This window comes from Serratia sp. AS12, assembly GCF_000214195.1.
In the GTDB taxonomy this organism is placed as follows: Bacteria; Pseudomonadota; Gammaproteobacteria; order Enterobacterales; family Enterobacteriaceae; genus Serratia; species Serratia plymuthica.
This window is the reverse complement of record NC_015566.1, coordinates 1-57,671: the sequence shown is the minus strand read 5'-3', so window position 1 is coordinate 57,671 and position 57,671 is coordinate 1. Positions and strand designations below refer to the sequence as shown.

Sequence of the window (57,671 nt, the reverse complement as noted above, 5' to 3'; positions counted from 1 at the left end):
ACCAAAGCCTGTATCGTGTTAGCTGCGGCAGTACGGTTAACCGGGGCAAGAAAATCAAACAAACGCGCCAAATCCGATAGCGCCTTACTCGTCCATTTTAATTCCATCAGCGTGGTACCGGTAAAGGCTTATCGCTGCTCAGGCTTACGGCCCAGGTTTCTACCGATTCATGGTCGATGATATTTTGCTGTTCGACATCGGCGAGGGCCTCCAATGTTAAACGGCGACGTTCTTCTTCTTGATCGAGCCATGCGGCAAGGGCCTGCTTAATGATCCATCCGCGCGAACGTTCCAGTTTAGCGGCCATCTCATCAACTTTGTCCGCTAAGGGTAACGGCACATGTGCGGTGATGACTTTAGTATTCATCGTAGTGACCTCCGAGTGCAATCAATATAAATCAGAATGATTAAACTTGATTATAGCGCGATAGGAGAACGAAAAATACACAATCAGCCATCGAACAATCCGCCGTCGCGCAGCAGGTGTTGATTGCCCTTGCGGCGGGTAAATCCGCTGCGATCGAAAAATTCCAGCACCTGGATCGCCAGCTTGCGGCCGACGCCGAGCCTGTCGCGGAAATCCGCGGCGTTGGCGCTGCCCTGCGTCGCATCCAACTCGCGGATCAGCGCGGCGAACTGTTCGATACGCTGGCTGAGATAGTAACGGTCCACCACCACTGCCGCGATATGACCGAGCTGCGCCGCTTTACGCAGCGTCGCCCGCACGGGCGCCTCTTCCTCGCCCAATTCTGCGGCCAAATCGCGCACCCACCAGGCTTCGTCACCGAACAGCGGCTCAATACGGCTCCACAGAATCTGTTCTTCAGCGCTGAACGCCAGGCCATGCTCCGGCAAGTGCAGCCAGCCGCGCGTATTGCGCACGCTGCCGGCGGCCAGCAACCGATCGATCATCATAAACACCAGCGCTTCAGGCAACGAAGGCAACGCCATGCGCCGCAGGCGCGCTCGTCCCAACCCAAGCTGATCGGCATGCTGGTGGTGATACTCGACCAAGACTTGCAGCAAGCGCTGTTGGCCCTGCTGTGCATTCTCCTGCGCCAGCGCCCACTCGCCGGCAATCAGCCATTCATGGTCCGCCAACAGCTCTGACAGCCCACCGTCGGTCAGTTGCCGCGCCCACGCGAACATCGCCAGATCCAGCGGCCCGTTGGGCAGACGTAGCGCCAGTGCCTGGCGATCGTCGCCGGCCTGCGCCAATGCCGCCAACCAGGCAAGGTAATCCGGCTGGCGTTTACCGCGTTTCGGCGTCGTCAAACTCAGCACCCGTGCGCCGCCCAGGGTCTGGCGGGCGCCGATATCGCGCAGCACCAGCCGATCGTTGTCCGCCAGCCACAGCGGGCGATCGAGGATCAATTCCGCCAGGTGTTCATTCAATAACGAAATCCGGCCGGTGATATGGCTGGCGGCGTGGTGCAGATGCAGCGGTTGCCAATGCTTTATCGGCTGGTCGGTATCCAGCGCCACCAGAATGCGTTCTGCCGCCTGCAACGGCTTTTTCGCCAACAACCAGTCACCGCGAGCCACCTGCTCTTTGCTGACGTCACCGCTGATGTTCAGTGCGATGCGCTGCCCGGCCTGCGCCTGCTCAACCTGTTGATTCTGCGCATGCAGGCCGCGTACCCGCACCGGAACGTCCGCACCGGTCAGCCACAGCGTATCCCCTACCGCCACCTGCCCACCCAGCGCGGTGCCTGTTACCACCAGACCCGCCCCTTTCACGCTGAAGGCGCGGTCTACCGCCAACCGGAAACGGCGCGTCAGCACATGCTCATCAGGCCGTAACGCCAGCAGATGCGCGCGCAGGGCGTCAATCCCCCGATCCCGCACCGCCGCGGTGACAAACAGCGGCGCATCGGGCCAACCCTGCCGCGCCAGTTCATCGCTGACCTGCCGCCGCACCTCGTCAACCCGTGCTTCGTCCACCCGATCGGCCTTGGTCAATGCCACCGTCAGCGCCGGGCGCCCGCTCAGTCGCAGGATCGCCAGATGTTCACGGGTTTGCGCCATCACGCCGTCATCGCAGGCTACCACCAGCAGCGCATGATCGATGCCGCCGATGCCCGCCAGCATATTGGCGAGGAATTTTTCATGGCCGGGCACGTCGATAAAACCCAGCACCCGGCCGTCGGGCTGCGGCCAGTAGGCATAGCCCAGATCGATGGTCATGCCGCGGCGCTTTTCTTCCGGCAGGCGATCGGCGTTGATCCCGGAGATCGCCTGCAACAGGGTGGTTTTGCCATGATCGACATGGCCGGCGGTAGCGATAATCATGCGTTTAACGCCTCGATCAGCGCCTGTTCCTGCTCAAGGCAGCGCAAATCCAACCACAGCCGGCCGTCGTTAATCCGGCCGATCACCGGCTGAGGAAGGCGGCGCCAGCGTTCTGCCAGCGCTTCCAGCGTCGCCCCACGGCCGTCGAGCGGCGTAAAGGTCAATGCGTAGCTGGGCAACCTGTCCACCGGCAACGAGCCGCTGCCAATCTGCGACCAGCACGGTTCGGCGCGCAGCTGGAAGCGTTCGCCAAACTGCGGTTCCAGCGCGTGCAGCAAGCGTTCGGCGGTGGCCTGCATCGCCTGCTGCGGGCGGGTCAGCAGCCGCAGCGTCGGCAGTTGCTCCGCCAACAATTCAGGCTGTTGATAGAGGCGCAGCGTGGCTTCCAGCGCCGCCAGCGTCAGTTTGCCGACACGCAGCGCACGTTTAAGCGGATGCTGCTGCAACCGGGCGATCAGCGCCTTTTTGCCGACGATAATCCCGGCCTGCGGACCACCCAGCAGCTTGTCGCCGGAGAAAGTCACCAGATCCACCCCGGCGGCCAGCAGGCGCTGCGGCATCGGCTCGGCCGGCAGGCCGTATTGCGCCATATCAATCAGCGAACCGCTGCCCAGATCGGTGACGGTCGGCACGCCATATTCAGCGCCAAGCTGCGCCAGTTCGGCTTCATCCACCGCAGCGGTAAAGCCCTGGATGCTGTAGTTGCTGGTGTGCACCTTCATCAGCAGCCCGGTCTGTTCGTTGATGGCGTTGCGGTAATCTTTCAGGTGGGTACGATTGGTGGTGCCGACCTCAACCAGCCGGCAGCCCGCCTGGCGCATCACGTCGGGGATGCGGAACGCGCCGCCGATTTCCACCAGCTCACCGCGCGACACCACCACTTCCTTGCCGGGCGCTATCGCCGCCAGCATCAGCAACACGGCCGCCGCATTGTTATTCACGATGCAGGCATCTTCCGCGCCGGTCAGCCGGCACAGTAAATCCGCCACGGCGCGATCGCGATGCCCGCGCCCGGCGCCGTCCAGATCGTATTCCAGCGTCACCGCCGCTCCCATCGACTGCCTCACCGCCTCGATAGCCGGTTGCGCCAGCAGGGCGCGGCCAAGGTTGGTGTGCAGTACGGTGCCGCTCAAATTGAAGACCGGTGTCAGCGCCGAACGCTGCCGTTGCGTCAAACCGGCGCTGAGCGCCTGCGACCAGTCGCTGCACCAATCGGGCAGCCGCTGCTGCTGCTTGATCGTCTCACGCGCCTGCAACTGCAATTCGCGCAGCAGATCGCTAATCAGCGTCTGGCCGTATTGGGCCACCAGCGGTTCGATAGCGGGATCGTGCAGCAGGCGGTCGATGGCGGGTAACTGGCTGTAAAGAAGGTGGGATTCAGTGCTCATGGTCGCTCGGTTTTTTTGTGTGATGATGTCGGCATAAAGCAAAACCCCCGCCAAAGCGGGGTGAGGGAATTCAGGGGGGTGAAGTGCGGGCAAAACTTTCGCGGGCAAACAGCCGCTCGGCCAGTTTGATCAACGCAGGCCGTTCGACGCACCAGTTGGGCATGATGCGGCGGAAATTGAGGTAGCCCAGCGCACAGCCGGTAGCGATGTCCGCCAACGTCAGCTCGGCGGCATTCAGCAGCGTCTTTTCCTGCGCCAGTTTCTCCAGCGCGTCCAGCCCGTGCGTCAGCTTGTCGCGCTGGCGCAGTATCCAGTTTTCGTCCTGCTTTTCCGATGCGCGTTTGCTCTCGCGAAACAGCGTGGCGGCGGCTTCGGTTACGCCGTCGGCCAGCGCTTCCACCTGGCGAATACACAGCGCAACCGCGCGATCGGCGGGCAAAAATGCCGGGGCGGCGGGAAGCAGTTCGAGGTATTCGGCAATGACGCGCGAGTCGTAATACGCCACGCCGTCGTCGGCCACCAGCACCGGCACCTTGGCGAGCGGATTCAGCTCCACCACCCGGCTGCCCGGCTCATACGGCGGATCGTTAACGAATTCGAACGCGATCCCCTTTTCCAGCAACATCACGGAAATCTTGCGTACAAAAGGGCTGGTATAACTGCCAATCAGCTTCATCCGTCTTCCCCCCGAGCTGTGGAATCACAGCGTTGTTATTTCACCACCAGCGTGTCGATAATCCGCTGAACCAGCGCCTGGTGCGCCTCCGGCGTTTTGGCCGGTGACAGCATTTGCAACGTCACCACCCTTTTATTCAATACCGTCAGCACAAAGGTGGAGAGTACCTTTTGCCCATTGACGCTTTGCTCGGTATCCAGCCGATGAAACTTCTGCTTGCCGACGCTGAAGTTCTCTTCTTTGGTGGTCTTGATATTCTGATAGCGGTCGGCCAGCTCAGTGATGATGCTTTGCGTCAGATCTTTCAGCATTTTATCGCTGGTGTTGAGCTTCATGTCGTCAGGCGGGACCACTTCAGAGGAGACGGTACTCTGGCGTGTCTTGCCGTCGAGGAAACGCTGAATGGTGGATTTGCTGTCGTTGATAATGCCGCTGTTCTGGGTCTGATCGCTAAACCCCGCCGGCAGTAAAAAGGTCACGTTACCCCTTTGCAGCGATACCTTCAGCCCCACAGGCTCGCTTTCCACCGGTGGAGGGGGTGGCGCAATGGGCTGCGTCACGATTGGCTTGGGGTCCGGCTTAGGTACTGCCGGTTTGGTGTCTTCCTTGTTGTCACAGGCCGACAGCCCGATCGCCAGAACGGCGACCGCCGTGAGTTTCGCAATGGTCTTCAACATCGTCCGTCCCTTTTCTTTCGCGTTGCGCGTCATTGCGTAAACGTAGCAACTCGCCCCTGTGAATGCCAGATGCGCAGTCTGAAATTCATCATCTGACCACTCGGAAGGGGCAAATACCGGCGTTTTGCGATTTACTCCCCCGGGAACAGGAACGGGTTGATGCTGCTGCGGGCAAAACCTTCATCTTCCAGCTTGGCGTCGAGCACCAGTGAGGCCAGATCGTCGGCCACCGCCTCGATATGCGGATCTTTTTCCTGATACAAAATCTTCAGGTAAGTACCGCAGTCGCCGCAGCTTTCCGCTTTCACCGCCGCCAGCTCGCTGTCCAGCGACCAGTAATTCAGATCGCGGGTTTGCTCGCAGTTGCTGCATTTTATCCGCACCACGTGCCACTCGCTTTCGCACAGGTTGCAGTGCAAATAGCGCAGGCCGCTGACGGTGCCGATATGCACCACGCTGGAGACCGGAATGCTGCCGCACACCGGGCAGAACTGACGGTGCTCACCATATTCCGCGCGCGCCTTGCCGGGGATCTGGCTTGCCATTTGCGCCCAGTAAAGCGACAGCGCGGCCCAGATGAACGGCGCTTTCTCGCTGCCGATGTTGCCGAACTCGCGGTTGAGCAAGGCGTCGGCCATCAGCTCCAGCTCATGCGCTGACGCCTTTTCCAGGTTATCCAGCACCGCCAGAATGTGTTCCGGCGCCTGTGGACGCAGCTCGGCGATCAACGAGCCCAGCAGCCGGTGCCAATGCTCGCTGCGCGGATAGACGCTCAAATCCAGCGGCGGCTTGCCGCTGGCCGCGCCCTTCAGCAGCGCTTCGGTCAGATCCAGCTGCAGCGGGTTGTCGTGCAGTGCATGGTGCTGCGCTTCGGCCAGTTGCGCGGCGAAGTTCAGGTAGTCGCCCAGCGGGTTGTCCGTCGCCAGCTTGCGCAGGCGTTCGGCGCGGCGGCTGTAGAGGCTTTTCAAATTGGCGAAAAGTAACGGCGGAATTGTCTCCGCCGTTGTGGACTTCTCGCGCTGTGCCCCTAACTGCTCTTTAGGAACGATGCGGATGCTCATCAGGGTTTGTCTTCCTGTTGTTTCTCGCGGACCTCTCGGTACCAGCGCGGATGATGTTTTTTAGCCCAGGCCGCAGGCACCCAGCCTTCGACCATCGCGGTGATAGTGCCTTTTACCCACAACGCGGCGTAAATGTGCACCATTATCACGATGATCAGGCCGACCGCCGCCAGCGAATGCACCAGCAGCGCGATGCGGATCAGCGGTATCGGGAACGACGGCGCAAAGTACGGCCGCCAGATCACCACACCGCTGGCCAGCAGCAGCACCAGGCTGATGATAGCTGCCCAGAATACGCACTTCTGACCGAAATTATAACGCCCGGTGTCGCCCACTTCCTCGTTCATGGCAATTTTGTGGATGTTTTTGGCCCAGACGATGTCTTCCCGGTTGATCAGATTATGCTTCCAGTAGCGCAGGAACATCAGCAGGAAGGCCGCAAACATAATCACCCCGACAAAGGGATGCAGGATGCGCGCCAGTTGCGGCGTACCGAAAATGTTCATCAGCCAGTTGAAGGAGGGGAAAAAGAACCCCAGCCCGCTGATGGCGGCGAACACAAAGCAGAACGCCACAATCCAGTGGTTAATCCGCTCCGGCGCGCTGTAGCGCTGAATCCGCTTTTCCTTCTTCATTTGCGCGTCTCCTCATCGTGCAGCTCGTCGTTGTCTTCCTCTTCGACGCGATTAGGACCGACGCCGACATAGTGGAACACGCTCGCTGCAAAGGTGGCGGCAAAGCCGATGGCCGCCAGGGGTTTCCACACGCCTTTCCAGAACGTGATCGCCGGGCTGATGGTCGGGTTATTCGGCAAACCGTGATACAGCTGCGGTTTGTCGGCGTGGTGCAGCACGTACATCACGTGGGTGCCGCCCACGCCCGCCGGATCGTACAGACCGGCGTTCTGATAACCCCGGGTGTTCAGCTCGCCGACGCGCTCGGCGGCAATCTGCTTCATCGCGTCCTTGGTGCCGAAGTGAATCGCGCCGGTCGGGCAGGTCTTCACGCAGGCCGGTTCCTGGCCGACATCAACGCGGTCGACGCACAGGGTGCATTTGTATACCCGGTTGTCGTCCTTGTTCATGCGTGGCACGTCGAACGGGCAGCCGGCGATGCAGTAGCCGCAGCCGATGCAGTGCTCGGACTGGAAGTCGACGATGCCGTTGGCGTACTGAATGATTGCGCCTTCCGACGGGCAAGCCTTCAGGCAACCCGGATCGGCGCAGTGCATGCAGCCGTCCTTGCGGATCAACCATTCCAGCTTGCCGTTTTCCTCCACTTCGGAGAAGCGCATGACCGTCCACGACTTGGCCGTCAGATCGGCGGGGTTATCGTACACCCCGACGTTACTGCCGATTTCATCGCGGATGTCGTTCCATTCGGAACAGGCCACCTGACAGGCCTTGCAGCCGATACAGGTGGTGACATCGATAAGTTTGGCCACTTCTTCCTGGTGGTCACGGGCGCGCGGGGCCGGCGTGAAACCATTGGTGGCGGATTTACGAATGATGTCCTGAGATTGCATTGCCATAATTCGTCTCCGTTACACCTTTTCCACGTTAACCAGGAACGCCTTGAACTCCGGCGTTTGCGTGTTGGCATCGCCGACAAACGGCGTCAGCGTGTTGGCGATAAAGCCTTTCTTCGCCACCCCTTCGTAACCCCAGTGGATCGGGATGCCGATGGTGTCGACGTCTTGGCCGTTCACCTGCAAAGTACGGATACGCTTGGTCACCACCGCCTTGGCCTTGATATAGCCGCGGTTGGAGCTGACTTTCACCGTATCGCCGTGCTTGATGCCTTTTTTCTCCGCCAGCTTCTCGCCGATCTCCACAAACTGCTCCGGCTGCGCGATGGCATTGAGCTGCGCGTGCTTGGTCCAGTAGTGGAAGTGCTCGGTCAGACGATAGGTGGTGCCGACATACGGGAACTTGTCGGAGGTGCCCATCGCCGCCAGATCGTCCTTGAACACGCGCGCCGCCGGGTTGGAGACCACGTTCGGGTGCAGCGGGTTGGTGCCGAGCGGCGTTTCGAACGGCTCGTAGTGTTCCGGGAACGGCCCTTCCGCCATTTTGTCGGTGGCGAACAGGCGGCCCATGCCTTCCGGCTGCATGATAAACGGCCCGACGTCGCTGCCCGGCGCGGCAGCGCTGTAGTCCGGGATATCCACCCCGCCCCACTTGGCGCCGTCCCACTCCAGCAACTGACGTTTCGGATCCCAGGGTTTCCCCTGCGGGTCGGCCGAAGCGCGGTTATACAGAATGCGGCGGTTGAGCGGCCAGGCCCAGGCCCAACCCAGCGTGTTGCCGAGGCCGGACGGATCGGCGTTATCGCGCCGCGCCATCTGGTTGCCGGCCGGCGTCCAGCTGCCGGCGAAGATCCAACAGCCGCTGGCGGTGGTACCGTCGTCGCGCAGGTGAGCGAAGGTGCTGAGCTGTTCGCCCTTCTTCGCCAGCACTTTGCCGTCGGCGTCCAGAATGTCCGCCAGCGCCTTACCATTGCTTTCCATCGCCACTTCTTCCGAAGCGGGGTTTTCCGGCGTCAGGTAATCCCAGGTCATGTTCAGCACCTGTTCAGGCACCGCGCCGCCTTCACGCGCGTACATCTCGCGCAGGCGGATGAAAATGCCCGCCAGGATTTCCCCGTCGTTCATCGCCTCACCCGGGGCGTCCGCGCCTTTCCAGTGCCACTGCAGCCAGCGGCCGGAGTTAACGATCGATCCGTTTTCTTCGGCAAAGCAGGTGGACGGCAGGCGGAACACCTCGGTCTGAATCTTCGACGGATCGACGTCGTTGAACTCGCCGTGGTTCTGCCAGAAGTTGGACGTCTCGGTGTTGAGCGGATCTATCGTCACCAGGAACTTCAGCTTCGACAGCGAGGCCACGACCTTGTTTTTGTTCGGGAACGACGCGACCGGGTTAAAGCCCTGGCACAAATAGCCGTTGACCTTCCCTTGCGACATCATCTCGAAGTACTGCAGTACGTCGTAGCCTTTGTCCCACTTCGGCAACCAGTCAAAGCCCCAGCCGTTGTCTTTCTGCGCCTTGTCGCCATAGAAGCTCTTCATCATGCTGACGAAGAATTTCGGGTAGTTGCTCCAGTAGTTCACCTGGCCCGGCAGCAGCGCCTTCGGCGTGTTGGCCTTCAGGTAGGTGTCGATATCCGTCTGTTTCTCCGACGGCAGCGTCATATAGCCCGGCAGGCTCTGCGACAGCAGGCCCAGATCGGTCAGGCCCTGGATATTGGAGTGGCCGCGCAGCGCGTTGACGCCGCCGCCCGCCATGCCCATGTTGCCGAGCAACAGCTGGATCATCGCCATGGTGCGGATGTTCTGCGCGCCGACCGAGTGCTGAGTCCAGCCCAGGGCGTACAGGAATGATGCAGTTTTATCCGCCACGCAGGTTTCGGCGATGTATTCGCAGACTTTGATGAAATCCTCGGTCGGCGTGCCGCAGATATTGTTCACCACCTCCGGCGTATAGCGGCTGACGTGCTGTTTCAGCAGGTTCCACACGCAACGCGGATCCTGCAGCGTCAGATCACGCTTGGCGAAGCCGTTTTCATCGAGCTGATAATTCCAGGTGGTTTTGTCGTATTTGCGGTTTTCGGCGTCGTAGCCGCTGAACAGGCCGTCTTCGAAGGTAAAGTCTTCCCGCACCAGCAGGCTGGCGTTGGTGTAGGCGTGTACGTATTCGCGGTTAATCTTGTCGTGGGTGATCAGGTACAGCAGCACGCCCGACAGGAAGGCGATGTCGGTCCCGGAACGGATCGGCGTGTAGAAATCCGCCACCGATGCGGTACGGGTAAAGCGCGGATCGATGACGATCAGCTTGGCTTTATTGTGAATTTTGGCTTCCATCGCCCAGCGGAACCCCACCGGATGCGCTTCCGCCGCATTACCGCCCATGACGATAATCAGATTCGCGTTCTTGATATCAACCCAGTGGTTGGTCATCGCACCGCGACCAAATGTTGGAGCAAGACTTGCTACCGTTGGTCCGTGTCAGACACGCGCCTGGTTGTCTACGGCAAGCATGCCGAGAGCGCGACTAAATTTTTGGGTTAAATACCCGGTTTCGTTACTGGAGGCGGAGGCACACAGCATGCCGGTGCTCAGCCAGCGGTTGACGGTGACGCCCTGTTCGTTGGTTTTCACGAAGTTGGCGTCACGGTCTTCCTTCATCAGTTTGGCGATGCGGGTAAAGGCATCGTCCCAGGTAATGCGCTGCCATTTATCTGAACCTGGCGCACGATACTCCGGGAACTGGAGGCGGCTTGCACTGTGGATGAAGTCGACCAGCCCCGCGCCTTTCGGGCAAAGCGCGCCGCGGTTTACCGGGTGATCCGGGTCCCCTTCAATGTGGAATATGCTTTCTTTGGCGTTTTTGGCGCCATCACCAAGGCTGTACATCAACAGCCCACAGCCGACGGAACAATACGTACAGGTATTACGGGTTTCACGGGCGCGCAGCAGTTTGTACTGCCGGGTTTCCGCTAACGCCACTTCCGGGGCAAAGCCCAGTGCGGCGACCGTCGTTCCTGCCATACCGCCAGCGCAGATCTTAAAGAACTGCCTTCTGCTGACCTGCATGGGGATCTCCTTTCACTCTCGATTGTCACATTGTTTCAAATGGCGCTTTCCCCCTTGAAGCGGGAAGCGCTAAAATCGATCTTGTTTTTACGCGGCAATATTACCACAGCGTATATAGGGTTGTTACAAACAGGTGCCAGTTAAGTGAACACTATAAACCCAGAGCAGCACATAAATGAGACCCCGCTCACAGGGGTGACCCAGGCCCAGGTTTATCAGCGCGGGCAGCTAGCCACCGCACAGCCGGACTGGCTGGCGGAAGAAGTGCCGGTCGCCCTGGTCTATAACGGCATCTCTCACGTGGTGATGATGTGCACGCCAAAAGATCTGGAGGCATTCGCCCTCGGCTTTTCGCTGTCCGAAGGCATTATCGAGTCACCGCGCGATATCTACAGTATAGAGATTAACCAAACCTGTAACGGGCTGGAGGTGCAAATTGAGCTCTCCAGCCGCCGCTTTGCCGGGTTGAAGGAGCGCCGCCGCGCCATGGCGGGCCGCACCGGCTGCGGCGTGTGTGGCATCGAACAGTTGGCGGACATCTTCCGTCCGCTGCCTGTGCTGCCGTTCACCCAACGCTTTTCTCTCGCCAACCTCGACCACGCGCTGAGGCAGCTCAAGCAGGTGCAGAACGTCGGGCAGCTCACCGGCTGCACCCACGCCGCCAGCTGGATTTCGCCGCAGGGTGACCTGCTGGGCGGCTGTGAAGACGTCGGCCGCCACGTAGCGCTCGACAAGCTGCTCGGCGTGCGCGCGAAGCAAGATTGGCAACAGGGCGCGATCCTGGTCTCCAGCCGCGCCAGCTATGAAATGGTGCAAAAATCCGCGATGTGCGGCGTAGAGATCCTGTTCGTGGTTTCTGCGGCCACCTCGTTGGCCGTAGAAATCGCCGAGCGCAGCAACCTGACGCTGGTCGGTTTCAGCAAACCCGGCCGCGCGACGGTGTTTACTCACCCGCAGCGCATTGTGGATTGATTTAATCCCTTACACTAAGTAGGGCATTGATAATCATTTTCAAGATCATTTAATTAACTATAATGATCCGACTGCTTACGCGGTGCTAGCACCTTGCGCCGCCCATACCCCACTGGAGATGATGATTATGAGTTATTCACTGCCATCCCTGCCGTACGCCTACGACGCACTGGAACCGCATTTCGACAAGCAGACGATGGAAATCCATCACACCAAACACCACCAGACTTACGTCAACAACGCGAACACCGTGCTGGAAGCGTACCCTGAGCTGGCTTCGCTGAGCGTTGAAGAGCTGATCCAGGATCTGGATAAAGTGCCAGCCGACAAGCGCACTTTCATGCGTAACAACGCCGGCGGCCACGCTAACCACAGCCTGTTCTGGAAAGGCCTGAAAATCGGCACCACGCTGGGTGGCGATTTGAAAGCCGCTATCGAACGCGATTTCGGCAGCGTCGAGAAATTCCAGGAAGAGTTCGAGAAAGCCGCAGCAACCCGCTTCGGTTCAGGTTGGGCCTGGCTGGTGCTGAAAGGCGACAAACTGGCCGTGGTATCTACCGCTAACCAGGACAGCCCGCTGATGGGCGAAGCCGTTGCCGGCGCTTCAGGTTTCCCAATCGTGGGCCTGGACGTGTGGGAACACGCTTACTACCTGAAATATCAGAACAAACGCCCAGACTACATCAAAGCGTTCTGGAACGTGGTTAACTGGGACGAAGCGGCAGCACGCTTCGCTGCGAAGAAGTAATTCGCCCCCAGCACTGATGATGCCCGCGTGAAGCGGGCATTTTTTTACCCAAAATCCGCTAAAGTTTGACCGCCCTTTGCCGATGGTTTGTTCAATAGACGTTCGCCCGCAAAGGAAAAATAATATGGCGGCATTGCAAACACTGGCAGGAAAGTTCGTTCATCTCACCGTGGGTAAAAAGCTCGGCCTGGGGTTTGGTCTGATGCTACTGCTGACGGCGATCATCGCCGGCACCGGCGCACAATACCTGAATATCATCGAATCCCGCGCCTACCGCATCGATTTCAGCAACCGGCTGAATGACGAAATCAATCAGGCCAAATATAACCGCGCGCTGTTCGGCCAGACCTACCGGCCTGAGTACCTGAAGAATAACCGCGCCAATATCGAAAACGCGGTACGGCTGATCAACCAGGGCCAGACGCTGGACTGGGATACCCAAAGCCGGCGAGACCTGCAACGCCTGGTGGTATTGATCGGCCAATACCAGCAGCAGCAAAACGCCTTCGAAAAGGCGGTAGCGGCAAAAGATGCGATACGCCAAAGTTGGAACATGTCGGAAGTGCAAGACAGCCTGAATCAGGTGGAGCGCCAGTTGACCAATGGCGACCTGCAACTGGCTTTTGTGCAACTGAATCAGAAACTGACCCTGGTGCGCTACGACGCACGCGGCCTGTTGCTGAGCCTGAACCGTGAATCCGAAGCGCCGCTGTTAGCGGCGATTGATGACGCGCGCAGCACAGCAAACGCACTCAGCCGACGGCTCAGCGATGCCCAGCGCCCCCTGCTGCAACCGCTGTTGAGCGCGCTCGACGACTACAAAAACCGAATCGAAGCTTATCTGCCGGCTTATGAACAGGAACAGCAGACCAGCCAGCGGCTGGGGGACAGCGCCCAGGAAGTCGGTACGCTGGTCAACGCCTTTATGCGGGACGAACTGGCGCAAACCCATAACGATATTAATGCGGCGCAGCTGCAGATGGGCATCACCACGCTGATTGCCATTATCGCCGGGTTGCTGATTGCCTGGCGCATCACGCTGCAAATCACCCGGCCACTGCGCAGCACTCTGGCGCTGGCGGAACGCATCGCCAACGGCGATCTGCGTCAGGCGCAGACCAGCACCCGCCGCGATGAACTCGGCCAATTGTTGAATGCGGTAGCGGCGATGAGCCGAAACCTGCGCGATATGATTGAGAAAATCCAGATGGGGGTCAGCCAGGTCTCTACCGCTGCGGCGGAGATTGCCGCAGGCAACACCGATTTGTCCTCTCGCACCGAACAACAGGCGGCGGCGGTAGAAGAGACCGCCGCCAGCATGGAGCAACTGACCGCCACGGTGAAGCAGAACGCCGAAAACGCCCACCACGCCAACCAACTGGCTACCGAGGCTTCGCAAACCGCCCAACAGGGCGGCAAGCTGGTAGAGAACGTAGTCAGCACCATGCGCGATATTTCCAGCAGTTCGCGACGAATCGCCGAAATTACCACCCTGATCAACGGTATTGCTTTCCAGACCAATATTCTGGCGCTCAATGCCGCCGTAGAAGCGGCGCGCGCCGGCGAACAGGGGCGTGGCTTCTCGGTGGTGGCCAGCGAGGTTCGTAATCTGGCACAGCGCAGTGCCCAGGCGGCAAAAGAGATCGAAGGGCTGATCGCCGAGTCGGTCAGCCGGGTGCAAACCGGCACCACCCTGGTGGAGAATACAGGCAGCACCATGGAGCAAATCGTCCTCTCGGTGACCCACGTGCGCGATATCATGGCGGAGATCGCCGCCGCCTCCGACGAGCAAACGCGCGGTATCGCCCAGATCGGCCAGGCGATTGTCGAAATGGATCATACCACCCAGCAGAACGCCGCACTGGTGGAGGAATCCGCCGCCGCCGCCGACTCGCTGGAAGAGCAGGCTGACATGCTGCTGCAAAGCGTCTCGGTATTCCGCCTGGCGGAGCAGAAAGCCCCCGACGCCGTGGCGAGAGCCGGCGCGCCAAAAGCCCCGGTGATTAAAGCGCGGTCAGCAACAGCGCAAGACAACTGGACCACGTTCTGATGCCCCTCCCCGCCCGGTTATTTTCGGGCGGGATGTTCTGTCCCTCCCGATCAACTCAGGCTATGCTGAACCTCTGACGCAAAGAACGGAGGCGCATATGCATCACCCTGAGGTTTATATCGGCACCATCCAGCCTTATGACGGCGGGCGGCCCAGCGGCATCGCCAAACGCCTGGTGGACGGCGCCATCAAGCTGACCCCGCTCGGCCTGGAAGGCGACGAGCAGGCGGAAAAAAGCTATCACGGCGGGCCGGACCGCGCTTTGTGCCACTATCCGCGCGAACATTATGCCCACTGGCGGGAACAGTTTCCTGCACAGGCGGAACAGTTCTGCGCGCCGGCTTTCGGCGAGAATATTTCCACGCTGGGGCTGAGCGAGCACAACGTGTTTATGGGCGATATCTTCCGCTGGGGCGAGGCATTGATTCAGGTCACCCAGCCGCGCTCTCCCTGCTTCAAACTCAACTACCACTTCGCAATCGACGACATCTCGGTGCTGATGCAGCAGAGCGGCCGCTGCGGCTGGCTGTACCGGGTGGTGTCCGCCGGCGTCGTCAGCGGCGATCGTCCGCTGGAGCTGGCGACACGCAACAGCGACATCTCTGTGGCCGAAGCCATCGGCATTGCCTGGCATATGCCGTTCGATGAAGAGCAGTATCGCCGTCTACTGGCGGTCGCCGGGCTGTCCGCGAGCTGGAGCAAAACCATGCTGACTCGCATCACTACCGGCCGTATCGAAAACCTTAACCGCCGTCTGTTGGGGCGTTGAAAAAGACCCCAGGTATACTGTTGTGCAACCTCTTTCAGCCAGGAGCAGAAGCTATGACCACCCCCTCTCATTCGATCCACCACGCCGCAGCCGTGGGTTATCAGGCCAATGCCGACCGCTACGTGAAAGGGCGACCGGATTATCCGCCGGAGATCGCCACCTGGCTGCGTGAGGTTATCGGCCTGCACGCCGGCATGACGGTCATCGACCTCGGCGCCGGTACCGGCAAATTCACCCCGCGCCTGCTGGAAACCGGTGCGCAGGTGATCGCCGTCGAACCGGTAGCGCAGATGCTGGAAAAACTGTCGGCAGCGCTACCTCAGGTGAAAACGCTGGCGGGCACCGCCGAGTCGATTCCGCTGCCGGACGAATCAGTCGACGCCGTGGTTTGCGCGCAGTCCTTCCACTGGTTCGCCACGCCGCAGGCGCTGGCTGAAATTCAGCGTATCCTCAAGCCCGGCGGCAAGCTGGGTCTGGTATGGAACATGCGCGATGCGCGCGTGAGCTGGGTGCGCAAGCTGAATCAGATTGTCGACAGACACGAGGGCGACGCACCGCGTTTCTACACTGGCGAATGGCGCAAACTGTTTCCGGTCAAGGGGTTCGAAGCGTTGCAGGAGCAGGTGTTTATGTTCGGGCACCAGGGCGCAGCAGAAGATGTGATTTACAACCGGGTGCGTTCAACCAGCTTTATCGCCGCCTTGCCGCCGCAACGGCAGGAACAGGTGATCGATCAGATTCGCCAGTTGGTGGCGGAGGAAGGGGAATTGCAGGGCAAGGACACTGTGACCGTGCCCTATCAGACCAAGGCGTATTTCACCACCAAGCAATGAAAACGGGGCGCCACAGACGGCGCCCGATTTTCAGAATGCTTTTTTGGCGTAGCCGGTGACCACTTTCAGGCCCATCTCACGGCCCAGAGCGGTCATCGGGTGCACCACGATCAGGCCGCGCGCGCTTTTTTTCAACGAGCCCATGTCCGCCTGCTCTTTCTTGGTGATTTCACGGCTGAAGGGCAGTTGGCTCAGCTTTTGCGCTTCCACGCTCAGCTTCTCGACGCGCACGCCTTTCAGACGTTCGATTTCCGTCGCCAGCTTCTCTTTTTCTTTGGTGTGCTGGGCAATCAGGTCGATATTGCCCTGTTGGATCACCGCCGTGTCTTTGTGATTCAGTGCGTCCAGCAGGTCGCTAAGGCGCTTAATCTCTGCCTTTTCTTTCTCTTTCATGGTTTATGGCCTGTCTGTGCCTGTACGGCACGCTAATCAATGATGCCCACATTGTAGCAAAATGCGCACGCAGTTACTCGCCTTGCTCGATTCCCGGCGGCAATCCGCTCATCTCACAGGCTTTCGCCCCCACGCGCGCCAGCGCCTGGGTATAACGTGCATTAAACGGATAGCAGCAAGAGAGCCGCAGCCCGTTGCGGTGGCGGCCGCTGGGGGAATACAGCGTGCCCGGCGTCAGGCAGATTTGTTCCTCCAGCAACTGATGGAACAGCGCCACGCTGTCGACCCCGTCCGGCAACTCGACCCAGAACACAAAACCGCCCGCCGGCTGCGTCGCCCGCGTGCCGCGTGGGAAATGGCGGGCAATCAGCGCACGTGCCTCCTCCACCTGGGCGGCGTAGCGCTTACGCAGGTTGCGTAAATGATGATCGTAGCCGCCGGTTTCCAGGAACATCGCCAGCGTCTCCGACAACAGATGTGATTCCGCCATCGATGACACCGCCTTCAGCTTGCGTAGCGCTTCGTTGAAACGCCCACCGGCGATCCAACCGATGCGGAAATCCGGCGCCAGCGTCTTGGTAAAGCTGGAGCAAAACAGCACCCAGCCGTCGCGATCGAAAGATTTCACCGCCGGCGACAGCGCGCCGCCGAACTGAATCTCGGCGTACAGCCCGTCTTCAATCAGCGGCACCTGATGATCGTTCATCAGCCGCGCCAGCCGCTTTTTGGCCGCCAGCGGCATGGTGCAACCCAGAGGATTCTGCACCGTCGGCATGGCGATCACCGCATCCAGCCGCTTCTCATTCAACAACAGCTCCAGCGCGTCCAGCGACAGGCCATGCTGCGGATCGGTCGGGATTTCCAGCGCCTTCAGCCCGAGGCTGGCCAGCAGCGGCAGCAGATAAAAATAGGTCGGCGACTCCAGCCCGATACAGTCGCCCGGCTTGGTGGTCACACGCAACGCCAGTTGCAGCGCCTCCATGCAGCCGTGGGTCAGGGTGATATCGCCAGGTTCCACCAGCATACCCAACGTCATCGAGCGGCGGGCGATCTGCTGGCGCAGCCGCAAACTGCCGGGCGGCAACGCGTACTTGCCGATCAGATCGGGCTGGCGACGCAACTGAGACGACAGCATCCGCCCCAGTTTGCCGCCCGGATAAAAATCAGAGGTTTGCGGGCAGGCCAGCGACAGGTTGGTGAACGCCGGGTTCTGCTGGGCGGCAAACACCGTGTCGATCAGCGCCAGCACGTCGTCCGCCGGCGGCTCTATCCGGCTACTGGGCTGCGAGGCGGCTTTCAGCGCCGGCAACGTGCTGCGTACATAGAAGCCAGACTGTGGCCGCGCTTCGATCAGCCCACGGTCTTCCAACGCGCGGTAGGCCGCCACCACGGTATTGATGCTGACGCTGTGGGCCTGCGCGCAGCGACGCACCGAAGGCAAACGGCTGCCGGGCAGCAGCGTACCGCGGCGAATGGCCTGCGCCAGGGTATCCGCCAGTTGCTGATAACGCGTTTCAGGCATTTCATCGAGCAGGGTCACAGTTTCTCTCCAGGTAATGGGTACAGTTTGCTTCTTACAAAACTGTACCCGTAACAATAGCGGGTTTCTGGCTCTGTCACCATCCGCTCGCAGGTTTTATGCTGGTTCCTTTGCTACTGTGTCGTTTAAGGAACCCGTTATGCTGGACACCGCCTTTATCAGTTATGTCACGGTGATGTCGATCACCCCCGGCCCCAACAACCTGCTGCTGGCCTCTTCTGGGGTCAACTTCGGCCTGCGCCGCACCCTGCCGATGGTGTTCGGCATCAGCCTTGGTTGTGGGGTACAGTTGGCCCTGACCACCAGCCTGCTGGCGCTGGTGCTAAGTTGGGCCGGGGCGATCCGTTTCCCGCTGGCGGTGATTGGCTGCGCCTATTTACTGTGGCTGTCGTGGAAGCTATTCCAGGCAACCTCGCCGGATGCCAAACAGCAGGCGCAGCCGATGCGGTTGCTCAACGGCGCGCTGTTCCAGGCGGTAAATCCCAAAGCCTGGTTGATGGCCATTAACATCGCGATCCTGTTCACCCCGCGCGAAGGGACCAGTCTTAGCCACACGCTAATGCTCGTTGCCGGCTTTGTCGCCTTGAATATCCCTTGCGTGCTGGTGTGGGCGGCGCTGGGCGATCGCCTGCGCGATGCGCTGCGCGTCACCTGGAAGCTGCGGCTGTTTAACGCGACGATGGCGGGTTTGATGGCGGTAACGGCGCTGTGGCTGTTGTTCGATGAGTGGCGCTCGGCCTTTGCTTAACCGCGGCCGAGAGGAGAAAGCCGGGACGGTTGTTTGGCGCCGATGCCGGCGATCAGATCGGTAATCGACAGCACCATGGTGGAACGCACAACCTGCTGGTATCGCTGACGCTGCATGGCGATCAGCGATTCTTCCGCCTCGCCGGGCTGCAGAAAAGTCGGCACCGGCGGCAGCGCGGCCACGCAGTGAAGTTCGCCGAACGGGCCGAGGATTTCATCGTCGACAAAGCGGTATTCCGAGCCGTCGTGATTGAGCTCTTCGCGCATCGCCATCAGCAGTTCGGCATCTTCGTACTCATGACGCGAGATAACGCCCAGCCCATACATCAGCTTAAGGCGCACCGACAGCTCACCCAAGGGGCCGGCGCCGGACAATAGCGGTTCAACGGCATACTTCACCGCATAGTCGTCCTTGCGGAACACCTGAACCACCAACACGTTGAGCGCTTCCGCCAGCAGCTCTACCGCCGCGATCAGAAAACTGCGCACCGTCTTGCCTGCGTTCAGCTTTTCCAGAACCTGATTTTCAAATGCCTGTGGCTCGATCATCGTCGCTTTTCGAATGGCCTGGGAGATGCCGTCAATGCTGAAGTCGGGGTATGGGGGCGCAGCTTGCCGCGCCCGTGGATTCGTCATACTGAATCTACTTTTGCATGGCGTTATACACAGCAACCGCCTGTTCTACAACCTCACTTTCAACCGGCAGGCCGGAAATTTGCGCCAGAGCCGCTTTTGGCCCCAGTTTGGTCAACAACTCCACCAGCTCTTGCGCCTGCGGATCCTGCTCACTGCGGTAGCTCATTGCGGCGGCGATACCCTGGATCAGGTTGTCGTGCGGCAGGCCATATTCCAGCGTGCCCAGCAGCGGTTTGATCAGGCGGTCACCGGCGCTCAGTTTACGCAGCGGCTGGCGGCCCACGCGCTCGACATCATCGTGCAGATACGGGTTTTCAAAGCGGCTGAGGATTTTGTCGATGTAGGCTGCGTGCTTGTCGGCGTCAAAGCCGTAGCGCTTGATCAGCACCGCACCGCTCTCTTCCATCGCGCCTTTCACCACGCGGCGGATAGCCGAGTCGAGGATCGCATCACGGATGGTCAGCAGAGCGGCCTGTTGGCCAAGGTAAGCGGTGATGGCGTGGCCGGTATTGAGCGTAAACAGCTTGCGTTCGACAAACGCCATCAGGTTATCGGTCAGTTCCATGCCGGCGATCGCCGGTGGTTGGCCCTTGAACTGGGTCTGATCGACAATCCACTCGCTGAAGGTTTCTACCGTCACTTCCAGCGGATCGTCGCTGCCCGCTTCCGCCGGCGGCACGATGCGGTCCACTGCCGAATCGACAAAACCGATATGCTGTTCGACCCACGCCTGCTCATCTTGCGGCAACGCGTCGAACACGTGCTGTTTTAACTGGCTGGTGCCGCGCACCATGTTTTCGCAGGCGATGATGTTCAGCGGCCGAGTGTTACCCTGCTGATGGCGTTTGATCAGTCCTTTGGCGACAGTGCCGGCAATTTTAGCCAGGATCTGCGGACCGACGGCGGTGGTCACGATGTCCGCTTCGGCGATCAGCGCCACCGCCTCTTCGCTGCCGCTGTTAACCGCGCTGACATTATTCACGCTCTCAACCCGCGCCTGCTCACCCACGACGTGAACCTGATAGCTTTTGCGGCTGTTCAGCAGGTCCAGCACGCTTTGGTTAACGTCGGCAAAGGTCAGTTCGGCGTGCGCGTCCGCCAGCAGCTTGCCGATAAAACCACGCCCGATATTCCCTGCACCGAAATGTAATGCTTTCATATTCCTACCTTTCCAATGTCGAAGGGTGCAGCAAGCTGCACCCTTTAAAATGATTCTGTTATCCGACTTTTTTGCCACCCAGCAGGTCCAGCACTTCCTGCACACTGGTGGTATTCGCCAACCGCTCGATGACGCCTTCGTCATCCAACGCGTTGGTCAGGCTGGTGATCACCTGGATATGTTCGTTGTTGCGGGCGGCAATGCCGATAACCAACCGCGCCACTTCATCCTCTTCATCCCCGAAGCGCACGCCCTGCGGATACTGGCAGAACACTACGCCGGTGCGCAGCACCCGGTCTTTGGCTTCGATGGTGCCATGCGGCACCGCGATCGACTCGCCCAGATAGGTGGAGGTGAGTTTTTCACGCTCCAGCATCGCCGGGACGTATTCCGGCTCTACGTAGCCGCCTTTAACCAGTTGTTCGCCGGCAAAGCGGATTGCCTGTTCTTTATCGCTGGCCTGCAGGTTAAGGAACACGTTGCTTTCGCTCAGTTTGAACAGGTTTTGCTCGGTCGCTTCAAAGCTGTCGTCAAGCGTGCTGATGACTTTTTGCTGGTTATCGGTGGTTTTGTTGGCCGCCACCAGACGTTCGGTCAGATCGCTGTACAGCTTGCTGTCAAGGAAGTTGGTCAGCGAGATGTGCTGGGCCTGTGGCGCATGGCGCATCGCACGCTCGGTCAGATCGCGGTGGGTGATCACCAGATCCACATCGTCCGGCAGGCTATTGATGGCGCTGTTGGTCACGGAGATGTTTTTCAGCCCGGCGTCCGCCACTTTTTTGCGCAGCACGCCGGCGCCCATGGCGCTGGAGCCCATGCCTGCATCGCAGGCGACGATGATTTTACGTACGGTAGTCAGGTCGCCGTCCACCGCGGCGTGCGCTGCAGCACCGCCTTTAGCCTGAGATTTCATCTCCTGCATGCGGCGGGTCGCTTCTTCCAGATCGTCCTCTTCCTTCACTTTGGAGGTTTTCAGCAGGAAAGCGGAGACCACGAAGGACACGGCGAAGGCCGCCGCAACCGCCGAAATATTGGCAAAGTAAGCGCCTTTTGGCGTCATCGCCAGTACCGCCAGGATGGAGCCAGGGGAAGCCGGAGAAACCAGGCCGCCGTTCAGCAGGGTGAGAGTGAACACGCCGGTCATGCCGCCCAGGATCACCGCCAGCAGCAGGCGTGGATTCATCAGCACGTACGGGAAGTAAATTTCGTGGATACCGCCGAGGAAGTGAATGATCGCCGCACCGCCTGCAGACTGTTTGGCGCTGCCACGGCCGAAGAACATGTAAGCCATCAGCACGCCCATGCCCGGGCCCGGGTTGGCTTCAATCAGGAAGAACACTGACTTGCCGGCCTCAGTGGCCTGCTGAATGCCCAACGGCGAGAAGATACCGTGGTTGATGGCGTTGTTCAGGAACAGGATCTTCGCCGGTTCGACGAAGATTGACGCCAGCGGCAGCAGGTTATTCACCACCATCACATGTACGCCGGCCGCCAACAGTTTCGACAGCACTTCCACCAGAGGGCCAATGGCCATAAATGCCAAAATCGCCAGCAACATGCCGATAATGCCGGCGGAGAAGTTGTTCACCAACATCTCGAAGCCGCTTTTGATTTTGCCGTCGACCCAGCGGTCAAAATGCTTGATCGACCAGCCGCCCAGCGGGCCGGCAATCATCGCCCCGAGGAACATCGGCATGTCTGCACCGACGATCACCCCCATGGTGGTGATGGCACCGACGACCCCGCCACGATCACCCCCCACCAACCGCCCACCGGTGAAACCGATCAGCAACGGCAGCAGGTAAGTGATCATCGGGCCAACCAGTTTGGCCAGAGTTGCATTCGGCAGCCAGCCGGTAGGAATGAATAACGCGGTGATGATACCCCATGCGATAAATGCGCCAATGTTGGGCATCACCATGTTGCTTAAGAAGCGGCCAAAGTTCTGAACTTTGACTTTGATGTCTGGTGAAAACATAAAACACACCCCTATTGTTACGCGCTGACAATAGAGCGCGTGATTATTGTTGTTACGATCCAGCCGTGTTGGTGCTGTCTGCGAGTGGACTCTATCACGCTGTTTTTACCACGCGAACCTCACGGACTTTTCGTGATCAATGTCACACTAAACACCCCATGCACCGGGCACTTATAGTGATATTCATCACAATTACTCCGTGTAAAAAAAACACAACGAGAACAAAACCCGCGTAAATGCGCAAAAACAGTGATAAACATCACACTTAATCGTCGCGTGTTTGTTTTTAAATTGTGACATTAATCACAATTTATTTTATCAGTGACTACCGAATCCTGGTTTGAGGAAGACCTTCCCTGTGAGCACTCATCCCGCCGGGAAATAGCGATGTGATGAATGTAAGAAAACTACATGACGAAATACGATGACTAATTGAAGTGTAGTACAGAAGCGATGGAGAAGAAGTGAGCAAGCTATTGGAAAGCTGGGGGGATAAATAACAGAAGCCGGCAAGCCGGCCTCTTAAAAACAATTACTGGGTTACGCTAGTAACGGTTTTCTGTGCATTCAGTAAATCCTGCTGCTTGGCTACCAGATTCGACATCATGGTGTTGTACTGCGTTGCCTGCTGAGAAGTACGGAACTGCACGCCGTTGTTGTTAAAGCTTACCTGATTGCCCTGAGTGCGCAGGAAATCCCCGACCTGCACCAGATCCTGAACGAAACTGGCGGTAGTAGGAATCACCGGCATCAGCGCATTGGCCGGCCCGGTGACAATCTTGTCATACGCCTGATTATAAACGGCTTTCAGATCGTCAGGTTGCTTCAGCGCTGCCCGAGAGGTGTCCGCCTGTGACTTGGCCGACTGAATCTGCTGACCCAACAGGTTCAGCGCCCCAACGGATTGCTGCAGCGAGTCGCGCTTGCTCATGTAATCCTGCGCGGTGCGGATCTGGTTAATCTGATCCAACGCCGGCGTCAGGCTGGCATCCAGCGATTTGGACAACTGCTGGGAAAAACCAACCAGGATGGCGTAATCACCGGCATAGTTGCCGAATTTCTGCTTCTGATCTTCGCTCAGCGTCGGGATTTTCGCGCCGCTGCGCATAACCGTATTCTGTAAGTAATCAACAAACGCCTTGCGTTGTTCCGGCTCTTTATCGCCGCAGGCGGTCAATTGCATGACCACCAACAATGCCAATACCGGGGCCAACCAACGCGCGAAAACTCTGCTCTGGATCCCTACCGCCATGTGACATAACTCCTGTTATAAACCTGCTTTCTCATCGGACTCCGTCCCTTTTGTTGCACTCCGTGCGCCTATAAGAATAGATCAACTGAGTGCGATCCGATACGCGATTCACCATTCGGTTGCGATTCTGTGGTGAAAGGCCGCTTGCCCAAAGGTAACAGGCTACTGCACGGGCTCTGGCACATGGTACACTTTTGTATCATTTCTCACCGGGCCAACCAGCGCATGTCATCCTATCAGCCACCGTTGACCATCACCTCACGCATTCTACATCTGACTACCGATGTGGGCGCTGCGCTGGCTCGCCTAAAGATGCAGGCCGAACAGGAGCACACCCTACGGCTGCGTCGCATCAACCGTATCCGCACTATTCAGGGCTCACTGGCTATTGAAGGAAATACCCTGAGTGAAGAACAGATTACCGCCATCATCGCGGGAAAACGCATCATTGCACCGCCACGGGAAATTCAGGAAGCCCTCAATGCCATTCGTTGCTATGCAAACCTGAACCATTGGCGTGCCCACCGGGTTGCGGATTTACTCGCCGCACACCGTATGTTGATGGAAAGTCTACTGCCAGACGCCGGGCATTATCGTCGCGGTGGCGTCGGAGTCATGAACGGAAAAACGGTCATTCACATGGCGCCGCCGGCAGAGCGTGTATCCCCGTTGATGCATCAGTTGCTGGTCTGGTTGCAAGAAACAGACCTGCCGCCGTTGATCGGCAGTTGCGTGTTTCATTATGAGGTTGAATTTATTCACCCCTTTGCCGATGGTAACGGGCGTATGGGCAGATTGTGGCAAACGTTAATTCTTTCACGCTGGGACCCGCTGTTTGCCAACGTACCGGTTGAAAGTCTGGTGCATGACAATCAATCCGGATATTACCAGGCACTCAATACCAGTAACCAACGCACCGACTGCGCACCCTTTGTGGAATTTATGCTGGAGATGATTTTGCGGGCGCTGGAGCAAAGTCTTACCCCCCAAGTCACCCCCCAAGTCACCCCTCAAGTCGGCGAGCTGTTAGCGGCGCTAAAGGGAGAGATGTCGCGCGGGGCCATTCAGAGCGCACTGCAACTGCAGGATCGGAAATCTTTCCGCGAACGTTATCTGCAACCTGCGCTGAATGCAGGATGGATCGAAATGACGCTACCGGATAAACCCAACAGCCGTCTGCAACAATACCGGCTCACCGCAGAAGGCGCAGCACAGCGCCGCCAGCAATAGAAAAGGCGCCCGCAGGCGCCTTTTTCACGACAGAACCGCTTACTGCAATACGGAGATATCCGCCACCTGCAGGAACAGCTCACGCAGCTTGCTCAACAGCGTCAGGCGATTGACGCGCACGGCGTCATCCTCGGCCATGACCATTACGTTGTCGAAGAATGCGTCCACCGGCTCGCGCAGGGCAGCCAGTTGCACCAACGCATCCTGATAGTCGCCTGCCGCGAACACCGGCTCCAGTTTGTCGCGCAGTACCACCAGGTGGGTCGCCAGTTGGATCTCGGCCGCTTCCTTCAATACCGATGCGTGAACGCGATCGTTCAACGTATCGGTGGATTTAGCCAGGATATTGGACACCCGCTTGTTGGCCGCCGCCAGCGCCGCCGCTTCTTCCAGCGTACGGAAGTGGGTCACCGCCTTGACGCGCGCGTCGAAGTCCGCCGGTTTGGTCGGACGACGTGCCAACACCGCCTGAATAGTGTCGACGGCGTGGCCTTCTTCCTGATACCAGGCACGGAAACGGCCCAGCATGAATTCGACAACCTCGTCGACGACCTTGGCATTGCTCAGTTTGCTGCCGTACAGGCGCACGGCCTCTTCGGTCAGTGTCTGCAGATCCAGCGGCAGGTTTTTCTCAACGATGATACGCAGCACGCCCAATGCAGCACGGCGCAGAGCGAACGGATCCTTGTCGCCTTTCGGATGTTGCCCGATGCCGAAAATACCGGCCAGGGTGTCCATCTTGTCGGCGATCGCCAGCGAACAGGCCACCAGCGATTCCGGCAATGCATCGCCGGCAAAACGCGGTTGATACTGCTCGTTCAGCGCAACGGCAACGTCTTCCGCTTCGCCATCGTGGCGCGCGTAGTGCATGCCCATCACGCCCTGGGTGTCGGTGAATTCGAAGACCATGTTGGTCATCAGATCGCACTTCGACAGCAGACCCGCGCGGGTAGCGTGGTTTACGTCGGCGCCAATTTGGCCGGCAACCCAGCCCGCCAGCGCCTGGATGCGATCGGTCTTGTCGCGCAGGGTGCCCAGCTGCTGTTGGAACAGCACGGTTTCCAGACGCGGCAGATTGTCTTCCAGACGTTTTTTGCGGTCGGTGTTGAAGAAGAACTCGGCATCGGCCAGACGCGGGCGCACCACCTTCTCGTTACCGGAGATGATTTGCTGCGGATCTTTGGATTCGATATTCGCCACGAAGATAAAGTTCGGCAGCAGTTTGCCCGCGGCGTCATACACCGGGAAATACTTCTGGTCGCCCTTCATGGTGTACACCAGCGCTTCCGCCGGCACCGCCAGGAATTTCTCTTCGAATTTGGCGGTCAGCACCACCGGCCATTCCACCAGCGAGGCCACTTCTTCCAGCAGGCTTTCGCTCAGATCGGCCTTACCGCCAATCTGCTGCGCCGCCAGCTCGGCATCACGTTTGATCAGCGCCTTGCGGGCTTCGTAATCGGCAATCACTTTACCGCGCTCCAGCAGGATCTGCGGGTATTGGTCGGCGTTGTCGATAGTGAACTCGGCTTCACCCATAAAACGGTGGCCGCGAAGGGTGCGGGCGGAATCGATGCCCAGCACGGTGCCCGGGATCAGTTCATCGCCAAGCAGCAGGGTCACGGTGTGTACCGGACGCACAAACTGCACCTCGGAGTCGCCCCAGCGCATCAGTTTCGGGATCGGCAGTTTGGACAGCGCAGTGCTGACCATGCCTGCCAGCAGCGCTTGCGCGGACTGACCTTTGACATGGGCGCGATACAGCAGCCACTCGCCTTTGTCGGTCACCAGGCGTTCGGCCTGATCGACAGTGATGCCACAGCCACGCGCCCAGCCTTCAGCCGCTTTGCTCGGCTTGCCTTCGGCGTCGAACGCCTGGGCAATCGCCGGGCCGCGTTTTTCGACTTCGCGATCGGCCTGTGCGGCGCTCAGATTGGCCACTTTCAACGCCAGACGGCGCGGAGCGGCGAACCAGCTCACTTCGCCATGTTTGAGGTTGGCGCTATCGAGCTCAGCGGTAAAATTCGCGGCAAAAGATTCTGCCAGTGAACGAAGAGCCTTCGGCGGCAGCTCTTCCGTGCCGATTTCCACCAGGAAAGTCTGTTGAGTCATGGCTGCCTCTTAGTTCTCGTTCTTTTTGCACATCGGGAAGCCCAGCGCTTCACGGGAAGCGTAGTAGGCCTCGGCAACGGCTTTGGTCAGCGTGCGGATGCGCAGAATATAGCGCTGACGCTCGGTCACCGAGATCGCCTTGCGCGCATCCAACAGGTTGAAGGTGTGGCCGGCCTTCAGAATACGTTCGTAAGCCGGCAACGGCAGCGGTTTTTCCAACGCCAGCAGCGACTGCGCTTCTTTCTCGTACTGCTCGAAGCAGGAGAACAGGAAGTCGACGTCGGCATACTCGAAGTTGTAAGTGGACTGCTCCACTTCGTTCTGGTGGAACACATCACCGTAGGTGGTCACGCCCAGCGGGCCGTCGCTCCAGACCAGATCGTAGACGCTGTCCACGCCCTGGATGTACATCGCCAGGCGCTCCAGACCGTAAGTGATCTCGCCGGTAACCGGTTTGCACTCCAGGCCGCCGACCTGCTGGAAGTAAGTGAACTGCGTCACTTCCATGCCGTTCAGCCAAACTTCCCAGCCCAAGCCCCAGGCGCCGAGCGTCGGGTTTTCCCAGTTGTCTTCTACGAAGCGGATATCGTGGATGGTCGGATCCAGACCCAGTTCTTTCAACGAGCCGAGGTACAGTTCCTGAATGTTGTCCGGTGACGGTTTAATGATCACCTGGAACTGATAGTAGTGTTGCAGGCGGTTAGGGTTTTCACCGTAACGGCCGTCGGTCGGGCGACGGGACGGCTGCACATAGGCGGCGGCAATCGGCTCTGGGCCAAGTGCGCGCAGGCACGTCATCGGGTGAGAGGTTCCCGCGCCGACTTCCATGTCCAATGGTTGAACAATGGTGCAGCCCTGGCGCGCCCAATAGTCCTGCAGTGTCAGGATCAGGCCCTGAAAGGTCTTGGTATCAAACTTTTGCATGTTGAATTCGCACGCGATACAAGTGGATTTATATGGAATGGGCCAGTATACCCGTTGACCGTAAGATATACAGCCAGAATCCGGCAACAAGTGCGAATCGGCGAAGATGCGTCGCCTTTTCATGCACCATCACAGGGCAAATGCCCATGCAGGATGCCCGTTCAACGTACCCGCACCGCCGCCATACCCCGTCCCGCAACGGACACCGAGACTGGCACCAACCTTGCAGCGTCCTGATATCAAACGTTTCAGGAGGTTCGCTGATGACCAACGCCTTAACCGACAGCCGCTATCGCTACCGTATTTTCGCCATGGTGTTTTTTATAGCGCTGATCAACTACGTCGATCGCGGCGCGTTATCCTTCGCCGCCAACGATATCTCGCATGAATTCAACTTCAACAAGGCGCAACTGGGCGCCGTGCTGGGCTACTTCGGCTTCGGTTATTTGTTCGGTTCGCTGTGCGGCGGCTTTCTGGCCGACCGCATCGGCACCAAAAAAGTCTGGCTGATGGCCGGTGCGCTGTGGTCGCTGCTGGAGATCGCCACCGCCTGGGCCGGCGAGCTGGGGGTGGCGCTGTTCGGTGGCTCGGCGATCATGGGCTTCGCCGCGCTGCGGATCATGTTCGGCTTTGCCGAAGGCCCGGCCTACGCGCTGATGAACAAAACCATCGCCAACTGGGCACCGCGCAAGGAACGGGGATTTTCATTGGGCATCGGCCTGTTGAGTACCCAGGTGGGCTCACTGCTCACCGCACCGTTGGCGGTAGGGCTGCTGCTGTTGACCGATGACTGGCGCAGCATGTTTATCCTGCTGGGCCTGTTCTCGCTGATCGCCATTTTGCTGCTCGCCCGCGTCTTTACCGATACGCCGCAGGAGCATCCTCTGGTTAACGCCAGCGAACTGGCGACCATCGGCGCCGATCAAGAACCGGACAGCCGACAACTGCACCTGCCGTGGTGGGCATTTTTCACTAACCGCACGCTGGTGTTTAACGCCCTGGGTTACTTCTCTTTCCTCTACGTCACCTTTGTGCTGGTCACCTGGGGGCCGAAATACCTGCAGGACACCTTTAATTACGATCTGCACTCGCTGTGGTATGTAGCGATGATCCCCTGGAGCGGTGCCTGCTTTACCGTGCTGCTCGGCGGCCGTATCGCCGATGCGCTGCTGAGGCGTTTTGACAACCTGCGGCTGGCGCGCAACCTGTTTGCGGCGGTGACGCTGCTGCTGACCGCCACCTGCTTCCTGCTGATCCCGTTTATGAGCACGGCGACCGAAATCATTCTGTTGATGACGTTGGGCAATGCGCTGAATGCGCTGGTGAATAACGTGTATTGGTCGGTGGTGATCGACGTCACGCCGAAGGCGTCGGTGGGCGCTTACAGCGGCATGACGCTGGCGATCGCCAATATTGCGTCGATCACCGCGCCGATGCTGAGCGGTTGGTTGGCACAGCACCACGGCTATGGTGCCATGTTCTTCGCCACCGCCGCGGTATCGTTCTGCAGCATGCTGTGCATGACCCTGCTGCAACCGGAAAGGAAGATGCAGGGAATCAGCACAGGCACCGAATCTACGCCCCTAAGCGTCAAAACCGTGCGCTGACGCCGACGTTATACATAAACTGCTCGCCGCTGCTCAGGCCGCCGGTTTGCGAAACGGTGGCGAACGCCGCCACCTGGTCAGTCAGCGGCATGTTCGCCCCCAGCGTCACATCCACCCAGTTTTTATCCTGGCTGGCGCTGTCGCGGGTGAACGAGGTCTGCGTGGACTTCAGCCCACCGCCGGCCCGATAGACATCGTCGCCAAACTGATGCTGATAGCTCACCTCGGCATACGGATTAAACAGGCCAAATTGGGTGTCCAGCCGCCAGCCCAATGCGCCGATCTGCGAATGGTAGGTCTGGTCGTTAAAACGCATTGAGGTACTGCTGTTGCCATCCTCGCTGTAACCGGAGACGTTGCTGTAATCCCAGGCAAACTGCGCCATCGGGCCGGTCGTCAGATAAGCGGTGATCGGGAAGTCATAACCGGCGGTGAGGCGTGCGCCCCACTGCTTGCCGGAGGTCGAGCCGGTTTCGGTGCGGGTTAGCGGCCCTAGCTGCATGCTGCGGCGAATATCGTCGTAATCCATGGTCGCGTAGTGCAGATCGGCATTCACCCAGCCGTGCTCAAACAGATCAAGGGCGGTAAAGGCCGACAGCAACAGGCCGCGCGCCTTGTATTCATAGCGGCTGGACGGCTGTTGATCGTCATTGGAACCGGATATCAGCGCGCCAATCAGCCAGCCTTCGGTCAACTGATAATCTACCCCAACCGTCATATTATGGGTGGTGGCGTTGCCGTCGCCCGCCGCCTTATTGGCTGAGTAATCATAATGCTGCCCGGCATAGCCGCCGAAGACGCCCAGCGCACCCTGCGGGTTGTCGCCATTGCGCAGTTGCTGGAAACGGCTGTCGAGCGTCGCGCGGCTGTCACGCGCCATCGCCGCCGTCGCCTGATTCAGCGCCACCACCTGCGCCGGGCCATCCAGCACCGCCTGAATGTAATCGGCAATCAACAGATGCGCCTGCGGGCTGGGGTGAAAATGATCGGAGAACAGATAGGACTGGCTGGCGTCGAAGCCTGGCGCGGCGGAACTGCACACCGCCGACGACACTCCAGCCGGACAAGCCATGCCGGCGGTATTGGCGAAGCCAAACTGCGCCGGATTGGCTATCGCCTCGGCGAACAGCGTGTTCACATCGACGCGAACAACATTGCCACCGCCCTGCGCCAGCAGGCGATCCTCACTCTGGTTATAAAAATCGGTCAGTTGCGCGGCCTGAGCGCTCAGGCTGTCAAAGGCGGCAATCAGCTGTGCGGCGATCGCCTGCTGCACCTGCGGGATTGCGCTGGCCTGTGCGGCGGCGGAAGTCAGCGCCTGATGGATAGCCTGGGTGCGCGAAGCATTATCCGGCGTAGTCAGCGAATTGAGAGTGGCATAGGCCGCCTGGACTGCGGCACCCTGCACCGGCGTCAGCGCCTGCTGGATAATCAGCTCCATCAGCTGCGGCGTTGAACCAATATTCGGTACCGTCGGTACGATCACCGTACCGGCGCCGGCATTCAACAGCGAACGAACCTGCACTGCGGCGGCGGCTGCGCTGTTATAGGCCACGCCCGACGCGGTTGTCGGGTTTAACGCCGCCGCCGCCAGATCGTTGCCGCCAATCCAGTGAATATACAGACCGTCGCCATCGGCCCGGCCATTGGCCCTGACAAGGTAGCTCTGCACCTGATCCTGAGTATTGTCCGCCGGGTTAAGCGCCGGCACCGCCACACCGCCGCCGCCGGCATAGTTGTAGCCACCGTCGTCCGACGCCACCAATGCTGCGCCGATGCGTTGCGCCAGCACTTCGTCATACAACAGGTGTTTATTGCCGTCGTAGGTAAAGCGGCCATTGTTGCCGGTATCGCTCAGGCTATCGCCAAATACGTAAACCTGGTCATAGGCCAGCGCCGGGGTAGTCATACTGCATAATATCGCCACTGCAAGCACCGCCGGGCGGTGCATGCGAGTTATTTTTAGAGGCATGAAGAGACTCCTGAGAGCCAGCAAATGAAGGAAACCCGTTTTTTATCATTGGCCTTTTTTTGCCTGCGGCCATCTAGTAAATATTGCTGGCTTTTCCGTCACGTCAAGCCAGTTGATGATAAAACAATCAGGGGCTTGCCAAGCTTGCCGCTTCAGGCGATGATTACTGTAAATAAACACAGCTTAAGGACAGGCAGTATGGCCAGCGAACGTTGCGGTTGGGTGACGGCAGATCCGTTATATCTCGACTATCACGATAAAGAATGGGGCGCACCGACCACCGATGCGCGCGAACTGTTTGAAATGCTGTGCCTGGAAGGCCAGCAAGCCGGGCTTTCCTGGATCACTGTGCTGAAAAAGCGTGAAAATTACCGTCGCGCCTTCCACAATTTCGATCCGCAACGGGTGGCGGCCATGACCGAGCAGGACGTGGAAACGCTGCTGCAAGACAGCGGCATCATCCGCCATCGCGGCAAAATCGAAGCCATCATCACCAACGCCAGAGCTTATTTGGCCATGGAAGCGGCCGGCGAAGATTTTTCCGCCTTTATCTGGGGCTTTGTCGGTGGCGAGCCACAGCTCAACAGCTGGCAAGCGCTGAGCCAGGTGCCGGCGAAAACCGAGCTGTCCGATGCCTTGTCCAAAGCGTTGAAAAAACGCGGCTTCAAATTTATCGGCTCCACCATCTGTTACGCCTTTATGCAGGCCTGCGGGTTGGTGAACGATCATCTGACCGGGTGTATTTGCTACCCAAAGCAGAAATGATCCGCCCCTGCCGCCCGACCGATATGCCGCGGCTGATGGCCCTGTGGTTACCCAGCACCATCGCCGCCCACCCGTTCGTGGTGGAAAGCTATTGGCGGGAAAGCGCGGTGCTGGTGCGGGATAGTTATCTGCCGCGGGCGCAAAGCTGGGTGTATTGCCACGCAGGGGAGATCGTCGGGTTTATCAGCGTGCTGGATGACCGTTTTATCGGGGCGCTGTTTGTCGAACAGGCCTTTCACGGCCACGGCGTCGGCCAGGCGCTGATGACGCACGTACAGCAGCGCTATCCCCAACTGAGTCTGGAGGTATACGAGCAAAATCTGCGTGCCTGCGCGTTCTACCGCAAGCAGGGTTTTCAGATATCCCAACGGCTGTTCAATGAAGAAACCCAGGCTTATACGCTGATCATGAACTGGCCGCCGGCCGTCTGAATTCTGTCGATTTCGCTTAAAAATAACGCATCCCGCACCGGGGTGCGGTCAATTCAGAATCCGCTGCATGGTATTCCTCTGATTTTTCCCTGATAACAGGCTCAGCTTCTATCCGCTTGTTAAGGAAAAAACATGAAACGCATTGCGATTATTGCCGGCGCGGTGAGCGTTGCGCTCACGCTGTCAGCCTGTACCACCAACCCGTACACCGGGGAATCTGAAGCCGGTAAATCCGGTATTGGCGCCGGCCTTGGTGCGGCGCTGGGTGCCGGCGTGGGCATGATCTCCTCGTCGAAAAAAGACCGCGGCAAAGGTGCGCTGATCGGCGCAGCAGCCGGCGCTGCGCTGGGCGGCGGCGCGGGGTATTACATGGACGTGCAGGAAGCCAAGCTGCGCGACAAAATGAAAGGCACCGGCGTCAGCGTCACCCGCCAGGGCGACAATATCGTGCTGAATATGCCGAACAATGTCACCTTCGACAGCAGCAGCGCTACCCTGAAACCGGCGGGTGCCAACACCCTGACCGGCGTTGCCATGGTGCTGAAGGAATACCCAAAAACGGCGGTTAACGTGATCGGCTACACCGACAGCTCCGGTTCCCGCTCCCTGAACATGACCCTGTCGCAGCAGCGCGCCGACGGCGTAGGTAGCGCATTGATCACCCAGGGCGTGGCGGCAAACCGCATCCGCACCTCAGGCGCAGGCCCGGATAATCCGATCGCCTCCAACAGCACGGCGGAAGGCAAGGCGCAAAACCGCCGCGTCGAGATCACCCTCAGTCCGCTGCAGTAATCCCGTGCGGGGCGCCAAGCCCCGCCGCTTCTCGCTTTCCGCCCATCCCTTAGTCACACACAACCTGCCATTCAGCATTCCCGGCTCCGCGCCGGGTGTGGTAGTCTCCTTGGCAATTAACCGCAGGGGAGATCGGCAGTGAGCACTGTTAAGGCAATGCGCGCCTCGGGGCGCGCCACCATCAGCGATGTGGCGAAAACCGCCAAAACCGGCAAGACCAGCGTATCGCGCTATCTGAATGGTGAGCAGCACCTGCTTTCTGACGATCTCAAACAGCGCATCGAACAGGCAATCCACCAGCTCGACTACCGGCCGAGCCAGATGGCCCGCAGCCTGAAGGGCGGGCAAACGCGCCTGATTGGTCTGATCATCGCCGATATCACCAACCCCTACTCGGTGGACGTCATGCGCGGTATCGAAGCCGCCTGCCGTCAACACGGCTTTACCCTGCTGGTGTGTAACACCAATAACGAGGTCAATCAGGAGCAACACTACCTGCAGCTGCTCAGCAGCTACCGGGTGGAGGGCATCGTGGTCAACGCCGTCGGCATGCGTGAAGAAGCGTTGTCGACGCTGCAACAATCCATGCTGCCGATGGTCCTGATCGACCGAAAAATCCCTGATTTCGCCTGCGACGTGGTCGGCCTGAACAACCATGAGGCGGCGACCACCGCCACCGAACATCTGTTGCAGCAGGGATTCGAAGCCATCCTGTTTCTCAGCGAACCCATCGGCACGGTCAATACCCGGCTGGAGCGGCTGCACGCCTTTAACCAAACCATGGCGCAACATGACGGGCTGCTGGCCGAACAGGCCGAGACGCCGCTTAACGACCTGAAGCAGTTGGAAAGCGTGCTCAGCGGCTTTAATGCCCGCCACCGCGGTATGCGCAAGGCGGTGATGTCCGCCAACGGCGCGCTGACGTTGCAGGTAGCGCGCGCCATGCGCCGGTTGGGCATTCAATGGGGCAGCGATATCGGCCTGCTCGGCTTTGACGAGCTGGAATGGGCCGAACTGGCGGGAGTAGGCATCACCACCTTGAAGCAGCCGACCTATCAAATGGGCCACGCGGCGCTGGAACAACTGGTGCAACGTATTCAGGGCCTGGATGCGCCTATCGGCGAACAGATGTTCTCCGGTGAACTGATCGTGCGCGGCTCCACCACCCGCTAACCTCCTCTTTCCCCAGCAGTGGCGCGGTTTACGGCGCCTCTCCGCCTCCTCCGAAAGACTATTTTTTGCTCATGTTCGTGATTGCGATCATATTTTTACATTCTGTCGCTTTCACCTGGAACCGGTTCCATTTAACGTACCCTTAACAGCAGCGGTGGGAATAACGCCACCTCAGGAGCCAAAATGAAAAGAGAAATTATCGTAGTGACCGGCGCATACGGCACCGATGTGGTTCAGCAACAGGGTGGGCAAGCCGCTTTACTGCCGATCATTGCCGGGGCGGGCGCTGATGGCGTGGAGATCCGCCGCGAGCTGTTTTCCGCTCAGGAGCTGGAAAGCCTGCCGGCGCTGGCTCAGGCGATTGAACAGCAGCAGCTTTTTGCCGTTTATTCCGCTCCTGAAGCGCTGTTTACCCCACAGCATACGCTGAACCCAAACCTGCCGGCGCTGCTGGCCGAAGCCCAGGTGCTGCATGCACGTCAGTTGAAGCTCTCCCTTGGGCATTACCAACCGGGCTTCGATTTTACCGAACTGAAAGTGGCGCTGGAGCAGCACCCGGTCAACCTGGTGGTGGAAAATGACCAGACCCCTGACTGCGGCATTCTGTCGCTGCTGAATGCCTTTTTCCATGCGGCGGAAGACAACCACCTGCCGGTCAGCATGACGTTCGATATGGCCAACTGGCACTGGGTGGAGCAAGACGCCTTCGCCGCCGCAGAACGCCTGGCGAACCACGTCAGCTATGTTCACGTTAAAGCCGCCACCCACGGCCCGCGCGGCTGGCGCGCAGTGGCGCTGGACGACACCGACGGCAGCTGGCGCGATCTGCTGGCCCGTCTGCCGCTGGACGCGCCGCGCGGCATCGAATTCCCTCTGCAGGGTGACAGCCTGGAAGCCGTTACCCGCCACTACGTTAACCTTCTGCGTGCGGAGTAAACATCATGACAACGCTGACAGCGGCGCGTAATGCGCCATTGGACGTAGTTACGCTGGGTGAGGCCATGGCGATGTTCGTGGCCACGCAAACCGGCGATCTGGCTGAAGTCGAGACCTTCACCAAACGCATTGCCGGTGCCGAACTGAACGTGGCGATTGGCCTTGCGCGCCTGGGCCTGAACGTGGGCTGGGTCAGCCGGGTCGGCAACGACGCTTTCGGCCGTTTCGCCGTGCAACAGCTGAAAAAAGAAGGCATTAACTTCCAGCAAGTCACAGTAGACGGCAACTATCCGACCGGTTTTCAGATCAAATCGAAAACCACCGATGGTACCGATCCCAGCGTGGAATATTTTCGCAAAGGCTCAGCGGCCAGCCACCTGTCGACCGCCGACTTTAACCGCGACTACTTCGGCTCCGCACGTCATCTGCACCTGAGCGGCGTGGCTGCGGCCCTGTCCGGCAAATCGCTGGAGCTGTGCAACCATGCCGCCCGTGAAATGCGCGCCATGGGCAAGACCATTTCATTCGATCCCAACCTGCGCCCGGTGCTGTGGTCCAGCCAACAGGTGATGATCGACCAGTTGAACAAGCTGGCGTTCGCTGCCGACTGGGTACTGCCGGGGCTCAAAGAGGGGCAAATCCTTACCGGCCAATCCACGCCGGAAGGCATCGCCGACTTCTACCTGGAACGCGGCGTGCAAGCGGTGATCATCAAAACCGGCCCGGACGGCGCCTGGTTTAAAACCGCCGCCGGCGATCGGGCCACGGTGCCGGCGATCAAAGTCAGCAACGTAGTGGATACCGTAGGTGCGGGAGACGGCTTTGCCGTTGGGACGATCAGCGCCCTGCTGGAGGGCAAAACGCTGAAACAGGCGGTGCAACGCGGCAATAAAATCGGCTCGCTGGCGATCCAGGCTATCGGCGACAGCGAAGGGTTGCCAACCCGCGCGGCACTGGCTGAATAAAAATAACAAACATAAAACAGTTAACAGCCTTCTCCGAACGGCACACACCTCTGGCCCTACAACCAGACTCGCCGGGAGAGCACCACTCCGACACTGAGGAATCTGAACATGAATACAGTCACTCTCGCGGCCAAACGCTGGTGGTACATCATGCCCATCGTGTTTATCACCTACAGCCTGGCCTACCTCGACCGCGCTAACTTCAGCTTTGCTTCAGCCGCCGGCATCAACGACGATCTGGGCATAACCAAAGGCATGTCCTCGCTGCTGGGCGCGCTGTTTTTCCTTGGCTATTTCTTCTTCCAAATTCCCGGCGCGATCTATGCCGAACGCCGCAGCGTAAAAAAACTGATCTTCTGGTGCCTGATCCTGTGGGGTGGCTGCGCTTCGTTGACCGGCGTGGTCAGCAATATCCCGATGCTGGCCGCCATTCGCTTTATTCTCGGCGTGGTGGAAGCCGCCGTGATGCCGGCGATGCTGATTTACATCAGCAACTGGTTCACCAAATCAGAACGTTCACGCGCCAATACCTTCCTGATCCTCGGTAACCCGGTCACCGTGTTGTGGATGTCGGTGGTTTCCGGCTACCTGATCCACGCCTTCGGCTGGCGCGAGATGTTCATCATCGAAGGTATTCCGGCGGTACTCTGGGCCTTCTGCTGGTGGGTGCTGGCGAAAGACAAGCCGGCGCAGGCCAAATGGTTGAGCGAAGACGAAAAATCTGCACTGCAGAAGCAGCTTGACGAGGAGCAGAGAGGCATCAAGGCGGTGCGCAACTACGGTGAAGCCTTCCGTTCACGCAACGTCATCTTGCTGTGCGTACAGTATTTCGCCTGGAGCATCGGCGTATACGGCTTCGTGCTGTGGCTGCCGTCCATTCTGCGCAGCGGCATGCAAATGGGCATGGTGGAAGCCGGCTGGTTGTCGTCGGTGCCTTACCTGGCGGCGACTATCTCCATGATCCTGGTGTCCTGGGCCTCGGACAAAATGCAGAACCGCAAACTGTTCGTCTGGCCGCTGCTGCTGATCGGCGCGCTGGCGTTCTTCGGTTCCTATGCCGTCGGCACCAACCATTTCTGGGTTTCCTACGGTCTGCTGGTGATCGCCGGTGCGGCAATGTATGCCCCGTACGGACCCTTCTTCGCCATCATTCCGGAAATGCTGCCGAAAAACGTCGCCGGTGGCGCGATGGCGCTGATCAACAGCATGGGTGCGCTGGGCTCCTTCTTCGGCTCCTGGTTCGTCGGCTACCTGAACGGCGCGACCGGCAACCCGTCCGCTTCTTATATGTTTATGGCGATAGCGCTGGTCGTGGCGGTAGTCGTGACGCTGATCGTCAAACCCGCCCGCAACGAGGTTCATCCACAAGTAGCCTGATCTCGTTATACTTTATTTTCTGTTGAACATACCCCATGGATTTCAGGTTGTAGCCAACAACGCTACAGCCTGAAAGACAAAGGGTATTGCTGGAGTTCGTGATGAAGCCTTCTATCGTATTGTACAAAAGCATCCCCACCGACCTGCGTCAACGGCTGGAACAGCACTTCACCGTGCACGCCTTCGACGGCCTGTCGCCGGATAACCGCGACGAGCTGAAACAAGCACTCGCTCAGGCGGAAGGGATCATCGGTTCCGGCGGCAAGATTGATGAAGCTTTCTTGCAACAGGCGCCCAAGCTACGCGCCGCTTCGACCATTTCCGTCGGTTACGACAATTTCGACGTCGACGCGCTTAACGCCCATAACGTGGTACTGATGCATACCCCGACCGTGCTGACCGAAACCGTCGCCGATACCATCATGAGCCTGGTGCTGGCGACGGCGCGCCGCGTGGTGGAAGTGGCCGAGCGGGTAAAAGCCGGTGAATGGCAAGGCAGCATCGGGCCGGACTGGTTTGGCGTCGACGTGCACCATAAAACCCTCGGCATCCTCGGCATGGGCCGCATCGGCCTGGCGCTGGCGCAGCGTGCGCATTTCGGCTTCGGCATGCCGATACTGTACAACGCCCGCCGTACTCACGAAGAGGCCGAGACGCGTTTTAACGCCCGCCGCTGCGATCTGGATACCCTGTTGGCCGAGTCCGATTTCATCTGCATCACGCTGCCGCTGACCGAAGAAACCTTCCATATGATCAGCCGCGACCAACTGGCGAAGATGAAAAAGAGCGGTATTTTGATCAACGCCGGCCGTGGCCCGGTGGTGGATGAAGCAGCACTGATCGAAGCGTTGCAGAACGGGACGATCCACGCCGCCGGGCTGGACGTCTTCGAGAAAGAGCCGCTGCCGGTCTCTTCGCCGCTGCTGACGCTGCCGAACGTGGTGGCGCTGCCGCACATCGGCTCCGCCACTCATGAAACCCGCAATGCGATGGCCGAATGCGCGGTGGATAACCTGATTGCCGCCCTGACCGGTACGGTAAAAGAAAACTGCGTCAATCCGCAATTGCTGAAGAAGTAACTTGCCCGGATGCCAGCGGGTGACCCACTGGCATCCATGCAAAACTACCAATCGCCTTTCGGTGGGCGTCTCCGCATATGAAATATCCTAAGAATATGTATTTCATTGCTTTTAATTCTGTAGGGGATCAGATAAGGGAAGGTCTGCATCACGATTTCCCGGGTTCCCATCACTCTGCCGGCCCGGCCCAGGGCCGGATTCGTAACCAGTAAACTCACTAAACGAAAAACCTCCCTGGCAAATTCTGTCGCTACCTGCGGACTCTCCAGATAAAGCCAATCGTATTCATCGTCAAAATTGCTTGCGGCTTTCCTTAGCCATTTAATTTTCATCGTTATCACTCACTCCCATCCTCTTGAAGCGGGCTTCCATTTCATCATCAGCAGCAAAATCCCCCTTATCCGCCTCAGTGATGGCCTGTTGAATTTCCGCAATCTGCCAGGCTTCACGGTTGATGAAATCCCGGATAGCCTGCCCGGCCAGAAATGATTTTGTTCTGCCGGTCGCTTTGGCCAAAGCTTCTAGTTGCTCACTGAGATCTTCCGGGAGTCGAACGGACATCACGCTCATAGGTCACCTCACACTACAATGTATACATTGTAATATAGATTAAAAAAACACCGGATAACAGACTGGGTTCTCCCCCTTCTCTCTCCTCCCTGAAAATACGCCATCGGGATGAGGCTATTTTTTCTTCATTTGTCACACTGAGCATTACCCCAGAATAAAAACGCTTCCTGCCACGCGTAAGGAGAGCCATGAAACGCCTGACCCTACCCCTGCTGATGCTGCTGTCACCGGCCGCACTAGCAAGCTGGACGCTGCAAAGCTTCCCGACCTTTGACGAATCGACCGCCGGGCTGTTCACCAGCCACGCCACGCTGCCCAAGGGCGAACTGCCGCTGAAAATTTATCAGGATCGGCAATGCTGGCAGCCGACCGCGGCGGCCAGGCTGAATCAAACCCTGTCGCTGCAACCTTGCGGCGATGCCCCGCCGGTCAACTGGCGGCTGTTCCGCGACGGTGAATACCAGGTGCGCGTCGATACCCGCAGCGGTACGCCGACGCTACAACTCAGCCTGAAAACGGCCCCACAGGCTGCAGCAGCAGCGGTAACCCGCACCTGCCAGCGCTGGAACGGCCAGCCCGTCACCCTTGACGTAGCGACGACCTTCGCCGAAGGCGAAAGGGTACGCGATTTCTATTCCGGCCAAACGGCCAAGGTCAGCCTGGGCAAAGTGACCCTTCAACCTGCCGCAGGCAGCGGCGGCATGCTGCTGCTGGAATCCGCCGGCACGGAAAAACCGGCACCGTTCAACTGGCACAACGCCACGGTCTATTTCGCACTGACCGATCGCTTTGAAAACGGCAACCCGGCCAACGACCACAGCTACGGCCGCCGCAGCGACGGCATGCAAGAGATCGGCACCTTCCACGGCGGCGATCTCGCCGGGATGACGCAAAAACTGGATTACCTGCAACAGCTTGGCGTCAACGCACTGTGGATCAGCTCGCCGCTGGAACAGATCCACGGTTGGGTCGGCGGCGGCACCAAAGGCGATTTCCCGCACTACGCTTATCACGGCTACTACGCACTGGACTGGACCCGGCTCGACGCCAATATGGGTACCGAGCAAGACCTGCGTACACTGGTCGAACAGGCGCACCAGCGTGGCATCCGCATTCTGTTCGACGTGGTGGTTAACCATGTCGGCTACGCCACCTTGGCCGATATGCAGACCTTCCAATTCGGCTCGCTCTACCTGAAGGACGCAGAGATCGAAAAAACGCTGGGTAAAAGCTGGGGCGACTGGCGGCCTGGTCCAGGCCAAAACTGGCACAGCTTCAACGATTACATCAATTTCAGCGACAAAACAGGCTGGGCCCCGTGGTGGGGGAAAAACTGGATCCGCACCGATATCGGCGACTATGACTCGCCGGGTTATAACGACCTCACCATGTCACTGGCCTTCCTCCCGGACATCAAAACTGAAGCGCCCGGCGCCAGTGGCCTGCCGCTGTTCTATCGCCACAAACCCGACACCGCCGCACGCGACATTCCCGGTGCCACGACCCGCGACTACCTGACCACCTGGCTCAGCCAATGGGTGCGCGATTACGGCATTGATGGCTTCCGCGTCGATACCGCCAAGCACGTGGAGAAACCCACGCTGGCGCTGCTGAAACAGCGTGCCACGGCGGCGCTGGCGCAATGGAAAGCCGCCAATCCACACCAGGCGTTGGATGACGCCCCATTCTGGATGACCGGCGAAGCCTGGGGCCACGGCGTGATGAAAAGCGACTATTACCAGAATGGCTTTGACGCGATGATCAATTTCGATTTTCAGGATCAGGCTTCGCAGGCGCTGAGCTGTTTCTCCAGTATCGATGCCACTTACCAGCAAATGGCCGACAAGCTGCAGGATTTCAACGTACTGAGCTACCTCTCCTCGCACGATACCCGGCTGTTCTTCGCCAGCGACGCCAAAGGTTCGCTGCCATTGCAACAGCGTGCGGCAGATTTGCTGCTGCTGGCCCCTGGGGCGGTGCAAATTTACTACGGTGATGAAAGCGGTCGTCAGCTCGGCCCGACCGGGTCGGATCCGTTGCAGGGCACGCGTTCCGATATGAACTGGAGTGAACTGCAAGGCGCCAAAGCGCCACTGCTGGCGCATTGGCAGCGGCTTGGGCAGTTCCGCGCCCGCCATCCGGCGATCGGGGCCGGTGTGCAACAGTCACAGCAAACCGCAGGCTACTATGCCTTCAGCCGCCGGCTTGGCGACGACAAGGTGATGGTGGTGTGGGTTGGCGATCGGTCACATTAATTCAGTACAATCTGCTGGAAAACAACCACCGGGTGAAGTTTATCCCCGGTGGTTGTTTTATGAACCGCATTGCGCCGAAAATTATCTGGCGGTATGGTGGGCGATTACCTGCTAAAAACAATACTGCTGCACCTATGACTTTTTCACTTTTCGGCGACAAATTTACCCGTTACGCGGGCATTACCCGTTTAATGGATGACCTGAACGAAGGCCTGCGCACGCCCGGTGCCATCATGCTCGGCGGCGGCAATCCGGCGCAAATTCCAGAGATGGAAAGTTACTTCAAACAGCTGTGTCAGGACATGCTCGACCAGGGCAAACTGACCGAGGCGCTGTGTAACTACGATGGCCCGCAGGGCAAAGACGCCCTGCTGAAAGCACTGGCTACTTTGCTGCGCGACGAACTGGGCTGGCAGATTTCACCACAGAATATTGCACTGACAAACGGCAGCCAGAGCGCGTTTTTCTACTTGTTTAACCTGTTTGCCGGGCGTTATGCCGACGGCAGCCGTCGCCGCGTGCTGTTCCCGCTGGCGCCGGAATATATCGGCTATGCCGACGCCGGGCTGGACGAGGGTCTGTTCGTGTCGGCCAAGCCCAATATCGAGCTGCTGCCGGAAGGCCAGTTCAAATATCACGTTGATTTCGAACACCTGCACATTGGCGACGACATCGGCATGATCTGCGTGTCGCGCCCGACCAACCCAACCGGTAACGTGATCACCGACGAAGAGCTGATGAAGCTCGATTTGCTGGCGCAGCAACGCAATATTCCGCTGGTGATCGATAACGCTTACGGCGTGCCGTTCCCCGGAATTATCTTCAGCGAAGCGACGCCGCTGTGGAACCCGAATATCATCCTGTGCATGAGCTTGTCCAAGCTCGGGTTGCCCGGCTCACGCTGCGGCATCGTGGTTGCCGATGAGAAAGTCATCAGCGCCCTGACCAACATGAACGGCATCATCAGCCTGTCACCGGGCAGCATGGGACCGGCGATGGCCGCGGAAATGATCGAACGCGGCGATCTGCTGCGCCTGTCGAACGAGGTGATCCGCCCGTTCTACAAACAGCGCGTTGAACACACCATCGAGATAATCCGCCGCTATCTGTCGCCAGAGCGTTGCCTGATCCACAAACCGGAAGGGGCGATTTTCCTTTGGCTGTGGTTCAAGGATCTGCCGATCACCACCGAGCTGCTGTATCAGCGCCTGAAAAAACGCGGCGTACTGATGGTGCCGGGCCACTACTTCTTCCCGGGGCTGGAGCATGAATGGCCGCATACTCACCAGTGCATGCGGATGAACTACGTGCCGGATCCGGAGAAAATCGAGCGCGGCGTGGCGATTTTGGCGGAAGAGATCGAACGCGCGCATCAGGAAGCGGGCTAACGCCTGAGCCGGGGCGCAGTTAGCAGGCAGGTAACAGCAGCGCCCCGGCTCGCTACATCGCCCAAAACAGCACCGCCAGCAACTGCGGAGACATGATGCGCAGGAACATCGCCAGAGGGTAAACCGTGGCGTAAGACAGCGCGGCAGCACCGCTGGTCGGGTGCAGGCCGTTGGCGAAGGCCAGCGCCGGCGGATCGGTCATCGAACCTGCCAGCATGCCGGACAGCGTCAGATAATTCATCTTGCCCACTGCCCGCGCCAGCACACCCACGCTGAACAACGGGATGGCGGTAATCAATGCGCCGTAGCCAATCCACGCCAGCCCTTCGCCATGCATCAGGGTATCGACAAAGTTCCCCCCCGATTTCAGCCCCACCACCGCCAGAAACAGCACAATGCCCAACTCGCGCAACGCCAGGTTGGCGCTCGGCGGCATAAACCAGTACAGCTTGCCAATGCTGCCGATACGCCCGAGGATCAATGCCGCCACCAGCGGCCCGCCGGCCAGCCCAAGGCGCAATGCCGCCGGGAAACCCGGTACAAACAGCGGGACAGAACCCAGCAACACCCCCAGCCCGATGCCGATAAATACCGGCAGCATCTGCACCTGTTGCAATTTCTGCTGAGCGTTGCCGACGATGGCCGCGACCGCTTCAATCGATTCCGGCCGGCCAACCAGGTTGAGAATATCGCCAAATTGCAGCGTAACGTTGCTGCCGGCCACCAGTTCAACCCCGGAACGGTTCAGGCGTGAGATCACCACGTCATATTTTTTCTTCAGGTTGAGATCGCGGATTTTGCTGCCCAGCACCTTCTCATTGGTCACCACCGCCCTCACCACCTGTAACGCCGTGCCACTCGTTGACAACGAAACGTCCACCTCTTCGCCAATCACCAGCCGGGCATTTTCCAGGCTCTCGCGCTTTCCTACCAGATGCAGATAGTCACCCAACTCCAGCCTCTCGAGCGGTGCGGGTACCATCAGCAGCTCGCCGCGTTTCAGCCGTGAGCAGACGATCTCCTCCCCGTTCAGCAGCGGCACATTTTTTATCGCCATCCCCTGCAGATTGGGATTACGCACCGCCACGTTCATGGTGTGCAGCAGTTCGTGGTGATTGCCCAGGCTGTTTTCAAACGCCTGCGCTTCCTTATCGATATTGATGCGAAAGAACAGGCGGATCAGCCACATCACCAGCAGGATGCCGCAGATACCGAACGGATAGGCCATGGCGTAGCCCATCCCCATGCGATCGACCAGCGCCGGATCTGACCCCAGATCGGTAAGAATTTGCTGCCCAGCACCGAGTGCGGGGGTATTGGTGACCGCGCCGGAGAACACGCCGAGAATGATCGGCAGCGGCACGGCAAACAGCTTGTGAACCGCCGCCGCCACCACGCCGCCAACCAGCACCAGTAAAATGGCGAAACCGTTGAGCCGCAGCCCGGACACCCGCAGGGAAGAGAAGAAACCTGGGCCCACCTGAATGCCAATGGTGTAAACGAACAGGATCAGCCCGAATTCCTGAATGAAATGCAGCATGTCGCCGTTAAGACTGATTTGCCAGCTCTGGGCGAAATGCCCCACGATAATGCCGCCGAACAGGACCCCGCCAATGCCCAGCCCGACGCCATACACCTTCCAGTTACCCATCCACAGCCCGAGAACGGCCACCAACGCCAACATGCTGACGGTCAGGGCGATATCGCTCATAGGTCACATCCTTGCCAGAAGTTTAACAACCGGTTTGCGGTTAAAAGCACACAATTAATAGGGATTCTGGCATAAGCGGGACGGGGGGAATGTGGGTTACGCCACAGAATGCAACGGGGGAAACCCGTTTGGACTTCCCCCGTGTTATTACCGATTTTTTTCAGTCGGTTACTGAGCTTCTAACCCCGGCGTGGTGCCGATGGCAATACGTTGCGGTTGCAAGGCATCCGGCACCTGACGCACCAGATCGATGTGCAACAGGCCATTTTCAAACTGCGCCTCAGAAACCTGCAGGTGCTCGGCCAGCGTGAAGGTCAGAGTAAACTCTTTGCACACCAGCCCCTGATGCAGATATTCCACCTGTTTTTCCGGCGGCGTCGGCTTACCGCTCACGGTCAGGCGTGGCCCTTCCACTTCAATATTCAGTTCGCTTTGTTTGAACCCGGCCAGTGCCAGAGAAATGCGGTAGTGGTTGTCGTCGCTTTTCTCGATGTTGTACGGCGGGAAGCCCTGGGGTTCCTGGCCGCCCATTGAGCTGGCCAACTTGTCGAAACCAATCCACTGACGCAGCAAAGGTGACAGATCGTAATTACGCATAATGTAAAACTCCTTCTATGAAGCGAGATGTTACCCGTTGTCTTTCAAGCTACAGCGTCGTTCTCGGCTATGTGGCCCGTTCAAATCTGCTCCCGGCAAATTTGTCACCCCAGCCACTGACCTTAGTAAGCGCCGTGGGATGAATGAGCGGGTCGCCTGGCTGTCACTTAAAATTCATAGGGTAAATTAAGCTATGCCCCCTGACGGCGGGCAAGTTAACATTTAACACCAGCGAGACGTTTCGCTGATGAAATAAAAATTATTTAATTTCAATCCGGCGCGGTTTTAATGTTTCCGGTACGATGCGTTCCATGTCGATATACAACAACCCATTTTCCAGCTTCGCGCCTTTAATTTGGATATGCTCGGCCAGCTGGAATTTACGCTCGAAGTTACGCTCGGCAATACCTTGATATAAGTAGGTTCTTTCAGCAGGTTCGTTATTATGGGCGCCACGTACAATCAGAAGATTGTCTTGGGTGGTGATCTCCAGTTCCTGCTCGGCAAACCCGGCCACGGCGATCGCAATGCGATAATGGTTTTCATCCACCAGCTCAACGTTATAAGGTGGGTAGCCGCCATTCCCCTGGCTTTGCCCAGCCTCCAGCGCGTTAAACAAGCGGTCAAAACCAATGGCGGAACGGTATAACGGGGAAAGGTCAAAATTGCGCATAAAACAGCCTCCTAAGGCACTTCAGCGAGGTTTAATAATTAAGCCTTCCACTATGGACCGGCTAATAATAAGAATTCCCTTACGGCAAATTCTTAATTTTGTTCTGATAAGAAAATGGGGGTTGATTGCCTCATTTCAACCGGCGGCGATCAAAAAAATGACAATCAGTTCGGCGAAAGTTTTTTTATCCCTTACAATAAAGTGAGAGAGCCGCCACAGAGCGAGACCTTGCTCCTTTTAAAACATCGACAAGATGTTATAGATCAGCAAATTTTAGGGAACAGCACCCTGCAGGATGGAATAATGAAAACGATAAAAGTGATAGCAACCAGTTGCATGCTGCTGGCGACAAACGGCTGCTCCAGCGTCATGAGCCACACCGGCCCGAATCAGGGCTACTATCCGGGTACCCGCGCTAGCGTGGGCATGCTGAAGGACGACAACACCAGTTGGGCGATGATGCCACTGGTGGCGCTGGATCTGCCCTTCTCAGCCGTGATGGACACCGTGCTGCTGCCTTACGACTATATGCGCTCCGGCAGTGACGACACCACAGACTCACCGAGAGCACGTATCCTGCGCGGCGAAGAGCAGAACCTGGCGGCCAGCGGCGATCCCAGCCATGCAGCCAGCGTAGCCGCACATTAAAAGACTCTGATGCGGGCTGCCCGGCCCGCATCCTGATCACACCGCAGCCACAAAAATCTGGCTGAAACCCTCAACCTCGCGCATAAACGCCACTTGGTTACCGTCCGGCGAAAAGACAATCGCATCGCCCGACGGTGGCTGCGCGGTGCGTTTCGTCAGGCGCTGCATGCGGCCGCTGGGCACCTCGCACAGCATCAGGCTGTTATCGCACACCAGCGCGATTCGCCCGCCCTGCGGGTGCCAACTGAACGCAGACTGGATCCCATGCTCACCCCGGGTAATTTGGCGCGGCTCACCGCCGTTCGGCGAAACCGTCCACAGCTGCACTACGCCCTCGTCATCTTTCATCAGAAAGGCAATCATGCTGCCATCAGGCGAACTGCGCAGCCAGTGGCGCGGTGCGGTGACAACACCGGGATAACGACGCCCGCCGGTAAATGTCAGGCGACGTTGGCGCACGCCCAAAGGGGGAGCGGGTAAATGGGTCGAGGTACCCTGCAGTGGCCGGGAACCGGCTTTAGCGTAATCGGCGTCGTCGCGCGGCAGGTCGACAATAAACACTTCCGGCAACTTTTCGCCGGCAGCGGAACGCGTGTCGCCGATAAACGCCAATGCCCAACGCTGTTGACGTCCATCGGGCCGCAGATAGCCACGTTGCCCGACCCAACCCTCTTCGTAGGCACGGTTAATCTGGTCACTGCCCGGCTGCGGCTGCGGCGTCGTTTCGCTGACCAACACGCAGTAATGGCTGCCATCATATTCACGCGGATGCTGCTTGGGCGGATTTACGCCCTGCAACGGCACAGCCACACCTACGTTACGCAGATCCCGTGCCGGGTCCAGCTCGTGCATCACGTGGTCGTTATAGGTAAAACTCAGGCGACTGCCGTCCGGGCTGAACACGTGAACGTGCGTGCCACCGCGCAGCGCCCCGGGGGTATAGGGCGCGGTGATATCCATCGCATCAAGAGTCATGGCCAGTTCGAAATCCGGTTCGCTGACGATCACGCCACGGCGGTGATGAAAATCGTAATGCCAAACGCTGTCCGGATGTTCCGGCCCGTGAATAAAAGCGTAACGGGCCGGCGCGTCCGGGCTAACGGTCACTACGCCCACATGTGCGCCGTGCTGCGCGCGATATACCACCTCGACCTTGCCGCTGTTGGCATTCACCCGTTCAATGCTCAGGCCGGTAAAAGAAGCGCCGTTCGGGCGCACGTCGTAAGCCAGCCACTGGCTGTCTGGCGTCCAGACGTTGATATTGGTTAACTGGTGTCCACGTGGTTCAAAAGTCAGCTGTTTTTCCCGATAGCTCATGGCGGCTCCCCTGCACATGTTGGCACTAAGTCACCATCTTACCGGATTGGGCAAAGGCTTCACATCGCCCATCAAGGTGCTTTCCATCGACGCAGGGGGGTTTACAATAAATACAATAAAGTACAATATGGATTTTAAAGTCCACATTAATGAGCAATACCCATGTGGAAAATCAGATCAACAAGGTCGTCAACCCGATGAAAATAAAAGGAACCGGTATGAGCAGCTTATTCGACGCAATTGTTTCCGCCCATCAGCAGTTGCGTCCTCAAGTACGCGTGACCCCGTTGGAGCACAGCGTGCTGCTGTCGCAGCAACTGGGTTGCGAGCTGTATCTGAAATGCGATCATCTGCAGCCAACCGGTTCATTCAAGTTTCGCGGTGCCAGCAATAAACTGCGGCTGCTGAGTGATGAACAGCGTCAACGCGGGGTGATCGCCGCCTCCAGCGGTAATCACGGCCAGGCGATGGCGCTGGCGGGCAAACTGATGGGCGTCAGTGTGACGGTCTATGCGCCGGAAACCGCCGCCGCGATCAAGCTTGAAACCATCCGCGCTTTGGGCGGTAAAGTCGTGACGGTGCCGGGGGATGCTCTGAAAGCAGAACAGGCGGGCGAGAAAGCGGCGCAGGAACAGGGGAAGGTCTATGTTTCCCCTTATAACGACGAACAAGTGATTGCCGGCCAGGGCACCTGCGGCATGGAGCTGGTCGAACAGCAGCCGGATCTGGATGCGGTGATTGTCGCCGTAGGCGGCGGTGGCTATATTTCAGGTATTGGCACCGTTCTGCAGCAATTGTCGCCGAAAACCCAGCTTATCGCCTGTTGGCCGGAGAATGCCACCAGCATGTACAGCGCACTGGAAGCCGGCCATATTTTCCCGGTAGAGGAGCAGGAGACCTTGTCCGACGGCACCGCCGGCGGCGTGGAGCCTAACGCCATTACCTTCCCACTGTGCCAACGGCTGATCGATCGCAAAATTCTGGTTAGTGAAACGGAAATCAAACGGGCGATGCGCCAGATTGCCGCCAGCGATCGCTGGATTATTGAAGGCGCGGCCGGGGTAGCTCTGGCGGCGGCTATCAAACTGGCGCCGGAATTTCAGGGAAAAAAAGTGGCGGTCGTGCTGTGCGGAAAAAACATCGTGCTGGAGAAATACCTCAAGGCCATCGCCGATGAAAATCATTAACCAGCAGCAGATAATTGACAGTTTCGACGCAGATAGCATCACGTCACTGCTTAAATCTGGATTTATTGCTTACTCGCGCCAACAGGTACAACAGCCGCCGGTACAGCATTTTCTGTTTGAGCAGGCCGCAGGCGACTGCTGTATTAAATCGGCGTGGCTGGAAGGCGATGAACAGTTTGTCGTCAAGGTGTCCGCCGGTTTCTATCGCAACCCGGCGCAAGGGTTGGCCAGCAATCAGGGAGTGCTGATGGCCTTCTCTGCTCTGACCGGTGAACCGCAGGCGCTGCTGCTGGACGAAGGCTGGCTGACCGCGTTACGCACCGCGCTGGCGGGGCGTATTGCCGCCGAGCTGTGCGCCCCGACGGACATCCCGGCGATCGGCATCGTCGGCTGCGGCATGCAAGCCCGGTTGCAACTGCAGCAGCTAAAACCGCTCATCCCATGCCGAGATGTCTGGGTATGGGGCCGCAACGAACCGGCTCTGCAAGCCTTTCGCCAAGATGCCGAAGCCGAGGGCTTTCGGGTGCAGACCACCCAGGATGCGGCAGAGCTGGCGGCGCATTGTCGGCTGATTGTCACCACCACCCCCAGCCGCGAGCCCATTTTGCAGGCGGAGGATATTCAGCCTGGCACCCATATTACGGCGATTGGCGCAGACGCCCACGGCAAGCAGGAGCTGGCGACCGATTTGGTCGCCAAGGCGGACCTGTTGCTGGTTGATGCTTTATCGCAGTGTGCAGACTATGGCGAGATCGCCACCGCTTATCGGCAAGGTTTGCTGACATCGAAGCCGATCGTTGAATTTGGCACTGCTCTGGCGCAGGGGGGAAGGCTGCGCAGCAGCCCACAACAGATCACTATTGCCGATCTTACCGGGCTGGCGATTCAGGACGTACAGATTGTGAAAGGCATTTTAGCGCGGCTCTAACGCGCTTCAGGGGCGCAGAGGCGCCCCTGGGTGCAAAAAACGCCTCAGGCATTCAGCACAAACTTCTCAATGGCGCGCGCCACGCCGTCTTCAGTATTGGCGGTGGTAACGAACTGCGCCACCGCTTTCAGTTCCGGGATGGCGTTGCCCATCGCTACGCCAACGCCGGCGTATTCGATCATCGCGGTATCATTGGCCTGATCGCCCAGCGCCATCACGTTTTCCTGCGCAATGCCGAGATGTTCGGCCAGCATTTTCACCCCGGTGCCCTTATCAACCCGCTTATGCAAAATCTCCAGGAAGTAAGGCGCACTTTTCAGGATGGTGTAACGCTCCCACGCTTCGGCCGGCAGGCGGGCAATCGCGCTGTCGAGCAGCTCCGGCTCATCAATCATCATCACTTTAGGGAAACGCATCTGGCGATCCATTTCTTCCACGCTGCGGTATTTCAATGGAATACCGGTCATGTGGGCTTCATGGATGGTGTATTTGCCGATGTCCTTGTTCGGCGTATACAGGGTATCGAAATCAAACGCTTGATAGTGCACGCCAAACTCGCGCGCCAACCGTTCAACATAGACGTAGTCTTCGAAATCCAGGGTTTCCTGCAAGATACAGGCGCCGTCTGCGGCCTGTAAAACCAGGGCACCGTTATAGGTAATGCAGAAATCACCGCTGCCCTGAATGTCCAATTGACGCAGATAATCCTGCACGCCGACGTAAGGCCGCCCGGTAGCCAGCACCACGTGAACCCCTTTGCGGCGCGCCTCGGTGATGGCCTGCTTCACCGCGGGCGTAATCTGGTGCTGCGGATCAAGCAACGTGCCGTCCATATCAATTGCAATCAGTTCAATAGCCATTCAAGTTTCTCCCAGTGGTTTTTTCCCATGCTAACGTGTTTCAGCCCGTGCTGTCAGCGCCAAAAAAGGCGTAAAAAAATCCGCGCGGGTTGCCCGGCGCGGATTTTTACGGCAAAAGTACGCGTTAGATATCGATATTCGCCGCTTTCAGGGCGTTTTCTTCGATAAAGGCACGGCGTGGCTCAACGGCATCACCCATCAGGGTGGTGAACAGTTGATCGGCAGCGATGGCGTCCTTCACGGTCACGCGCAGCATGCGGCGGCTTTCCGGATCCATGGTGGTTTCCCACAGCTGCTCAGGGTTCATTTCGCCCAAACCTTTATAACGCTGTATCGACAGGCCACGGCGTGACTCTTTCACCAGCCACTCCAGCGCTTGCTCGAAGCTGTCTACCGGCTGACGGCGCTCACCGCGTTCGATGAAGGCATCCTCTTCGATCAGGCCACGCAGTTTTTCGCCCAGCAGGCAGATTTTGCGATATTCGCCGCCGTGGAAGAACTCGAAGTCCAGCGGGTAGTCGGTATCCACGCCGTGGGTACGGATGCGCAGCACCGGCTCAAACATCTGGCGCTCGCGGTTCTCGAAGATCACCGAGTCATAGCTGCTGCCGTGCTGCTCATTATCGTTCAGCAGTTTCACCAGCGACTCAATCCATACCTGGACTTTGCTCTGATCGCTCAGATCGCTTTCATTCAGGGTTGGCTGGTAGATCAGGTTGTTCAGCAGCGCGCGCGGGTAGCGGCGTTCCATACGACCGATCAGCTTCTGCACGCTGTAGTGCTCGGCCACCAGTTTTTCCAGTGGTTCACCGGCAAGCGCCGGCGCGCTGGCGTTGGTGTGCAGGGTTGCGCCGTCCATCGCGATGGCGATCTGATACTGATCCATCGCCTCGTCATCTTTGATGTACTGTTCCTGCTTGCCTTTTTTCACCTTGTACAGCGGCGGCTGGGCAATGAACACGTGGCCGCGTTCAATGATTTCCGGCATCTGGCGGTAGAAGAAGGTCAACAGCAGCGTACGGATGTGCGAACCGTCGACGTCGGCATCGGTCATGATGATGATGCTGTGGTAACGCAGCTTGTCCGGGTTGTATTCGTCACGGCCGATGCCGCAACCCAACGCGGTGATCAGCGTCGCCACTTCCTGCGAAGACAGCATCTTGTCGAAGCGCGCCTTCTCGACGTTGAGGATTTTACCTTTCAGCGGCAAAATCGCCTGGTTCTTACGGTTGCGCCCCTGCTTGGCAGAGCCGCCCGCAGAGTCCCCTTCCACCAGGTAGAGTTCGGACAGCGCAGGGTCACGTTCCTGGCAGTCCGCCAGTTTGCCCGGCAGGCCGGCCAGATCCAACGCGCCTTTACGACGGGTCATTTCACGCGCTTTACGCGCCGCTTCACGGGCACGCGCCGCATCGATGATTTTGCCGACGACGATTTTCGCATCGCCCGGGTTTTCCATCAGATAATCGACCAGCTTCTCGTTCATCAGCGTTTCAACCGCGGTTTTCACCTCGGAAGAAACCAGCTTGTCTTTGGTCTGAGAAGAGAACTTGGGATCCGGCACCTTCACCGAAACCACGGCAATCAGGCCTTCACGCGCATCATCGCCGGTGGCGCTGATTTTAGCCTTTTTGCTGTAGCCTTCTTTATCCATGTAGCTGTTCAGGGTACGGGTCATCGCGGTACGGAAACCGACCAGATGGGTACCGCCATCGCGCTGCGGGATGTTGTTGGTGAAGCAGTAGATGTTTTCCTGGAAACCGTCGTTCCACTGCAGCGCCACTTCCACACCGATGTCGTCTTTCACGGTGGAGAAATAGAACACGTTAGGATGGATTGGGGTTTTGTTTTTGTTCAGGTACTCAACAAACGCCTTGATGCCGCCTTCGTAGTGGAAGTGGTCTTCTTTATCCGTGCGCTTGTCTTTCAGGCGGATAGACACGCCGGAGTTAAGGAAAGACAGCTCGCGCAGGCGCTTGGCCAGAATGTCGTACTCAAATTCAACGTTGTTGGTGAAGGTTTCATAGCTCGGCCAGAAACGCACCGTGGTGCCGGTCTGATCGGTTTCACCGACCACTTTCAGCGGCGCCTGTGGCTCACCCATGGCGTAGGTCTGCTCATGCACCTTGCCTTCACGGCGAATAACCAGTTCCAGTTTCTCGGACAGGGCGTTAACAACGGAGACCCCCACGCCGTGCAGGCCGCCGGATACCTTGTAGGAGTTGTCGTCAAATTTACCGCCGGCATGCAGCACGGTCATGATGACCTGCGCCGCAGAAACCCCTTCCTCTTCGTGAATACCGGTCGGGATACCACGGCCGTCATCCTGTACCGAAACGGAGTTATCGGCATGGATGACCACCTGAATGTCACTACAGTGGCCCGCGAGTGCTTCGTCGATAGCGTTGTCCACAACCTCGAATACCATGTGGTGCAGACCGGTGCCATCATCGGTGTCGCCGATATACATGCCCGGGCGCTTACGCACCGCATCCAGCCCTTTTAATACCTTGATACTTGAGGAGTCATAAGAATTCGACATCAACGTTTCTCGCTCATTTTAGTCCTGTGGTTGAACCTCTATTTTACCCTGTTCCACGCGGAACATCTTGCCCTTTTCACCGGCCATGTCGGTCACTTGTTCAGCGCTTACCGCGCTGACAAAGACCTGGGCCTGGGTGGCTTTCAGGCGATCGGCCAGCAACCGGCGACGGCCGGTGTCCAGCTCGGAGGCAAAATCATCAATCAGATACAGGCAACGCCGCCCGCTCTGCCGGGTGAGAAACTCACCCTGCGCTAAGCGCAACGCGCACATCAGCAGCTTTAGCTGACCGCGCGATAATAAATCCTCTACCGGCGTGCCCTCGGCACGGATGCGGAAGTCCGCCTTATGCGGCCCCACAGCGGTATAGGTTAACGCCCTGTCGCGCTCAAACTGGCGCTCCAGCAGCTCTCCGTAGTCGCTCTCTTTGTCCCAACCGCGCTGGAAAGAGAAACTCAGGGCAAATTCGGGCAAAAACTGCGCGCACGTCGCGGTGATATCCGCGGCAATCGCGTCGCTGTAAGCTGCCCGCCACTCGCTGATACGCTCGGCCAATGGGATCAGTTCCTGATCCCAGGCGCGGATCTGCGCATAGCGACTGACCTGGCGCAGCGCGGCATTACGCTGCTTCAGTAACCGTTTCAGGTTGCTCCAGGCGGTGAAAAAACCGGGTTCGTTATGAAAACAACCCCAGTCCAGGAAGGCGCGCCGAAATTTCGGCCCGCCGTTTAGCAGGGTAAAACCTTCGGGGGTAATCAGCTGCATCGGCAATAACTGCGCCAGCTCAGCCACTTTGTGGCCGTCGCTGCCATCGATGCGTACTTTGCTGTCTCCCTGACGGCTCTTGCTTAATCCAACGGATATTTCACGCTCAGCGCCTTCAATACGGCCGTGCAAAATGAACTCCGGCTGGTCGTGGCGGATCACCCTTCCGGCCTGCAGGCTGCGAAATGCGCGCCCGTGGCCAAGGGTATACACCGCCTCAAGCACGCTGGTTTTCCCACTGCCGTTGGCCCCAACCAGGAAATTGAATCCCGGCGCCAGAGCCAAATCCGCCGCTTCGATATTGCGGAAATCCTTAATCAGTAAACGCGTCAGAGCCATGCTGCAGTTATCTTAATCATCGAACAGCCCAGGGCGTAATCGTCGCAGGCCATTTGCGTACGGCCAGCGCACAGCAACCGGAGCGTACACAGAGTACGTGAGGATTGCGAGCACTGCCCAATCGCAAAGGGGCAAGTAAGATAGCCCGATAATTTCTACAACCGCATCGGCATGACGACGTACGCCGCCGCCTGACTCGCACCGTCTTCGATCTGCACGCTGGAAACCGAGTCGGTCAACAGCAGGCGCACATCTTCACACTTGAGTGCATTCAACACATCCAGCACGTAGCTGACGTTGAAACCAATTTCCATCTCGGTGCCGTCGTAGCTGACATCAAGGATCTCTTCAGCTTCTTCCTGCTCCGGGTTGTTGGCGGTGATCTTAAGCTGGTTCTGGCTCACATACAGGCGCACGCCGCGGAACTTTTCGTTCGACAAAATGGCTGCGCGGGCAAACGCCTGCTTGAGCAAGTCACAGCCGGCTTCCAGCGTTTTGTCCGGATTCTTCGGCAATACGCGGCGATAATCAGGGAAACGGCCGTCAACCAGCTTGGAGGTGAAGATAAAATCACCGACGTGGGCACGAATATTGTTGCTGCCGATCTGCAGTTGCAGCGGCGTATCGCCACCGTCCAGCAGACGCACCAGCTCCATCACCCCTTTACGCGGCACGATCACCGAATGCGAAGGCAGCTGCTGACCGATAGGCATCGAGCACACCGCCAGGCGGTGACCGTCGGTCGCTACGGTACGCAGTTCTTCACCTTCGGTTTCGAACAGCATGCCGTTTAAGTAGTAGCGCACGTCCTGATGGGCCATCGAGAACTGCGTGGCCTCAATCAGGCGCTTTAGCGTCGCCTGCGGCAGAGTAAATTCAACTTCGCTCTGCCAGTCGTCCAGGTTCGGGAAATCTACCGCCGGCAGCGTTGAGAGCGAGAAACGGCTGCGGCCGGAGCGCACCAGCATGCGTTCGCTTTCAAGCGTTACGGCGATCTCTGCCCCTTCCGGCAAACCACGGCAGATATCAAAGAATTTACGCGCGGGGACGGTAGTCGCGCCCGCTTCATGGGGTTGGGACAGGGCAACGCGCGCCACCATCTCCATCTCCAGATCGGTGCCGGTCAGCAGCAGGCAGCCTTCCGTCACCTGCAGCAGCAAGTTACCCAGAATTGGCAATGTTGGGCGGCCGCCCAGCGGGCTGCTCACCTGTTGCAGCGGTTTTAGCAGATGCTCACGTTCAACGATAAATTTCATAGCGCTAGGAAGATAATGTTCTGATTAAATTTGAGAAATCTTCTTTGATGTCGTGACTTTCCTCACGCAGCTGCTCAATCTTCCGGCAGGCGTGCAACACCGTGGTATGGTCGCGGCCACCAAACGCATCGCCGATTTCTGGCAGGCTGTGGTTGGTGAGTTCTTTTGCCAATGCCATCGCCATCTGGCGCGGGCGGGCAACCGAACGCGAACGCCGCTTGGACAGCAAATCCGCGATTTTAATTTTATAGTATTCGGCCACCGTCTTTTGAATATTATCGATGGTGACCAGCTTCTCCTGCAGTGCCAGCAGATCGCGCAGCGCTTCGCGCACGAAATCAATGGTAATGGCACGGCCGGTAAAGTTCGCGTTGGCGATCACGCGGTTCAGCGCCCCTTCGAGCTCACGCACGTTGGAACGCAGGCGCTTGGCAATAAAGAACGCCACTTCGCCCGGCAGACGGATATTGTTCTCGTCGGCCTTTTTCATCAGGATCGCCACTCGGGTTTCCAGCTCCGGCGGCTCGATTGCCACCGTCAGGCCCCAACCGAAACGGGATTTGAGGCGATCTTCCACCCCGTTAATTTCTTTGGGATAGCGATCTGACGTCAGGATAATCTGCTGATTGCCTTCCAACAGGGCGTTAAAGGTATGGAAGAACTCTTCCTGTGAACGCTCTTTGTTGGCAAAAAATTGGATGTCATCGATCAGCAACGCGTCGACCGAACGGTAGTAACGCTTAAATTCTTCAATGGCGTTGTTCTGCAAGGCTTTTACCATGTCCTGCACGAAACGTTCAGAGTGCATATAGACCACTTTGGCGTTGGCCTTGCGCGCCATGATGCCGTTGCCGACCGCGTGCAACAGGTGAGTTTTACCCAACCCGGTACCGCCATACAGAAACAACGGGTTATAGGCACCGCCCGGATTATCCGCCACCTGACGGGCCGCCGCGCGCGCCAGTTGGTTGGATTTACCCTCAACAAAGTTATCAAAGGTGTGCTTTGGGTTAACGTTGGAGCGGTAAGAAAGTTCGGGCTGTGGCGCCGCGTTATCCCAGCTTGGCCGGGAAGGCGCTACGGCGCGCACCACCGGCGCGCTAGGTGCGCTGACGCTGGCAGTGACGGTCTGGCTGATGATTTGGGTAAGCGGTTTGCTGCCGACTTCAAAACGCAGCAAAGGGGCATCCGTACCGCAGAAATCATTCAGCAGACCATTGATATTGTTTAAGTATTTGTCGCGAACCCAATCCAGCACAAAGCGATTGGGCGCATAAAGCGCCAGGGTGTTGTCACTCAGTTCCGCCTGCAATGGGCGTATCCACATACTAAATTCTGTGGCAGGTAACTCATCCTGCAATCGGGCAAGACACTGCTGCCAAAGCGAAAGTGACACGGCGGACTCCACTCGAACAAGATCAATAAAAGAAAAGAATCAGGCTAATTTTTTATAACTCATGATTTTTGACACATGCCCGGCATCGGCTGAACACCAGTGGGGCATGCGAACCGCCTT

General features: G+C 58.4%; 51 protein-coding genes (1 of these 51 running past the window's edge). 21 read left to right on the top strand and 30 right to left on the bottom strand.

Going from position 1 to position 57,671, the window contains the following annotated elements:
• The 10 genes from SERAS12_RS00260 to fdnG all read right to left on the bottom strand — a co-directional run.
• Positions 1-107, bottom strand: the start of a protein-coding gene (locus SERAS12_RS00260) for a type II toxin-antitoxin system RelE/ParE family toxin (RefSeq protein ID WP_013810970.1). The gene continues 169 nt to the left of window position 1, outside the view; the window shows 107 of its 276 coding nt (coding positions 1-107); its start codon is at positions 105-107; its stop codon lies beyond the left edge, outside the window.
• Positions 107-367 (bottom strand): CopG family ribbon-helix-helix protein, encoded by a 261-nt coding sequence (locus SERAS12_RS00255; RefSeq protein ID WP_013810969.1) that lies wholly within the window; start codon positions 365-367, stop codon positions 107-109. Before SERAS12_RS00255 ends, SERAS12_RS00260 begins: the two co-directional genes overlap by 1 nt.
• An 83-nt stretch (positions 368-450) precedes the next feature.
• Complete coding sequence (gene selB / locus SERAS12_RS00250; protein ID WP_013810968.1) at positions 451-2,292, bottom strand: selenocysteine-specific translation elongation factor; 1,842 nt, start codon at positions 2,290-2,292, stop codon at positions 451-453.
• Positions 2,289-3,680, bottom strand: coding sequence for an L-seryl-tRNA(Sec) selenium transferase (gene selA / locus SERAS12_RS00245; protein WP_013810967.1), 1,392 nt, complete (start codon positions 3,678-3,680; stop codon positions 2,289-2,291). The genes selB and selA overlap by 4 nt, the downstream gene beginning before the upstream one ends.
• 70 nt (positions 3,681-3,750) lie before the next feature.
• Positions 3,751-4,356, bottom strand: coding sequence for a glutathione S-transferase (locus SERAS12_RS00240; protein WP_013810966.1), 606 nt, complete (start codon positions 4,354-4,356; stop codon positions 3,751-3,753).
• 35 nt (positions 4,357-4,391) lie between these two features.
• Positions 4,392-5,033, bottom strand: a complete 642-nt coding sequence (locus SERAS12_RS00235; protein WP_013810965.1) for a DcrB-related protein — start codon at positions 5,031-5,033, stop codon at positions 4,392-4,394.
• A 131-nt stretch (positions 5,034-5,164) separates the two neighbouring features.
• Positions 5,165-6,094 (bottom strand): formate dehydrogenase accessory protein FdhE, encoded by a 930-nt coding sequence (gene fdhE, locus SERAS12_RS00230; RefSeq protein WP_013810964.1) that lies wholly within the window; start codon positions 6,092-6,094, stop codon positions 5,165-5,167.
• Positions 6,094-6,729 carry a formate dehydrogenase cytochrome b556 subunit gene (gene fdoI, locus SERAS12_RS00225; protein ID WP_013810963.1) on the bottom strand — a complete coding sequence of 212 codons (636 nt, stop codon included), beginning with the start codon at positions 6,727-6,729 and terminating at the stop codon, positions 6,094-6,096. The genes fdhE and fdoI overlap by 1 nt, the downstream gene beginning before the upstream one ends.
• Complete coding sequence (fdxH, locus tag SERAS12_RS00220; RefSeq protein WP_004950673.1) at positions 6,726-7,625, bottom strand: formate dehydrogenase subunit beta; 900 nt, start codon at positions 7,623-7,625, stop codon at positions 6,726-6,728. The genes fdoI and fdxH overlap by 4 nt, the downstream gene beginning before the upstream one ends.
• Positions 7,626-7,637: 12 nt before the next feature.
• The gene (fdnG, locus tag SERAS12_RS00215; protein ID WP_013810962.1) at positions 7,638-10,685 is read right to left on the bottom strand and encodes a formate dehydrogenase-N subunit alpha; all 3,048 of its coding nucleotides are present in this window, start codon (positions 10,683-10,685) and stop codon (positions 7,638-7,640) included.
• Between the two features lie 144 nt (positions 10,686-10,829).
• On the opposite strand from fdnG, the gene fdhD reads away from it, so the two are divergent.
• The 5 genes from fdhD (at position 10,830) to SERAS12_RS00185 (ending at position 16,057) form a co-directional block, all read left to right on the top strand.
• Positions 10,830-11,657: a formate dehydrogenase accessory sulfurtransferase FdhD gene (fdhD, locus tag SERAS12_RS00205; RefSeq protein WP_013810961.1), complete on the top strand. Its 828-nt coding sequence runs from the start codon at positions 10,830-10,832 to the stop codon at positions 11,655-11,657.
• A 127-nt stretch (positions 11,658-11,784) separates the two neighbouring features.
• Positions 11,785-12,405 (top strand): superoxide dismutase [Mn], encoded by a 621-nt coding sequence (gene sodA, locus SERAS12_RS00200; RefSeq protein ID WP_013810960.1) that lies wholly within the window; start codon positions 11,785-11,787, stop codon positions 12,403-12,405.
• 124 nt (positions 12,406-12,529) lie between these two features.
• A complete protein-coding gene (locus SERAS12_RS00195) occupies positions 12,530-14,455 on the top strand; it encodes a methyl-accepting chemotaxis protein (protein WP_013810959.1) in 1,926 nt (641 codons plus the stop codon).
• Between the two features lie 97 nt (positions 14,456-14,552).
• The gene (yiiM, locus tag SERAS12_RS00190; RefSeq protein ID WP_013810958.1) at positions 14,553-15,224 is read left to right on the top strand and encodes a 6-hydroxyaminopurine reductase; all 672 of its coding nucleotides are present in this window, start codon (positions 14,553-14,555) and stop codon (positions 15,222-15,224) included.
• A 53-nt stretch (positions 15,225-15,277) separates the two neighbouring features.
• Positions 15,278-16,057, top strand: coding sequence for a class I SAM-dependent methyltransferase (locus tag SERAS12_RS00185; RefSeq protein ID WP_013810957.1), 780 nt, complete (start codon positions 15,278-15,280; stop codon positions 16,055-16,057).
• 30 nt (positions 16,058-16,087) lie between these two features.
• Here SERAS12_RS00185 and SERAS12_RS00180 read toward each other — a convergent pair whose 3' ends face one another.
• Entirely contained in the window at positions 16,088-16,450 is a 363-nt protein-coding gene (locus tag SERAS12_RS00180) for a YibL family ribosome-associated protein (protein ID WP_013810956.1), read from the bottom strand.
• A 73-nt stretch (positions 16,451-16,523) separates the two neighbouring features.
• Positions 16,524-17,990, bottom strand: coding sequence for a PLP-dependent aminotransferase family protein (locus SERAS12_RS00175; protein WP_013810955.1), 1,467 nt, complete (start codon positions 17,988-17,990; stop codon positions 16,524-16,526).
• A 139-nt stretch (positions 17,991-18,129) separates the two neighbouring features.
• Between SERAS12_RS00175 and SERAS12_RS00170 the strand changes: the two genes are divergently transcribed.
• On the top strand, positions 18,130-18,738 hold the full coding sequence (locus SERAS12_RS00170) for a LysE family translocator (protein ID WP_013810954.1): 609 nt from the start codon (positions 18,130-18,132) through the stop codon (positions 18,736-18,738).
• On the opposite strand, the gene SERAS12_RS00165 is transcribed toward SERAS12_RS00170, so the two are convergent.
• The 4 genes from SERAS12_RS00165 to SERAS12_RS00150 all read right to left on the bottom strand — a co-directional run bounded on the left by SERAS12_RS00165 (position 18,735) and on the right by SERAS12_RS00150 (position 23,762).
• Positions 18,735-19,286, bottom strand: a complete 552-nt coding sequence (locus SERAS12_RS00165; RefSeq protein WP_041415802.1) for an MltR family transcriptional regulator — start codon at positions 19,284-19,286, stop codon at positions 18,735-18,737. The two genes, SERAS12_RS00170 and SERAS12_RS00165, sit on opposite strands and share 4 nt — an antisense overlap.
• Before the next feature lie 94 nt (positions 19,287-19,380).
• On the bottom strand, positions 19,381-20,532 hold the full coding sequence (locus SERAS12_RS00160; protein WP_013810952.1) for a mannitol-1-phosphate 5-dehydrogenase: 1,152 nt from the start codon (positions 20,530-20,532) through the stop codon (positions 19,381-19,383).
• 58 nt (positions 20,533-20,590) lie between these two features.
• Entirely contained in the window at positions 20,591-22,510 is a 1,920-nt protein-coding gene (locus tag SERAS12_RS00155; RefSeq protein WP_013810951.1) for a PTS mannitol transporter subunit IICBA, read from the bottom strand.
• A gap of 532 nt (positions 22,511-23,042) precedes the next feature.
• On the bottom strand, positions 23,043-23,762 hold the full coding sequence (locus SERAS12_RS00150) for a DUF3053 domain-containing protein (protein ID WP_013810950.1): 720 nt from the start codon (positions 23,760-23,762) through the stop codon (positions 23,043-23,045).
• A gap of 183 nt (positions 23,763-23,945) precedes the next feature.
• Here SERAS12_RS00150 and SERAS12_RS00145 point away from each other — a divergent pair, with 183 nt between their 5' ends.
• Positions 23,946-24,992, top strand: coding sequence for a Fic family protein (locus SERAS12_RS00145; RefSeq protein ID WP_239440970.1), 1,047 nt, complete (start codon positions 23,946-23,948; stop codon positions 24,990-24,992).
• Positions 24,993-25,031: 39 nt separating this feature from the next.
• Here the strand turns inward: SERAS12_RS00145 and glyS are convergent, their stop codons facing one another.
• Both glyS and glyQ read right to left on the bottom strand, forming a co-directional pair.
• On the bottom strand, positions 25,032-27,101 hold the full coding sequence (gene glyS / locus SERAS12_RS00140; RefSeq protein WP_013810948.1) for a glycine--tRNA ligase subunit beta: 2,070 nt from the start codon (positions 27,099-27,101) through the stop codon (positions 25,032-25,034).
• A gap of 9 nt (positions 27,102-27,110) precedes the next feature.
• Positions 27,111-28,025 (bottom strand): glycine--tRNA ligase subunit alpha, encoded by a 915-nt coding sequence (glyQ, locus tag SERAS12_RS00135; RefSeq protein WP_006321728.1) that lies wholly within the window; start codon positions 28,023-28,025, stop codon positions 27,111-27,113.
• A gap of 263 nt (positions 28,026-28,288) precedes the next feature.
• On the opposite strand from glyQ, the gene SERAS12_RS00130 reads away from it, so the two are divergent.
• Positions 28,289-29,632 (top strand): MFS transporter, encoded by a 1,344-nt coding sequence (locus tag SERAS12_RS00130; protein WP_013810947.1) that lies wholly within the window; start codon positions 28,289-28,291, stop codon positions 29,630-29,632.
• On the opposite strand, the gene SERAS12_RS00125 is transcribed toward SERAS12_RS00130, so the two are convergent.
• Complete coding sequence (locus SERAS12_RS00125; RefSeq protein WP_013810946.1) at positions 29,616-31,604, bottom strand: autotransporter domain-containing esterase; 1,989 nt, start codon at positions 31,602-31,604, stop codon at positions 29,616-29,618. The two genes, SERAS12_RS00130 and SERAS12_RS00125, sit on opposite strands and share 17 nt — an antisense overlap.
• Positions 31,605-31,802: 198 nt before the next feature.
• Here SERAS12_RS00125 and SERAS12_RS00120 point away from each other — a divergent pair, with 198 nt between their 5' ends.
• From SERAS12_RS00120 to ghrB, 8 genes are all read left to right on the top strand, one after another.
• A complete protein-coding gene (locus SERAS12_RS00120; RefSeq protein ID WP_013810945.1) occupies positions 31,803-32,369 on the top strand; it encodes a DNA-3-methyladenine glycosylase I in 567 nt (188 codons plus the stop codon).
• A complete protein-coding gene (locus tag SERAS12_RS00115; protein ID WP_013810944.1) occupies positions 32,366-32,800 on the top strand; it encodes an N-acetyltransferase in 435 nt (144 codons plus the stop codon). The genes SERAS12_RS00120 and SERAS12_RS00115 overlap by 4 nt, the downstream gene beginning before the upstream one ends.
• A gap of 132 nt (positions 32,801-32,932) precedes the next feature.
• Positions 32,933-33,592: an OmpA family lipoprotein gene (locus SERAS12_RS00110; protein WP_013810943.1), complete on the top strand. Its 660-nt coding sequence runs from the start codon at positions 32,933-32,935 to the stop codon at positions 33,590-33,592.
• 156 nt (positions 33,593-33,748) lie between these two features.
• Positions 33,749-34,765: a LacI family DNA-binding transcriptional regulator gene (locus SERAS12_RS00105; protein WP_041415800.1), complete on the top strand. Its 1,017-nt coding sequence runs from the start codon at positions 33,749-33,751 to the stop codon at positions 34,763-34,765.
• Between the two features lie 183 nt (positions 34,766-34,948).
• Positions 34,949-35,701, top strand: coding sequence for a sugar phosphate isomerase/epimerase (locus SERAS12_RS00100; RefSeq protein WP_013810941.1), 753 nt, complete (start codon positions 34,949-34,951; stop codon positions 35,699-35,701).
• Between the two features lie 5 nt (positions 35,702-35,706).
• On the top strand, positions 35,707-36,666 hold the full coding sequence (locus SERAS12_RS00095) for a sugar kinase (RefSeq protein ID WP_013810940.1): 960 nt from the start codon (positions 35,707-35,709) through the stop codon (positions 36,664-36,666).
• A gap of 108 nt (positions 36,667-36,774) precedes the next feature.
• Entirely contained in the window at positions 36,775-38,043 is a 1,269-nt protein-coding gene (locus tag SERAS12_RS00090; protein WP_013810939.1) for an MFS transporter, read from the top strand.
• Between the two features lie 101 nt (positions 38,044-38,144).
• Positions 38,145-39,122: a glyoxylate/hydroxypyruvate reductase GhrB gene (gene ghrB / locus SERAS12_RS00085; RefSeq protein ID WP_013810938.1), complete on the top strand. Its 978-nt coding sequence runs from the start codon at positions 38,145-38,147 to the stop codon at positions 39,120-39,122.
• A gap of 44 nt (positions 39,123-39,166) precedes the next feature.
• On the opposite strand, the gene SERAS12_RS00080 is transcribed toward ghrB, so the two are convergent.
• On the bottom strand, positions 39,167-39,454 hold the full coding sequence (locus tag SERAS12_RS00080; RefSeq protein WP_013810937.1) for a type II toxin-antitoxin system RelE/ParE family toxin: 288 nt from the start codon (positions 39,452-39,454) through the stop codon (positions 39,167-39,169).
• The gene (locus tag SERAS12_RS00075; RefSeq protein WP_013810936.1) at positions 39,444-39,692 is read right to left on the bottom strand and encodes a CopG family ribbon-helix-helix protein; all 249 of its coding nucleotides are present in this window, start codon (positions 39,690-39,692) and stop codon (positions 39,444-39,446) included. The genes SERAS12_RS00080 and SERAS12_RS00075 overlap by 11 nt, the downstream gene beginning before the upstream one ends.
• Positions 39,693-39,880: 188 nt before the next feature.
• Between SERAS12_RS00075 and SERAS12_RS00070 the strand changes: the two genes are divergently transcribed.
• Positions 39,881-41,947, top strand: coding sequence for an alpha-amylase (locus tag SERAS12_RS00070; protein ID WP_013810935.1), 2,067 nt, complete (start codon positions 39,881-39,883; stop codon positions 41,945-41,947).
• A 134-nt stretch (positions 41,948-42,081) separates the two neighbouring features.
• A complete protein-coding gene (locus tag SERAS12_RS00065; RefSeq protein ID WP_006322873.1) occupies positions 42,082-43,335 on the top strand; it encodes a valine--pyruvate transaminase in 1,254 nt (417 codons plus the stop codon).
• Between the two features lie 52 nt (positions 43,336-43,387).
• Here SERAS12_RS00065 and SERAS12_RS00060 read toward each other — a convergent pair whose 3' ends face one another.
• The 3 genes from SERAS12_RS00060 to ibpA form a co-directional block, all read right to left on the bottom strand.
• On the bottom strand, positions 43,388-45,046 hold the full coding sequence (locus tag SERAS12_RS00060; protein WP_013810934.1) for a putative transporter: 1,659 nt from the start codon (positions 45,044-45,046) through the stop codon (positions 43,388-43,390).
• Between the two features lie 168 nt (positions 45,047-45,214).
• Complete coding sequence (ibpB, locus tag SERAS12_RS00055) at positions 45,215-45,643, bottom strand: small heat shock chaperone IbpB (protein WP_013810933.1); 429 nt, start codon at positions 45,641-45,643, stop codon at positions 45,215-45,217.
• 259 nt (positions 45,644-45,902) lie between these two features.
• Positions 45,903-46,316 carry a small heat shock chaperone IbpA gene (gene ibpA / locus SERAS12_RS00050; RefSeq protein WP_004950577.1) on the bottom strand — a complete coding sequence of 138 codons (414 nt, stop codon included), beginning with the start codon at positions 46,314-46,316 and terminating at the stop codon, positions 45,903-45,905.
• 303 nt (positions 46,317-46,619) lie between these two features.
• On the opposite strand from ibpA, the gene SERAS12_RS00045 reads away from it, so the two are divergent.
• Positions 46,620-46,964, top strand: coding sequence for a YceK/YidQ family lipoprotein (locus SERAS12_RS00045; RefSeq protein ID WP_013810932.1), 345 nt, complete (start codon positions 46,620-46,622; stop codon positions 46,962-46,964).
• A gap of 36 nt (positions 46,965-47,000) precedes the next feature.
• On the opposite strand, the gene SERAS12_RS00040 is transcribed toward SERAS12_RS00045, so the two are convergent.
• Complete coding sequence (locus tag SERAS12_RS00040; RefSeq protein WP_013810931.1) at positions 47,001-48,281, bottom strand: DUF3748 domain-containing protein; 1,281 nt, start codon at positions 48,279-48,281, stop codon at positions 47,001-47,003.
• Between the two features lie 218 nt (positions 48,282-48,499).
• Between SERAS12_RS00040 and SERAS12_RS00035 the strand changes: the two genes are divergently transcribed.
• A complete protein-coding gene (locus tag SERAS12_RS00035; RefSeq protein ID WP_041416517.1) occupies positions 48,500-49,468 on the top strand; it encodes a threonine/serine dehydratase in 969 nt (322 codons plus the stop codon).
• Positions 49,455-50,396 (top strand): ornithine cyclodeaminase family protein, encoded by a 942-nt coding sequence (locus SERAS12_RS00030; protein WP_013810929.1) that lies wholly within the window; start codon positions 49,455-49,457, stop codon positions 50,394-50,396. Before SERAS12_RS00035 ends, SERAS12_RS00030 begins: the two co-directional genes overlap by 14 nt.
• A gap of 44 nt (positions 50,397-50,440) precedes the next feature.
• Here the strand turns inward: SERAS12_RS00030 and yidA are convergent, their stop codons facing one another.
• From yidA to dnaA, 5 genes are all read right to left on the bottom strand, one after another.
• On the bottom strand, positions 50,441-51,256 hold the full coding sequence (yidA, locus tag SERAS12_RS00025) for a sugar-phosphatase (RefSeq protein ID WP_013810928.1): 816 nt from the start codon (positions 51,254-51,256) through the stop codon (positions 50,441-50,443).
• Between the two features lie 124 nt (positions 51,257-51,380).
• A complete protein-coding gene (gene gyrB / locus SERAS12_RS00020) occupies positions 51,381-53,795 on the bottom strand; it encodes a DNA topoisomerase (ATP-hydrolyzing) subunit B (RefSeq protein ID WP_013810927.1) in 2,415 nt (804 codons plus the stop codon).
• Between the two features lie 18 nt (positions 53,796-53,813).
• Positions 53,814-54,899 carry a DNA replication/repair protein RecF gene (recF, locus tag SERAS12_RS00015; RefSeq protein ID WP_006322860.1) on the bottom strand — a complete coding sequence of 362 codons (1,086 nt, stop codon included), beginning with the start codon at positions 54,897-54,899 and terminating at the stop codon, positions 53,814-53,816.
• Between the two features lie 155 nt (positions 54,900-55,054).
• The gene (gene dnaN / locus SERAS12_RS00010; protein ID WP_013810926.1) at positions 55,055-56,155 is read right to left on the bottom strand and encodes a DNA polymerase III subunit beta; all 1,101 of its coding nucleotides are present in this window, start codon (positions 56,153-56,155) and stop codon (positions 55,055-55,057) included.
• Between the two features lie 4 nt (positions 56,156-56,159).
• Positions 56,160-57,551 carry a chromosomal replication initiator protein DnaA gene (dnaA, locus tag SERAS12_RS00005; protein ID WP_004950554.1) on the bottom strand — a complete coding sequence of 464 codons (1,392 nt, stop codon included), beginning with the start codon at positions 57,549-57,551 and terminating at the stop codon, positions 56,160-56,162.
• Between the last annotated feature and the right edge of the window lie 120 nt (positions 57,552-57,671).

Coding starts and splice junctions, on each gene's coding strand:
- SERAS12_RS00165 (WP_041415802.1), bottom strand. CDS start 19,286: ATGATCGAGCCACAGGCATTTGAAAATCAGGTTCTGGAAAAGCTGAAC.
- SERAS12_RS00240 (WP_013810966.1), bottom strand. CDS start 4,356: ATGAAGCTGATTGGCAGTTATACCAGCCCTTTTGTACGCAAGATTTCC.
- yiiM (WP_013810958.1), top strand. CDS start 14,553: ATGCATCACCCTGAGGTTTATATCGGCACCATCCAGCCTTATGACGGC.
- sodA (WP_013810960.1), top strand. CDS start 11,785: ATGAGTTATTCACTGCCATCCCTGCCGTACGCCTACGACGCACTGGAA.
- SERAS12_RS00045 (WP_013810932.1), top strand. CDS start 46,620: ATGAAAACGATAAAAGTGATAGCAACCAGTTGCATGCTGCTGGCGACA.
- glyQ (WP_006321728.1), bottom strand. CDS start 28,025: ATGCAAAAGTTTGATACCAAGACCTTTCAGGGCCTGATCCTGACACTG.
- SERAS12_RS00065 (WP_006322873.1), top strand. CDS start 42,082: ATGACTTTTTCACTTTTCGGCGACAAATTTACCCGTTACGCGGGCATT.
- selB (WP_013810968.1), bottom strand. CDS start 2,292: ATGATTATCGCTACCGCCGGCCATGTCGATCATGGCAAAACCACCCTG.
- SERAS12_RS00040 (WP_013810931.1), bottom strand. CDS start 48,281: ATGAGCTATCGGGAAAAACAGCTGACTTTTGAACCACGTGGACACCAG.
- SERAS12_RS00060 (WP_013810934.1), bottom strand. CDS start 45,046: ATGAGCGATATCGCCCTGACCGTCAGCATGTTGGCGTTGGTGGCCGTT.
- ibpB (WP_013810933.1), bottom strand. CDS start 45,643: ATGCGTAATTACGATCTGTCACCTTTGCTGCGTCAGTGGATTGGTTTC.
- SERAS12_RS00080 (WP_013810937.1), bottom strand. CDS start 39,454: ATGAAAATTAAATGGCTAAGGAAAGCCGCAAGCAATTTTGACGATGAA.
- selA (WP_013810967.1), bottom strand. CDS start 3,680: ATGAGCACTGAATCCCACCTTCTTTACAGCCAGTTACCCGCCATCGAC.
- SERAS12_RS00100 (WP_013810941.1), top strand. CDS start 34,949: ATGAAAAGAGAAATTATCGTAGTGACCGGCGCATACGGCACCGATGTG.
- SERAS12_RS00170 (WP_013810954.1), top strand. CDS start 18,130: ATGCTGGACACCGCCTTTATCAGTTATGTCACGGTGATGTCGATCACC.
- SERAS12_RS00030 (WP_013810929.1), top strand. CDS start 49,455: ATGAAAATCATTAACCAGCAGCAGATAATTGACAGTTTCGACGCAGAT.
- SERAS12_RS00180 (WP_013810956.1), bottom strand. CDS start 16,450: ATGAAAGAGAAAGAAAAGGCAGAGATTAAGCGCCTTAGCGACCTGCTG.
- SERAS12_RS00090 (WP_013810939.1), top strand. CDS start 36,775: ATGAATACAGTCACTCTCGCGGCCAAACGCTGGTGGTACATCATGCCC.
- SERAS12_RS00115 (WP_013810944.1), top strand. CDS start 32,366: ATGATCCGCCCCTGCCGCCCGACCGATATGCCGCGGCTGATGGCCCTG.
- SERAS12_RS00125 (WP_013810946.1), bottom strand. CDS start 31,604: ATGCCTCTAAAAATAACTCGCATGCACCGCCCGGCGGTGCTTGCAGTG.
- SERAS12_RS00235 (WP_013810965.1), bottom strand. CDS start 5,033: ATGTTGAAGACCATTGCGAAACTCACGGCGGTCGCCGTTCTGGCGATC.
- dnaN (WP_013810926.1), bottom strand. CDS start 56,155: ATGAAATTTATCGTTGAACGTGAGCATCTGCTAAAACCGCTGCAACAG.
- SERAS12_RS00195 (WP_013810959.1), top strand. CDS start 12,530: ATGGCGGCATTGCAAACACTGGCAGGAAAGTTCGTTCATCTCACCGTG.
- ghrB (WP_013810938.1), top strand. CDS start 38,145: ATGAAGCCTTCTATCGTATTGTACAAAAGCATCCCCACCGACCTGCGT.
- ibpA (WP_004950577.1), bottom strand. CDS start 46,316: ATGCGCAATTTTGACCTTTCCCCGTTATACCGTTCCGCCATTGGTTTT.
- SERAS12_RS00150 (WP_013810950.1), bottom strand. CDS start 23,762: ATGGCGGTAGGGATCCAGAGCAGAGTTTTCGCGCGTTGGTTGGCCCCG.
- SERAS12_RS00120 (WP_013810945.1), top strand. CDS start 31,803: ATGGCCAGCGAACGTTGCGGTTGGGTGACGGCAGATCCGTTATATCTC.
- SERAS12_RS00255 (WP_013810969.1), bottom strand. CDS start 367: ATGAATACTAAAGTCATCACCGCACATGTGCCGTTACCCTTAGCGGAC.
- SERAS12_RS00035 (WP_041416517.1), top strand. CDS start 48,500: ATGAGCAGCTTATTCGACGCAATTGTTTCCGCCCATCAGCAGTTGCGT.
- SERAS12_RS00110 (WP_013810943.1), top strand. CDS start 32,933: ATGAAACGCATTGCGATTATTGCCGGCGCGGTGAGCGTTGCGCTCACG.
- SERAS12_RS00155 (WP_013810951.1), bottom strand. CDS start 22,510: ATGTTTTCACCAGACATCAAAGTCAAAGTTCAGAACTTTGGCCGCTTC.
- fdxH (WP_004950673.1), bottom strand. CDS start 7,625: ATGGCAATGCAATCTCAGGACATCATTCGTAAATCCGCCACCAATGGT.
- fdhE (WP_013810964.1), bottom strand. CDS start 6,094: ATGAGCATCCGCATCGTTCCTAAAGAGCAGTTAGGGGCACAGCGCGAG.
- SERAS12_RS00145 (WP_239440970.1), top strand. CDS start 23,946: ATGGTACACTTTTGTATCATTTCTCACCGGGCCAACCAGCGCATGTCA.
- SERAS12_RS00070 (WP_013810935.1), top strand. CDS start 39,881: ATGAAACGCCTGACCCTACCCCTGCTGATGCTGCTGTCACCGGCCGCA.
- SERAS12_RS00105 (WP_041415800.1), top strand. CDS start 33,749: ATGCGCGCCTCGGGGCGCGCCACCATCAGCGATGTGGCGAAAACCGCC.
- yidA (WP_013810928.1), bottom strand. CDS start 51,256: ATGGCTATTGAACTGATTGCAATTGATATGGACGGCACGTTGCTTGAT.
- SERAS12_RS00130 (WP_013810947.1), top strand. CDS start 28,289: ATGACCAACGCCTTAACCGACAGCCGCTATCGCTACCGTATTTTCGCC.
- SERAS12_RS00095 (WP_013810940.1), top strand. CDS start 35,707: ATGACAACGCTGACAGCGGCGCGTAATGCGCCATTGGACGTAGTTACG.
- fdoI (WP_013810963.1), bottom strand. CDS start 6,729: ATGAAGAAGGAAAAGCGGATTCAGCGCTACAGCGCGCCGGAGCGGATT.
- SERAS12_RS00160 (WP_013810952.1), bottom strand. CDS start 20,532: ATGAAAGCATTACATTTCGGTGCAGGGAATATCGGGCGTGGTTTTATC.
- SERAS12_RS00075 (WP_013810936.1), bottom strand. CDS start 39,692: ATGAGCGTGATGTCCGTTCGACTCCCGGAAGATCTCAGTGAGCAACTA.
- gyrB (WP_013810927.1), bottom strand. CDS start 53,795: ATGTCGAATTCTTATGACTCCTCAAGTATCAAGGTATTAAAAGGGCTG.
- glyS (WP_013810948.1), bottom strand. CDS start 27,101: ATGACTCAACAGACTTTCCTGGTGGAAATCGGCACGGAAGAGCTGCCG.
- recF (WP_006322860.1), bottom strand. CDS start 54,899: ATGGCTCTGACGCGTTTACTGATTAAGGATTTCCGCAATATCGAAGCG.
- SERAS12_RS00185 (WP_013810957.1), top strand. CDS start 15,278: ATGACCACCCCCTCTCATTCGATCCACCACGCCGCAGCCGTGGGTTAT.